Source organism: Pseudomonas sp. GW821-FHT05H12 (assembly GCF_059419385.1).
Genome location: NZ_JBWKRS010000004.1, coordinates 196,190 through 253,860, shown reverse-complemented (window position 1 = coordinate 253,860; position 57,671 = coordinate 196,190). Strand labels below are relative to the sequence as shown.

General features: G+C 62.2%; 48 protein-coding genes and 1 pseudogene (2 of these 49 running past the window's edge). 24 read left to right on the top strand and 25 right to left on the bottom strand.

Translation table 11 applies throughout. The annotated features are described in order from the left end of the window. The 4 genes from AC07SU_RS05645 to AC07SU_RS05630 all read right to left on the bottom strand — a co-directional run. Positions 1–198: the 5' portion of a tetratricopeptide repeat protein gene (locus AC07SU_RS05645; protein WP_371319385.1), read on the bottom strand. It extends 138 nt beyond the left edge of the window; the window shows 198 of its 336 coding nt (coding positions 1–198); the start codon lies at positions 196–198; its stop codon lies beyond the left edge, outside the window. Continuing rightward, positions 198–554: a hypothetical protein gene (locus tag AC07SU_RS05640; RefSeq protein WP_176998811.1), complete on the bottom strand. Its 357-nt coding sequence runs from the start codon at positions 552–554 to the stop codon at positions 198–200. Before AC07SU_RS05640 ends, AC07SU_RS05645 begins: the two co-directional genes overlap by 1 nt. A 64-nt stretch (positions 555–618) precedes the next feature. Beyond that, positions 619–1,503, bottom strand: a complete 885-nt coding sequence (locus AC07SU_RS05635) for a SctD/MshK family protein (protein ID WP_494996468.1) — start codon at positions 1,501–1,503, stop codon at positions 619–621. A 122-nt stretch (positions 1,504–1,625) separates the two neighbouring features. Further along, positions 1,626–1,787: a hypothetical protein gene (locus AC07SU_RS05630; protein ID WP_016969018.1), complete on the bottom strand. Its 162-nt coding sequence runs from the start codon at positions 1,785–1,787 to the stop codon at positions 1,626–1,628. A gap of 703 nt (positions 1,788–2,490) precedes the next feature. Between AC07SU_RS05630 and AC07SU_RS05625 the strand changes: the two genes are divergently transcribed. Next, positions 2,491–2,973, top strand: a complete 483-nt coding sequence (locus AC07SU_RS05625) for a winged helix-turn-helix domain-containing protein (protein WP_494996467.1) — start codon at positions 2,491–2,493, stop codon at positions 2,971–2,973. 315 nt (positions 2,974–3,288) lie between these two features. Here the strand turns inward: AC07SU_RS05625 and AC07SU_RS05620 are convergent, their stop codons facing one another. Further along, on the bottom strand, positions 3,289–4,149 hold the full coding sequence (locus AC07SU_RS05620; RefSeq protein ID WP_494996466.1) for a Dyp-type peroxidase: 861 nt from the start codon (positions 4,147–4,149) through the stop codon (positions 3,289–3,291). A gap of 127 nt (positions 4,150–4,276) precedes the next feature. Here AC07SU_RS05620 and AC07SU_RS05615 point away from each other — a divergent pair, with 127 nt between their 5' ends. Next, positions 4,277–5,893, top strand: coding sequence for an NADP-dependent glyceraldehyde-3-phosphate dehydrogenase (locus AC07SU_RS05615; RefSeq protein WP_494996465.1), 1,617 nt, complete (start codon positions 4,277–4,279; stop codon positions 5,891–5,893). A gap of 100 nt (positions 5,894–5,993) precedes the next feature. Continuing rightward, the gene (locus tag AC07SU_RS05610) at positions 5,994–7,046 is read left to right on the top strand and encodes an FUSC family protein (RefSeq protein ID WP_494996464.1); all 1,053 of its coding nucleotides are present in this window, start codon (positions 5,994–5,996) and stop codon (positions 7,044–7,046) included. A gap of 180 nt (positions 7,047–7,226) precedes the next feature. On the opposite strand, the gene AC07SU_RS05605 is transcribed toward AC07SU_RS05610, so the two are convergent. Next, complete coding sequence (locus AC07SU_RS05605) at positions 7,227–7,985, bottom strand: TetR/AcrR family transcriptional regulator (RefSeq protein WP_494996463.1); 759 nt, start codon at positions 7,983–7,985, stop codon at positions 7,227–7,229. Positions 7,986–8,343: 358 nt separating this feature from the next. Here AC07SU_RS05605 and AC07SU_RS05600 point away from each other — a divergent pair, with 358 nt between their 5' ends. Genes AC07SU_RS05600 through AC07SU_RS05585 form a run of 4 tightly spaced genes read left to right on the top strand, consistent with a single transcriptional unit; the run spans position 8,344 to position 12,964 of the window. Continuing rightward, positions 8,344–9,051, top strand: a complete 708-nt coding sequence (locus tag AC07SU_RS05600; protein WP_176998820.1) for an ABC transporter ATP-binding protein — start codon at positions 8,344–8,346, stop codon at positions 9,049–9,051. Then, positions 9,048–10,247 (top strand): ABC transporter permease, encoded by a 1,200-nt coding sequence (locus AC07SU_RS05595; protein WP_494996462.1) that lies wholly within the window; start codon positions 9,048–9,050, stop codon positions 10,245–10,247. The genes AC07SU_RS05600 and AC07SU_RS05595 overlap by 4 nt, the downstream gene beginning before the upstream one ends. Continuing rightward, positions 10,240–11,721 carry a TolC family protein gene (locus tag AC07SU_RS05590; protein WP_494996461.1) on the top strand — a complete coding sequence of 494 codons (1,482 nt, stop codon included), beginning with the start codon at positions 10,240–10,242 and terminating at the stop codon, positions 11,719–11,721. Before AC07SU_RS05595 ends, AC07SU_RS05590 begins: the two co-directional genes overlap by 8 nt. Beyond that, the gene (locus AC07SU_RS05585; protein ID WP_494996460.1) at positions 11,711–12,964 is read left to right on the top strand and encodes an efflux RND transporter periplasmic adaptor subunit; all 1,254 of its coding nucleotides are present in this window, start codon (positions 11,711–11,713) and stop codon (positions 12,962–12,964) included. Before AC07SU_RS05590 ends, AC07SU_RS05585 begins: the two co-directional genes overlap by 11 nt. Before the next feature lie 103 nt (positions 12,965–13,067). Here AC07SU_RS05585 and AC07SU_RS05580 read toward each other — a convergent pair whose 3' ends face one another. The 11 genes from AC07SU_RS05580 to AC07SU_RS05530 all read right to left on the bottom strand — a co-directional run bounded on the left by AC07SU_RS05580 (position 13,068) and on the right by AC07SU_RS05530 (position 24,020). Further along, positions 13,068–14,462 carry an FAD/NAD(P)-binding protein gene (locus tag AC07SU_RS05580; protein WP_494996459.1) on the bottom strand — a complete coding sequence of 465 codons (1,395 nt, stop codon included), beginning with the start codon at positions 14,460–14,462 and terminating at the stop codon, positions 13,068–13,070. 12 nt (positions 14,463–14,474) lie between these two features. Further along, a complete protein-coding gene (locus tag AC07SU_RS05575; protein WP_494996458.1) occupies positions 14,475–15,242 on the bottom strand; it encodes an ABC transporter ATP-binding protein in 768 nt (255 codons plus the stop codon). A 3-nt stretch (positions 15,243–15,245) separates the two neighbouring features. Then, positions 15,246–16,586, bottom strand: a complete 1,341-nt coding sequence (locus AC07SU_RS05570) for an ABC transporter substrate-binding protein (RefSeq protein WP_494996457.1) — start codon at positions 16,584–16,586, stop codon at positions 15,246–15,248. Between the two features lie 19 nt (positions 16,587–16,605). After that, positions 16,606–17,655, bottom strand: a complete 1,050-nt coding sequence (locus tag AC07SU_RS05565) for a branched-chain amino acid ABC transporter permease (RefSeq protein ID WP_494996456.1) — start codon at positions 17,653–17,655, stop codon at positions 16,606–16,608. A 4-nt stretch (positions 17,656–17,659) separates the two neighbouring features. After that, positions 17,660–18,541 carry a branched-chain amino acid ABC transporter permease gene (locus AC07SU_RS05560; RefSeq protein ID WP_048728678.1) on the bottom strand — a complete coding sequence of 294 codons (882 nt, stop codon included), beginning with the start codon at positions 18,539–18,541 and terminating at the stop codon, positions 17,660–17,662. After that, positions 18,538–19,311: an ABC transporter ATP-binding protein gene (locus AC07SU_RS05555; protein ID WP_494996455.1), complete on the bottom strand. Its 774-nt coding sequence runs from the start codon at positions 19,309–19,311 to the stop codon at positions 18,538–18,540. The genes AC07SU_RS05560 and AC07SU_RS05555 overlap by 4 nt, the downstream gene beginning before the upstream one ends. Further along, entirely contained in the window at positions 19,308–20,210 is a 903-nt protein-coding gene (locus AC07SU_RS05550; protein WP_494996454.1) for an AMP-binding protein, read from the bottom strand. Before AC07SU_RS05550 ends, AC07SU_RS05555 begins: the two co-directional genes overlap by 4 nt. Positions 20,211–20,390: 180 nt before the next feature. Next, positions 20,391–21,770, bottom strand: coding sequence for an LLM class flavin-dependent oxidoreductase (locus AC07SU_RS05545; protein WP_494996453.1), 1,380 nt, complete (start codon positions 21,768–21,770; stop codon positions 20,391–20,393). Continuing rightward, positions 21,770–22,096, bottom strand: coding sequence for an acyl-CoA dehydrogenase (locus AC07SU_RS05540; protein WP_494996452.1), 327 nt, complete (start codon positions 22,094–22,096; stop codon positions 21,770–21,772). Before AC07SU_RS05540 ends, AC07SU_RS05545 begins: the two co-directional genes overlap by 1 nt. A gap of 9 nt (positions 22,097–22,105) precedes the next feature. Then, positions 22,106–23,302, bottom strand: a complete 1,197-nt coding sequence (locus tag AC07SU_RS05535; protein ID WP_494996451.1) for an SfnB family sulfur acquisition oxidoreductase — start codon at positions 23,300–23,302, stop codon at positions 22,106–22,108. A 154-nt stretch (positions 23,303–23,456) separates the two neighbouring features. Then, complete coding sequence (locus AC07SU_RS05530) at positions 23,457–24,020, bottom strand: helix-turn-helix domain-containing protein (RefSeq protein ID WP_176998834.1); 564 nt, start codon at positions 24,018–24,020, stop codon at positions 23,457–23,459. A 92-nt stretch (positions 24,021–24,112) separates the two neighbouring features. Between AC07SU_RS05530 and AC07SU_RS05525 the strand changes: the two genes are divergently transcribed. From AC07SU_RS05525 to AC07SU_RS05495, 7 genes and pseudogenes are all read left to right on the top strand, one after another. After that, on the top strand, positions 24,113–25,042 hold the full coding sequence (locus AC07SU_RS05525; protein WP_494996450.1) for a DMT family transporter: 930 nt from the start codon (positions 24,113–24,115) through the stop codon (positions 25,040–25,042). 569 nt (positions 25,043–25,611) lie between these two features. Continuing rightward, positions 25,612–28,533, top strand: a complete 2,922-nt coding sequence (locus tag AC07SU_RS05520; RefSeq protein WP_494996449.1) for a monovalent cation/H+ antiporter subunit A — start codon at positions 25,612–25,614, stop codon at positions 28,531–28,533. Beyond that, the gene (locus tag AC07SU_RS05515) at positions 28,533–28,877 is read left to right on the top strand and encodes a Na+/H+ antiporter subunit C (RefSeq protein WP_003192163.1); all 345 of its coding nucleotides are present in this window, start codon (positions 28,533–28,535) and stop codon (positions 28,875–28,877) included. The genes AC07SU_RS05520 and AC07SU_RS05515 overlap by 1 nt, the downstream gene beginning before the upstream one ends. Next, positions 28,874–30,556 (top strand): monovalent cation/H+ antiporter subunit D, encoded by a 1,683-nt coding sequence (locus tag AC07SU_RS05510; protein WP_178921244.1) that lies wholly within the window; start codon positions 28,874–28,876, stop codon positions 30,554–30,556. Before AC07SU_RS05515 ends, AC07SU_RS05510 begins: the two co-directional genes overlap by 4 nt. Next, positions 30,553–31,041, top strand: a complete 489-nt coding sequence (locus AC07SU_RS05505) for a Na+/H+ antiporter subunit E (protein ID WP_457408101.1) — start codon at positions 30,553–30,555, stop codon at positions 31,039–31,041. The genes AC07SU_RS05510 and AC07SU_RS05505 overlap by 4 nt, the downstream gene beginning before the upstream one ends. Next, entirely contained in the window at positions 31,038–31,316 is a 279-nt protein-coding gene (locus AC07SU_RS05500; RefSeq protein ID WP_005789171.1) for a K+/H+ antiporter subunit F, read from the top strand. Before AC07SU_RS05505 ends, AC07SU_RS05500 begins: the two co-directional genes overlap by 4 nt. After that, positions 31,313–31,645: pseudogene (locus AC07SU_RS05495) on the top strand (Na+/H+ antiporter subunit G); the annotation flags it as partial. The gene AC07SU_RS05500 and the pseudogene AC07SU_RS05495, both read left to right, overlap by 4 nt. Positions 31,646–31,664: 19 nt before the next feature. Here AC07SU_RS05495 and AC07SU_RS05490 read toward each other — a convergent pair. After that, complete coding sequence (locus AC07SU_RS05490; RefSeq protein ID WP_494996448.1) at positions 31,665–32,123, bottom strand: HIT family protein; 459 nt, start codon at positions 32,121–32,123, stop codon at positions 31,665–31,667. A 101-nt stretch (positions 32,124–32,224) separates the two neighbouring features. Here AC07SU_RS05490 and AC07SU_RS05485 point away from each other — a divergent pair, with 101 nt between their 5' ends. After that, positions 32,225–32,773, top strand: coding sequence for a dihydrofolate reductase family protein (locus tag AC07SU_RS05485; RefSeq protein WP_494996447.1), 549 nt, complete (start codon positions 32,225–32,227; stop codon positions 32,771–32,773). Positions 32,774–32,968: 195 nt separating this feature from the next. Here AC07SU_RS05485 and cysS read toward each other — a convergent pair whose 3' ends face one another. Continuing rightward, complete coding sequence (gene cysS, locus AC07SU_RS05480; RefSeq protein ID WP_176998841.1) at positions 32,969–34,357, bottom strand: cysteine--tRNA ligase; 1,389 nt, start codon at positions 34,355–34,357, stop codon at positions 32,969–32,971. Between the two features lie 18 nt (positions 34,358–34,375). Further along, positions 34,376–36,076, bottom strand: a complete 1,701-nt coding sequence (locus tag AC07SU_RS05475) for a glutamine--tRNA ligase/YqeY domain fusion protein (protein ID WP_176998842.1) — start codon at positions 36,074–36,076, stop codon at positions 34,376–34,378. Between the two features lie 249 nt (positions 36,077–36,325). Here AC07SU_RS05475 and AC07SU_RS05470 point away from each other — a divergent pair, with 249 nt between their 5' ends. After that, positions 36,326–36,826, top strand: a complete 501-nt coding sequence (locus AC07SU_RS05470) for a peptidylprolyl isomerase (RefSeq protein ID WP_123717841.1) — start codon at positions 36,326–36,328, stop codon at positions 36,824–36,826. Between the two features lie 2 nt (positions 36,827–36,828). Continuing rightward, a complete protein-coding gene (gene lpxH, locus AC07SU_RS05465; RefSeq protein ID WP_494996446.1) occupies positions 36,829–37,581 on the top strand; it encodes a UDP-2,3-diacylglucosamine diphosphatase in 753 nt (250 codons plus the stop codon). A 108-nt stretch (positions 37,582–37,689) separates the two neighbouring features. Here the strand turns inward: lpxH and AC07SU_RS05460 are convergent, their stop codons facing one another. Genes AC07SU_RS05460 through AC07SU_RS05445 form a run of 4 tightly spaced genes read right to left on the bottom strand, consistent with a single transcriptional unit; the run spans position 37,690 to position 42,349 of the window. Continuing rightward, the gene (locus tag AC07SU_RS05460) at positions 37,690–39,219 is read right to left on the bottom strand and encodes a DHA2 family efflux MFS transporter permease subunit (RefSeq protein ID WP_494996445.1); all 1,530 of its coding nucleotides are present in this window, start codon (positions 39,217–39,219) and stop codon (positions 37,690–37,692) included. Beyond that, the gene (locus tag AC07SU_RS05455) at positions 39,219–40,412 is read right to left on the bottom strand and encodes an HlyD family secretion protein (RefSeq protein WP_494996444.1); all 1,194 of its coding nucleotides are present in this window, start codon (positions 40,410–40,412) and stop codon (positions 39,219–39,221) included. Before AC07SU_RS05455 ends, AC07SU_RS05460 begins: the two co-directional genes overlap by 1 nt. A 15-nt stretch (positions 40,413–40,427) precedes the next feature. Beyond that, positions 40,428–41,879: an efflux transporter outer membrane subunit gene (locus tag AC07SU_RS05450; RefSeq protein ID WP_494996443.1), complete on the bottom strand. Its 1,452-nt coding sequence runs from the start codon at positions 41,877–41,879 to the stop codon at positions 40,428–40,430. Next, positions 41,876–42,349: a MarR family winged helix-turn-helix transcriptional regulator gene (locus tag AC07SU_RS05445; RefSeq protein WP_176998847.1), complete on the bottom strand. Its 474-nt coding sequence runs from the start codon at positions 42,347–42,349 to the stop codon at positions 41,876–41,878. The genes AC07SU_RS05450 and AC07SU_RS05445 overlap by 4 nt, the downstream gene beginning before the upstream one ends. Positions 42,350–42,518: 169 nt before the next feature. On the opposite strand from AC07SU_RS05445, the gene AC07SU_RS05440 reads away from it, so the two are divergent. The 7 genes from AC07SU_RS05440 to AC07SU_RS05410 all read left to right on the top strand — a co-directional run bounded on the left by AC07SU_RS05440 (position 42,519) and on the right by AC07SU_RS05410 (position 54,401). Next, positions 42,519–45,305, top strand: coding sequence for an ATP-binding protein (locus AC07SU_RS05440; protein WP_494996442.1), 2,787 nt, complete (start codon positions 42,519–42,521; stop codon positions 45,303–45,305). Beyond that, complete coding sequence (pvrR, locus tag AC07SU_RS05435) at positions 45,292–46,479, top strand: response regulator cyclic di-GMP phosphodiesterase PvrR (protein ID WP_494996441.1); 1,188 nt, start codon at positions 45,292–45,294, stop codon at positions 46,477–46,479. The genes AC07SU_RS05440 and pvrR overlap by 14 nt, the downstream gene beginning before the upstream one ends. 51 nt (positions 46,480–46,530) lie before the next feature. Then, entirely contained in the window at positions 46,531–49,689 is a 3,159-nt protein-coding gene (locus AC07SU_RS05430) for a hybrid sensor histidine kinase/response regulator (protein WP_494996440.1), read from the top strand. 22 nt (positions 49,690–49,711) lie between these two features. Continuing rightward, positions 49,712–50,356, top strand: a complete 645-nt coding sequence (locus AC07SU_RS05425; RefSeq protein WP_494996439.1) for a response regulator — start codon at positions 49,712–49,714, stop codon at positions 50,354–50,356. Positions 50,357–50,438: 82 nt separating this feature from the next. Next, entirely contained in the window at positions 50,439–51,026 is a 588-nt protein-coding gene (locus tag AC07SU_RS05420) for a fimbrial protein (protein ID WP_176998852.1), read from the top strand. A gap of 59 nt (positions 51,027–51,085) precedes the next feature. Next, on the top strand, positions 51,086–51,829 hold the full coding sequence (locus tag AC07SU_RS05415; RefSeq protein WP_494996438.1) for a fimbrial biogenesis chaperone: 744 nt from the start codon (positions 51,086–51,088) through the stop codon (positions 51,827–51,829). 85 nt (positions 51,830–51,914) lie between these two features. Beyond that, positions 51,915–54,401: a fimbria/pilus outer membrane usher protein gene (locus tag AC07SU_RS05410; RefSeq protein ID WP_494996437.1), complete on the top strand. Its 2,487-nt coding sequence runs from the start codon at positions 51,915–51,917 to the stop codon at positions 54,399–54,401. A 106-nt stretch (positions 54,402–54,507) separates the two neighbouring features. Here the strand turns inward: AC07SU_RS05410 and AC07SU_RS05405 are convergent, their stop codons facing one another. Beyond that, positions 54,508–57,671 carry the 3' portion of a translocation/assembly module TamB domain-containing protein gene (locus tag AC07SU_RS05405; protein WP_494996436.1) on the bottom strand. Its footprint extends 508 nt past the window's final position, so the window shows 3,164 of its 3,672 coding nt (coding positions 509–3,672); the start codon falls outside the window, past its right edge; it ends in the stop codon at positions 54,508–54,510.

Below are 57,671 nucleotides of genomic sequence, written 5' to 3'. Positions count from 1 at the left end.
CAGGGCACCCAACGCACGGGTGGCATCGCCGCTGTCGGTGAAGGCCAGCACCAGCGAACGCAGCAGCACGCCGTCCTGGGGCGCGACACTGACGGCGATCAGCAACATCACCAGGGCGCGCTGGGACTGGCCATTGCGCCGGTACAGCTCGCCAATGCCCTTGAGCAGTTGCACGGCGTCGTCGTTATCGCGGGCCATCAGGCATGTACCTCCGAGCGTTGCTGTTCGAGGTTGCGGCGCATCTCGATCTCTTCGCCGATCAACTCGGTGGCCAGTTCCTTAATGTGCGGCTCGGCGTCCAGGGTCGGCAGGATGTGTTCCATCACGTGCTCCAGCAGCTCCAGGGAACGTGCGCTGCCAAACAGCAGCGAGTCGACGCCGGCGGCGCTGGTGAGTTCTTCAAGGTCACTGCGCAGGGAGCGGCGTGTCTGGGTCTTGCGGGTCTTGAGGACCGCTTCGAATGCGGTCGCCTGGCGCGAACTGACCGGACGAATGGCTTCGACCGGCGCGCTGCGTACGTCACTTTGGATGAGCGGGCGGGGTTCGACTTTCATGCATGGGCTCGTATTGGGCGTAGGGCGCTCCTACGGTTGGATCGTGTGCATTCCATGGACGTGCTCATAACGTGAAGGTAAAGCGCTCCTCGCCTCGGGCGAGAATCACTTGGTTGTTCTCGATGCGCTCCAGCACCCAGTTGTCCGCCAGTGCCGCGCCGGGGTACAGGCGCTTGCCGCTGTCGTTGATCACATAAGGGTTGGTGCCGAACCACACGGCCTGGAACCGCACACGCGGCCGCGCAGCATCCGCGCGCGCGGTGACCCGGGGGTTGAGTACCACTTGCTGGCCGTAACGCTGGTCAAAGGCTTGTTGCAAGGCCAGCCACTGCGGTTTCTGGGACTGCTCGAAGGTGCCCACGGCGCTGAGCTGACCGTTGCCGTTGCTGACCTTGATGCCGTCCAGACGGGCTGCCAGCAATTGCTGTTCAAGCCAGGTTTTGGCCTGCTCGCGGGAAGGTTTTTTCACGGCCGGCGTCTCGGCCACGGCGGCTGCGGGAATCAGCGGTGCTTCGCTGCGAAACGCCAACGCGCCCGCACAGATGAACAGCAACGCCGTGGCGACGATCCACGGCGTCCACTTGCGCGGTGCGGCCACAGGCTGTTCTGCGCCCGCCGGCAGTGCCAGGCTCACGCCTGCCGCGCCAATACGCAGTTGCAAGGGCAGCCGCGCGCGATGGCCGCTGCCTTGGGGAATACGCACCAGACCGGCGATCAGCACCTCACCACCCAGGGCCTCGACCGCCACGTGCCCGCCTTCAAAACGCAGGCGCAGGTGCAGGCCGGCAATGCCGGGATCGCTGAGTACAAGATCGGCCGCCAGGTCGGCGCCGATGGTATAGACCGGCTGGTCGAGCACCAGGGAACTGCCCTGGTGCAAACCACCGGTCACTGTCAGGGTCGGTGCGCCAATACCGGCGACCGGACCCAAAGAAATCAAGGCTGTCATGTTCGGGTTTGCCCCCTTGAGAATCACAGGCCGCAGGCACGCCTGTGCCGATCAACAACGGTGCAACGGGGTCAACAATCAGGAGGTAAACGGGCAGCGCCGGCGCCGCCCGTTTTGGCGAATCAGTTCTGCGGACGCTGTTTGGTGGCGTCGAGCTCCGCTTTTTTCGCGGTGCTGATTTCGGTGATCTTGGCCGACTTCTCGATAGCCATGTTGAAGGTCGCTTCCATCTTCGCGATAGCGTCGTCGGCGCCGCCTGCTTTTACTGGTGGGACATCAGCCATGTTCATCTCCTTGCATCGATAGGGAAGTTATTCAGTTGCGCAACAGCAAACTGAAAGTATGCAAACCGGTGAATGCCCAAAACGTCAGACAGTGAGCTTTCGAACCGCCGTTGGTTTGCATGGGATCCATACTACTCAGGATCAAAACGCCTTCGCTGTGAAAGCTTGTGAAACGTTTCAGATACAGCGTGTGAAAGGTTTGGCTCAACGTTGCGTTGAGAAAAACTCACCAGACCAGGGTCATGGAACTTTTATAAAAAATTCAAGACACGCCAGAACCCCCTGTTTACGGGGCTCTCACTCTGACTCATCGAGCCTTGCTGCCCAGCAAACCTGCACCGAAGTGACTGATAGGTCACACCTTCACAACTTTTTTCGGGACAACTTCACATTTTTCGCTAATAGCCTTTTGCCCAACTTCCCAGATATTTCCATTTGTAACAAAAGCGACTTAATGATCGCGTTTGATAGCTCGGCGCGAGTGACCTTAAACCTCGTGGGCAACTAATTTTTCCAAGAAAATTAGTACAGTTGCACTAATAGCCAAAACCCTTAGTTCGCAGGCGCCGCTATATGAAAGAACTTCCAGGTGCTCCATGACTGCACATTCGATCCCTGCAATCACTACCTGACCCTCCCCTGCAACCCGGCGCAAAAGGGAGCCGCACCGGGCTGTGATTCCAACGCATAAAGGTTAAATGACATGACGTACCCGACCCGCAGCTACCTCACCGATGACGCTTCCTTCGAGATCCACTTCGGCCCGTTTCGCCTGCTGCCCCAACGTCATCTGCTGCTCAAGCACGGGCAACCCGTGGCGTTGGGCAGCCGTGCCCTGACCTTGCTTATCGCCCTCGCCTCACGGCCCGGCAAACTGCTGGAGAAAACCGAACTGCTCGACATCGCCTGGCCAAAACTGGTGGTGGAAGAATGCAACCTGCGCACGCAGATCAAGACACTGCGGCGTGCCCTCGACGACGATGATTCGTTCTACATCGCCACGGCGCCGGGCCAGGGCTACCGTTTTGTGGCGCCGACGTGGTTCGAGCAGGCGCCTACGCCCAAGCCCGTGGTCAAGGAGCCGGTGGTGCTGGGGGTGTATGGCTGCCGCCACTGCCGGGGCGCCGGGATGATGCCGCTGTTTGCGCAGCGCCAGGCGGCGCACAGGGATATGCAGAACAACTGATCGAGAGGATGGGGGGCACGACGCACCCACTGTAGGAGCCGGCTTGCCGGCGATCGCGGTCTATCCGTTGCAGCGATGCAAGCTGACGCATCGCCATCGCTGGCAAGCCAGCGCCTACAGGTTTGGCGCTGTGGCGCATATCCAAGGTAGGAGCCGGCTTGCCGGCGATCGCGGTCTATCCGTTGCAGCGATGCAAGCTGACGCACCGCCATCGCTGGCAAGCCAGCTCCTACAGGTTTGGCGCTGTGGCGCATATCCAAGGTAGGAGCTGGCTTGCCGGCGATGCAGGCGGCTCGGTATGTCAGGTAGATGGAGCTACGCGAGTGCGCTCAGGTCCAGGTGCCCGTCCTTGATCGGCGGGCACCAGTAGTAGCCACCGGTCAGCGGTGTGCTGATGCGGTACAGGCCATCGACAATCCCGTCTTCCAGCCCGCTCATGCGGCGCAGTTGTGCTTCGAACGCGTCGAAGGAATGGCCAAACGCGAGGAACATCAACCCCGCCTGGCCGTTCTCGGCCCATGGCATCGAACGGCGCACCACGAAGGCTTCCGGGGTGAAGCTTTCCTGGGCCGTGCGCTTGGTGTGGGCGGACGCCGGGGCGTCGTCCAGTTCTTCGTTGTCGCCATGGCGACGGCCGATGATGTGGTCGCGCTCCTGGGCTGGCAGCGCGGCAAAACCGTCAAGATCGTGCTGCCACTGCTGGATCGCGGCGAAGCTGGCGCCGCTGTCGGTCAGGGCGGCTTCGACGGCGGCGTCGTCGTGGGGGTTTTCGGTGCCGTCTTCGTAATCGGTCAGGTCAAAGCCGGTCTTGTAGCGGAAGCCTTCGGTCATCTGCACCAGGCGAAACGCCGGGGCCAGGGCTTTTTCAAACGCGCGGCTGCGCAGCAGCAGTTCACCGCGATCCACCCCGTGCAACCACACCCACAACGCCTGCTGCGTCGACGGGTTGTGCGCGCCCGGGCCGCTGACGGCCGGGAATGGGCGCAGGCCATCAATGTGAACACCCAAAGCGTTTACCAGCGGCTCACCGAAACCGACCACCGCCGCCGAATCGGTCAACTGCACCAGTGCGTCCAGCGCTGCGGGCACGGCGGCCAGGCTTTCCACGGCAAAAAACAGATGGCGTGCCTGCAACGGCACCGGTGCGGCAAGAATGCCCGGCTGGTACTGACTCATGTGAACTCCTTCTGAAAAGCCGCGCAGTTTACCCGCAGGCGTAGAAGAAAGCGCGCAAGCCTTGCCATAGAGCCTGTTGTTGGGTGACTCTCTAGTCATGTTTTGCAACTATTCCAGGGGTAGCGACATGACCACCAGCAACCTGCTCGCCCAGCTGTTTCCCGCCACCGCCGCCGAGATTCCCGCGCAATTCCAGCTTGGGGCGCCCATTGAACAACGGGATTACCTGGTCGATGGCCAGTTGCACGTGTGGAACGGTCCCTTGGCCCGGGTACAAAGCCCGGTGCAGTTCGGTGAAGAACGCGTGCACATTGGCAGCACGCCGCTGCTGGACGCCGAAACCGCCCTCACCGCCCTGGACGCCGCCGTGCGCGCTTACGACCGGGGCCAGGGTGAATGGCCGACGATGCGCGTGGCCGATCGGATCCAGCACGTAGAAGCGTTTTTGCGGCGCATGCGCGAGCAGCGCGAAGCGGTGGTCAAGCTGCTGATGTGGGAGATCGGCAAGAACCTCAAGGACTCGCAAAAAGAATTCGACCGCACCTGCGACTACATCACCGACACCATCAACGCCCTCAAGGAACTCGACCGCCGCAGCAGCCGTTTCGAGCTGGAACAGGACACCCTCGGCCAGATCCGCCGCGTGCCCCTGGGCGTGGCGTTGTGCATGGGCCCCTACAACTACCCGCTCAACGAAACCTTCACCACGCTGATCCCGGCGCTGATCATGGGCAACACCGTGGTGTTCAAGCCGGCCAAGCTTGGCGTGTTGCTCATCCGCCCGTTGCTGGAGGCGTTCCGCGACAGCTTCCCGGCCGGGGTGATCAACGTGATCTACGGCAGCGGCCGCGAAACCGTCAGCGCGCTGATGGCCAGCGGCAAGATCGATATCTTTGCGTTCATCGGCACCAACAAGGCCGCCAGCGACCTGAAAAAGCTGCACCCCAAGCCACACCGTTTGCGTGCTGCCCTGGGCCTGGACGCGAAAAACCCCGGCATCGTGCTGCCCGACGTGGACCTGGACAACGCGGTGAGCGAAGCCGTCACCGGTTCGCTGTCGTTCAACGGCCAGCGTTGCACGGCGTTGAAAATCCTGTTTGTGCATGAAGCCGTGGTCGACAGTTTTATCGAAAAATTCAATAAGAAGGTGGCCACGCTTAAGCCCGGAATGCCGTGGGAAGACGGCGTGGCGCTGACGCCCTTGCCCGAAGTGGGCAAGGTGGATTACCTCAACGGGCTGGTGGCGGATGCCGCGCAGCACGGCGCCAAGGTGGTGAATGAGCACGGCGCCGAGAGCCGTGGGTCGTTCTTCTACCCGGCGGTGCTGTACCCGGTGAACCCGCAGATGCGCGTGTACCACGAAGAACAGTTCGGCCCGGTGGTGCCGATCGTGCCGTACCGCGACCTGGAAACCGTGATCGAGTACGTGCTGGACTCGGACTTCGGTCAACAGCTGAGTCTCTTCGGCACCAACGCCGTGGAAGTCGGGCGCCTGGTCGATACCTTCGCCAACCAGGTCGGCCGCATCAACATCAACGCCCAGTGCCAGCGCGGGCCGGACACCTTCCCGTTCAACGGGCGCAAGAATTCGGCCGAGGGGACGTTGTCGGTGCATGACGCGTTGCGGGTGTTCTCGATCCGCACACTGGTGGCGACCAAGTTCCAGGAGAGCAACAAGGCGCTGGTCAGCGACATCCTGCGCAACCGCGATTCGAGCTTCCTGACTACCGACTACATTTTCTGACACTCCCCCTGTAGGAGCCGGCTTACCGGCGATGGCGCCCGCAAGATCGCCATCGCCGGCAAGCCGGCTCCTACAGGGTCCTGGCTTGAAGTTAGACCTCATGAATATGATCTTCCGGCGCCTGTTGCGCCCTCTGCTCGATCCCTACCGCCGCTACCGCCACGCCAAGCTGATCCACGCCGTGCGCGTGTCCATCGGCTTGCTGGCGACGATCCTGCTGACCACCGGCATCAACCTGCCCCACGGTGAATGGGCATCGGTGACCATGCTGATCGTGATCGGCGGCTTGCAGCATCACGGCAATATCGGCAAAAAAGCGGTGGAGCGCGCCTACGGCACCTTGATCGGCGCCAGCGTCGGTTTGTTGCTGGTGCTGCAACAGGCTTATTTCGGCGAGCCGCTCTTGACCTATCTGTTGATGTCGGTGGTGTGCGGGTTCTTTTCCTATCACGCCATCGGCAAGGGCGGGTACATCGCGCTGCTGTCGGCAATCACGGTGTTTATCGTCGCAGGCCACGGGGACAATCCGATCTCCGATGGCCTGTGGCGTACCGTGGACATCCTGATCGGTATCGTGTTGGCGCTGGCTTTCTCCTTCGCCCTGCCGCTGTATGCGGTGTATTCGTGGCGCTACAACCTGGCCAGTGCCTTGCGTGACTGCGCCGAGATTTATAGCCGGATCATCAGCGGGCGGTCAGTGACCGACGATGAACACCTCAAGCTGATGAACCGCCTCAACGCGGCGATGCTGCAATTGCGTTCGTTGATGCCGTCGGTGTCCAAGGAAGTGCGCATCTCCATGACCGAACTGGATGCGATCCAGCGCCACCTGCGCATGTGCATCAGCACCCTGGAGATTCTGGGCAATACGCGGCCGGACCCGCGCGATGAACAGGCAAGCGCGCGGATGCAGGTGATGTTGAAGGCCGAGCACCGGCAGATCCGCGTGCAGTTGGTGGGGATGGCGCGGGCGTTGAAATCGGGGGTGACGGAGCGTTTGGAGCGTACCAGCCACATCGGGGTAGAACCCGCACTGGACGCGCCGGTTTATAGCGCTTTGGATGGTTATCGCTTGTTGACCGTGCAATTGGCGCAGAACGTGGACGCAATGCGCCAGCGGCTGGCGAAGAGCGCCGGCCACTGGAAAATCTGAATTCGGCGGGCACAATAGGAAAATTCAGAAACGTTTACACATCTCAACGTTTTCACACTTTCCCTTACAAACTTTTCACGTTTTATTCACATCCCGAGCCGTAGTGTGAAGCCTCATCCGTTACAAATGCTTCACATCAAACCCGCCGCCCCAGCGGGTTTTTTTTGCCTGGAATTCGAGCTAGCGCGAGGCCTTGGCAACCGGTTCATTGGCCTGTTCGCGAATGGCGCGCTGGGTGTCCAGCACCTTGGCCAAGGCATTCTCGGCCTCCGGGCTCTGCTGCGGCACACGAATCGCCGCTGACACCAGGGTGATCAACTTGGCCATCACCTCGGCATCCGTGGCTGGACGGCCCAGGCTCATGGAGTTCATCAACAGGCGCAGTTCAGTGCCGGCCATGACCCCGGAAATCGCCTTGAGGGCAAATTGCAGGCGCACCCCCAACTCATTGCGTGGCAGGTCGGGCAAGGCCAGGGCGAAGGCTTCGAAGAAACGCTGGAACACCGGCTGGTAATGCACCTTGAGGTATTCCTGGATAAACGGCGAGGTGTCGCTGTAGACCCGGCCCAGGAACCGGATAAACGAACGCCCTTCCCCGCTGGCGCTGGCCGGGTCACTGCGCTCCAGGCCCATGGCCGGGGCAAACAGCACGCCGAGCAAGGTATCGCAATCGAGCGGGCCGTCGGATTCGGCTTCGCAGCGCGCGAGCAATTCCAGGCGCTGCTCGTTGAGCGGCTCCAGGCGTTGCATCAACAGGGTTTTCATCAGGGAATCCTTGTCCCCGAAGTGGTAGTTCACGGCGGCCAGGTTCACCTGGGCGCGCTCGGTAATCTGCCGGAGCAGCACGGCGTCATAGCCGTATTTGATGAAGAGAGCCTCTGTCGCATCCAGCAGTCGAGTCTTGGTAACGTTTGGAGCGCTGAGTTTCTTCGCGACCATAGGGGTTCCACGTGGGAAATATTGTTTTAAAAAATAATTTGATTTTTTATACCGGGGCGGCCTTTCGAAAGCAAGTAGTGACACTGCGCCATACTACTAAAAGCCTGTATAAACGGGCACATCGCCGCTAGCTGAGACGTTTTTTTGCCCCTCGGAACGGCCGCTGGAAAAATCGTTTCAAAGGGTAAAACCGCTCTACATCCATGGCTGGCGGAGCGCCTGGAACACGGTTACTATTCAAACAATATTTTAAAAACAAGAAATAAAACCAGTCCGTGACGCGTACCAGGCAGCTCCCGAACTTGTTACAAGGATTTACCGGGGGCATGGAGGCACCGTCGAGACTGCAGGCGTAGTCATGATGACAGATATCCCCGCGCACCCAGGCTTGATCTCCCTGCAAGGCATCGGCAAGCGTTATCAGCTCGCCGGGCAAGAACTGTCCATTCTCAATGATGTGTGCCTGTCCATCGCCAGTGGTGACAGCTGCGGCATTCTCGGTGCTTCCGGCTCCGGCAAAAGTACCCTGCTCAACATTCTCGGCCTGCTGGACCTGCCCAACTGCGGCGAGTATCACTTTGCCGGTCACGATATCTTCAGCGCCAGCCCCGACCAATTGGCCGCGATCCGCAATCAGCAGATCGGTTTCGTGTTCCAGAGCTTCAACCTGCTGCCGCGCCTCAGCGCCCTCGACAACGTCGCCCTGCCCCTGAGCTACCGGGGTGTATCACGCCACGAGTCGGTGGAGCAGGCCCTGCGCATGCTCGACCAGGTTGGCCTGGCCGAACGCGCCCATCACCGCCCCGCCGACCTCTCCGGCGGCCAGCGCCAGCGTGTAGCGATTGCCCGGGCGCTGGTGGGCAAGCCCTCGGTGATCCTCGCCGACGAGCCCACCGGCAACCTCGACAGCACCACCGCGCAAGAGATCATGGACTTGCTCCTGGCCCTGAACCGCGAGCAACAGGTCACCCTGATCATCGTCACCCACGACCCTCACATCGCCGAACGCCTGGACCGCAAGATCCTGGTGCGCAACGGCGTGGTGCAAGAGGCTGGAGGCCTATGAGCCTGCGGGTCGAACAGAGCCTCAGCCAGTTGCTGCATGAAGCCTTCGTGAGCCTGCGCACCCTGGGCAAACGCTCGGTCCTGGCGCTGCTGGGCATTGTCATCGGCAGTTCGTCCGTGGTGGCCCTGATCAATATCGGCCACAACGCGGCGGTCGACGCCGCGATGATTTTCAAGGACATGGGCACCGACACCCTGGTGGCCCAGTTCCCCCCGAAAGGCAACAGCACTGCCCCGATGCGCGCCCGCCTTGATCTGGAAGCCGTGCGCGAGGCCGTGCCGGGCATCGCTCACATTGGTGCGCTCACTTTGTTCAGCGGGCCCATGGTTTTCCATGGCCGCACCACCAATGCGAACTTTGTCGGCACAACACCGGACATTAAAGACGCTATGCGCATCGTCGTACGTGAAGGCCGCTTCCTGTCCGTCTTCGACGCCAATGAAACTTATGGCGTGATCGGGGACCAACTCGCCCAAGCCTTGGGCGCCCCCGGCGACCCGATCAAACTGGGCGACCGCGTGCGCATCAATGACTATCTGTTTCTGGTGGTGGGCATTCTCCAGAGCCAGCCGCGCGCCATATTGATGCCCGTACAAGCCAACGAATCACTGTTCATTCCCGCCGAAGGCATGCGCCGTATCTACGCCACGCCGCAGATCGGCAACGTCATCATCCGCGCCACGCCCGGCCAGGACATGGAACGTATCGCCCACAACGCCGCCACCGAACTCCAACGCCAACTCACCGACCACACGGTCGACATCCAGGTGCCTCAGCAAATGATCGACGGCATGACCCGGCAAAGCCGCACCTTTGCTTACCTGTTGCTGGCCCTGGGGGCTATCTCGCTGGTGGGGGGCGGCGTGGGCGTGATGAACGTGATGCTGATGAATGTCTCGGAGCGCCGCCGCGAAATCGGTATCCGCATGGCGCTGGGCGCGCGCCAGCGAGACATCCGCAACCTGTTCCTGCTCGAAGCGGTCACGCTGACCGCCGTGGGCGCACTGTGTGGCGCGGTACTGGGCATGACAGCCGCCTGGCTCTATGCGTGGATGTCGGGCTGGGCATTTGTGCTGGCGGCCGCCGCCTTGCCCCTGGGGGTGGGCAGTACTTTGCTGGTGGGGTTGTTCTTCGGGATCTACCCGGCGGTGTCGGCCTCCAAGTTGCAGCCGGTGGAGGCCCTGCGCGATGAATAAAGGCCTGTTGCTGGCCCTCGCCCTGGCAAGCCTGCCCTGCGCGGCGGCCGACGTGGTGATCAACCCATCGGCCCCCAGTACCACACGCAGCGGCTACGACCGCAGCGTTTCGCTGAACGCCCAGGTCACCACCATGACCCTGGGTGATGCGGTGTACCTGGGCCTGCGCAACAACCCGGCGATTCGCAGCGCGTACCTGCAGCGGGTGGCGCAGAAATTCGACCTGCGCGTCGCTGAAGACACGTTCAACCCCAAGCTCACCCTCAACAGCTACTACCGCAACACTCGCGGCTCGGCGGACAACTCGCGCAACGCCAACCTGGCGCCGAACGCAACCCTGCTCGGCGAGTACGGCACGCGCTTGAGCATGGCCTGGACCCAGCAACTGAACAACGCCGACCGCGCCGGGCGCTACCGCAGCGATGGCCTGGACCTGGCGATCATCCAGCCGCTGATGCGCGGCGCCGGCTGGGACGCCACCACCGCACCGCTGCGCCTGTCACGCCTGTCGGAACAGGCCAACCGCCTGAACCTCAAGGCCACCGTGGCGCAGACCATCAGCCAGATCATCGCCACCTACCGCGAACTGCTGCGCGCCCAGGAACAACTGAGCATCGTGCAGGACGCCCTCAAACGTTCCGGGACCTTGCTGGAGGTGAACAAGGCACTGATCGCCGCCGGGCGCATGGCCGAGTTTGAGATCGTGCAGACTGAAGCCGATATCGCCACCCAGCAACTGGGCGTGGAAGAGGCCCAGAACCAGCTCGACACCAGCCGCCTGGCCCTGCTGCGCCTGCTGGCACTGGACTTGTCGACGCCGATCCGCGCCAGTGAAGCCCTGGAGGCCAAGCCGATGGTCATCGACAAGCGCCAGGCCTTCAACCTGGCGCAGACCCAGCAGCCGGAATACCTTGCCGCCCTGCTCGGCAGCCAGCAGGCCGACCTCAACCTGGTAATCGCCAAGGACTCCGGACGCTGGCAAGTGGACCTGGTGGCCGGGGCCAACCAGATACGCGATGCCTACAACAACGACGCCGGCAATACCAACAACCGCACCTGGGACAGCTACGCTGGGGTGCAGGTACAGATCCCCATCGGCGACATCAGCACGCGCCAAGCCGAAGTGCGCGCGCGGGTCAATGTGGAAGACCAGGAGATCCGCATCACCGACGCACGCCAGGAACTGGAGCGCAGCGTCAACGACGTGGTGCGTGACCTCGGCACTCGCTGGCGCCAATATGAAATCTCCCAGCGCGCGGTGGAACTGTCGCGGCGCAAGATCGAGATCGAACGGGAAAAACTCAGCGCCGGGCGCTCCACCAACTTTCAGGTGTTGAGCTACGAAACCGATTTGCGCAACGCCGAAAACGCGCAGCTTAATGCGCTGATTGCTTATCTGAACGCCCAGACCCAGCTCGATTTGACCCTGGGCATGACGCTGGAAAGTTGGGAAATCGCCCTCAATGACTACTAAAAACAAACGCCTGCTGGGTGCTGTGTTGATCGTGCTGTTGGCGGGTGCGGGCATCGCCCTGCTGAGCGTGCGCAGCCCTGCCGCCAACCAGACCGCCGCAGCCGAACAGTGGCTGGCAGTGAAACCCGACCCCCTGGTGCATCAGATTGGCCTGGTGGGCAAGATCGAACCCGACACCACCATCACCCTCACCGCGCCCTTCGACGGCAATGTGCAGGCCAACCTGGTGGAACAGGGCCAGCGTGTGGAGGCCGGCCAAGTGCTGTTGCAGATGGACCCGTCCACTCTCGAAGTGCAATTGCGCGATGCCTTGTCTGCGCAACTCAAGGCCCGACGCACCGTGCAGGAAATGCAGGATTGGGACAGCGGCACGACGGTCAGCCGCGCGCGTCGCACCCTGCGCACGGCGGAGATGACCGCCGGCAATAACCAACGCAAACTCACCGAAAGCGAGAACCTGTTCAAGCGCGGCATCATCCCGCGCAATGAGCTCGACGACCTGCGGCAACAAACCCAACAGCAGCAACTGGACCTGGCCTCGGCACGCAGTGAACTGCAACAGGCACTGGATCAGGGCAAAGGCGAGTACCGCCAGATCGCTGACATGGAGCTGACCAACGCCACGGTGAAATACGACGCCCTGCACAAACTGCTCGATGGCCGCGAGGTGAAGGCGCCGTTTTCCGGCATCGTGGTCCCGGCTCCCGGCAACAGCAGTTCGTCCCAAGGCGGCGGCAATAACAATGCCCCCGTGCAGGCTGGCAGCAAGGTGAGCCAGGGTCAGGTGCTGTTCGGCCTGGCCAATATCGAACGGCTCAAGATCGTCGCCAGGGTTTCGGAGCTGGACATCAACCAGTTGCATCAGGGCCAGGCCGTGGAGGTGATGGGCGACGGGTTCGACGGTGAACGGCTGACCGGTTCCGTCAGCGTGGTCAGTGGCCTGGCAATTGCGGGCGATAGCCAGGGCAGCGCTCAGTTTCCGGTGACCCTGTCGATTCCCAAGCTCACGCCGCAACAGTTACAGCGGGTGCGGCTGGGGATGAGTGCGCGGTTGACCATTGTGACCTACAACAATGAGCAGGCGATTGTGGTGCCGGCGCAAGCGATCAGCGGGGGTGAGGTGGAGTACCGGGAGGCGATGGATAAGCCGGTTGAGCGGGTGAAAGTCACCACCGGGCAGTCCACGCCACAAGGCGTGGAAGTGTTCGGCCTCAAACCCGGCTTCGTAAAGACCGGAAGCTAACCCACCCTTCCTCTGTGGGAGCTGGCTTGCCTGCGATAGCGGACTATCAGTTAATGCGATAGTGACTGACCCAGCGCTATCGCAGGCAAGCCAGCTCCCACATTTAGAGTTGTGTCAGCCTTGCGGCCAGGGCTTTGGCTTGCAGCGCCACATCGGTGACCGCCGTGCTTTCCCACCACAGGCCACGCAGCGGTGGGCCCATGGCGAACAAGCGCTGGCTGACCTGCCCCTGCGCATCCACCACAGCACCTGACTTATCCGCCGCGATCCCCAACGCCAATGGCCCTGGCTTGATCAGCCCACGCTTGAGCAACTGCTGCGGCAACGGCCGGGCCACGCGACGCCAGTCGTATTCGATGCCGCTGGAGTTGATCAACGCCGCGCCCGACACCTGGGTCACAGCTTGCTCGCCCCGATAGCGCAAGCGAATGGTCACGCCACTGGCCGACACTTCCAGCCCTTTGTACGACGCCGCCTGAATGCGCAGGCGCCCTTCCCCATGCAAGCGCGCCACCAGTTGCGCGCTCAACGGCGGCGAACGGTGGTGATGGCTTTCCCACCACGGCCGCACATGGCGCACGAACTGGCGTTTTTCAGGTTCGCTGGCCTGGCTCCACAAGCGAGCGATATGCGCCCGCACCGTGTCCAACGGCGCTTGCCAATCGATGCCCTGGGCCATCGCGATGCGGCACTGGCGGCGCACCTCGCGCAGCAATTGCAGCGGGCTGCGCAGGCGGTGATCTTCGGCGAGAAAATCCACCCAGCTCGGCGGTTGCCGGCGCACGTGGGGCAGTAGCCCATGACGCGAGAACACCTCGATCGGCCCACGGTGCCCGGCCTGCTCCAACGAGACCACGGCGTCCACCATGGTCAGCCCCGAACCGATGATCAGCACCGGCGCCTGCGGGTCGATCTGGCGCATGGCCTTGACGTCCCAGGGGTCAACCGACGCCGCGTTCAAGCCGCTTGACTCGGTTTGTGGCGTGCGCGCCGCCGGGAACATCCCGGTGGCCAACACGGCATAGTTGCCGCGCAATTGCTGGCCGTTGTCCAGCGTCAGCAACGTAGAGGCTTGATCCACTTGCAGGTCGACCACTTCCCCGCGCACATGCTCGACCGTCGACGCCGACAGCGCCCTGGCCTCGCTCAGGCGTTGCTGCGCGTACAAGCCGAAAATCCCGCGTGGCGGGAACAGTTCACAGATGGGCACGTGCTGCTGGTCCGACTCCGGCCAGCCACCGGCGCCGATGTAGTCGGTGAGCCATTGGGTCAGGTCGTCGGCATTGTCCGGGTCAACGCTCATGCGCGCCGCATTGCCGTTCAGGGTGTGACCCAGCTCGACGGCGCTGTAGGCCTCGCCACGGCCGAGTTCGGCACGCGGCTCGATCACCAGGATCTGGCGTTGGCCGGGCAGGCGCAGCAGTTGCACCGCCAGCATCGTGCCGCTCAGCCCGCCGCCGATGATCAGGACATCAGCGTTGCGGATGGATTCAGTCATGCAAATTCGCCCTTACTGTTTACCCAGATAAATGGTGTGCAAATCGCCCCGCGCCAGCAGTTCGGCCGCGCTGCCACTCAAGGCCACCCGCCCAGTATCCAGCACGTAGCCATGGGTCGCATAGGTGAGCGCGACGTTGATGTTCTGTTCGGCGATCAAAAAGCTCACCTGCTGCTCGCGATTGAGCTGCGCGATGATCTCGAAAATCTCCTGCACAATCATAGGCGCCAACCCCATGGACGGCTCGTCGAGCAGTACCAACGTCGGGCGCGTCATCAAGGCTCGGCCAATGGCGACCATCTGTTGCTCGCCACCGGAGGTCAGCCCGGCCCGGGTGTGGCGCTTGGTCTTGAGCCGGGGGAACCAGCTGTAAATGCGCTCCAGGTCCTGCTCCATGGCCTTGCGGCTCAGGCGCCGCACAAAGCCGCCGCTGCGCAGGTTGTCTTCCACGGTGAGTTGGCCGAATACATGGCGGCCTTCCAACACGTGGACCATGCCCTGGCGCACGCGCTGGCTGGGATCGATGCCGGCGAGGTCGGTGCCGGCGTATTCGATGGAACCTCGGCTGACCTCGGCCCGCTCGGCGCGTACCAGCCCCGAGATCGCCTTGAGCGTGGTGCTCTTGCCCGCGCCATTGGCCCCCAGCACCGCGACAATCGCGCCCTTGGGCACCTGCAGCGACACCCCGGCCACCGCGAGGATCGCGCCGTCGTAGATCACTTCGATATCGTTGACCGTCAGCAGCGACGGGCTCCCAGGCTCAATGGCGGGCTGGCTCATGGCTTATTCATCCCCGGTACAGGTGCGCGGCGTCAGGCCTTTTTCCTTGGCGAACGCGGCGGACTTTTCATCAATCAGCGGGCGCAGCAACGCGCGGTCGGCGGCGATCCAGTCGCTGATCAGCGTCCAGTTGGCGCCGTCCCACTGTTGCACCCGCGCTGAACCACCGCCTTCGTGGTCGCGGCACGACAGCTTGAGGTTCTGCATCAGGCCGAAGTAGCCCATGGCCTTGAGACGTGCGTCGTCGATATTCAAGTGTTCCAGACCCCAACGGCCTTCTTCGCCGTTGAGCGGGCGCTTGCCGAACTTGGCCTGGGCGGTGCGGATCGCTTCCACCGCCACGGCCGCGTTCACCAGGCCGGAGTTGTAGTAGACGCTGCCGAAGTTTTTCAGGTCCTTGAGGTCGCTGTGGCCCTTGTCGAGGATGTATTGCTTGAGGCGCTTGTGGATCTCGAAGTCGGCACCGGCCGGGTACGGCGTGAGTGCCAGGTAGCCTTTGGCGGCGGCGCCTGCGGGCAATACGTCTTCGCTGGAACTGGCCCAGATATCGCCGATGATGTGGTCCACCGGGAAGCCGAAACGCGCCGCGGTCTTCACCGCCACCGGGGTGGACACGCCCCAGGTGCGCAGGAACACCCAGTCCGGATTGGCCTGGCGTACCTGGCGCCATTGTGCGGACTGCTCGTTGCCCGGGTCGGCCACCGGAATCTGGATGTTCTCGAAACCGTATTTCTCGGCCAGTAATTTCAGCGGGCCGAGGGTTTCACGACCGTAGGCCGAGTCGTGGTAGACCGTGGCGATCTTCTTGCCCTTGAGCTTGTCGAAACCGCCCTCGCGCTGGGCGATGTAGTTCACCAGCGTCGAGGCCTCGCTGTAGAAGGTCAGCATCACCGGGAAGTTGTAGGGGAACACCGTGCCGTCGGTGGCTTCGGTGCGGCCATAGCCGAGGGTGATCAGCGGGATCTTGTCCACTTCGGCCCGCTCACTCAAGGCATAGGCAGCCGGGGCACCGTTGGGTTGGTACACCGCGACCGGCGCGCCATCCAGGCCATTCTTGAAGCGCTCATAGCACTCGATGCCCTTCTCTGCCGTCCACTCGGTCTCGCATTCCTGCCACACCAGTTTCACGCCGTTGATGCCGCCTTCGACTTCGTTGATGTAGCGCAGGTAGTCGATCATGCCGGCCCACACCTGCACACCGCTTGAGGCGTAGGCGCCGACGCGGTAGGTGGCCAGGGGAATGAATTGCTGGTCGGCCGACGCCACGGCCTGGGGCACAGCGCCGGCCAATGCCGCCAGCGCAAAGGCCGCGCCGACCAGGGATCGTTTCAAGGATGCACGCATGGAAGATTCTCTTAGGATGTTAGAAACGCAGCGGCCACTGCCGCACACGGTCACGCAGGTTGTGCAACAGGCGAATCAAGCCCTCGGGTTCCCTAATCAGGAACACGATGATCAACACGCCAAAAATGATTTTCTGCAGGTTCTGCAACTGTCCCGCGTCCACCGAACCGCCGAACAGCGCCTGCCCGGCATGGCTGAGAAAGATCGGCAGCAAACTGATGAAGGCCGCGCCGACAAAGTTGCCAGCGATGCTGCCCATGCCGCCGATAATGATGATGAACAGGATCTGGAACGACCGGTTGATATCAAAGCTGCTGGCGCTGGCCGTGCCCAGGTAGGCAAAGGCCCACAGCGCGCCGGCGATACCCAGGTAGAACGAGCTGACCGCAAACGCCAGGCGCTTGTAGCGCGCGACCGGAATGCCGACCACGGCGGCGGCGGTGTCCATGTCGCGAATCGCCATCCAGTTGCGCCCCACCTGGCTGCGCACCAGGTTGACGGCGGTCCACGTCAGCACCAGCACGGTGACCAGGGTCAGCAGGTAGCGGCCCAGCGGCGTGTTGAGGTCCTGGCCGAACAACGAGAGTTTCGGTGCGGAAATGGTGCCCGACGAGCCGTAGTTGTAGAACCAGGGGAATTTGACGAACAGCCACTCCAGGAAAAATTGTGCGGCCAGGGTGGTGACCATCAAGTAGAAGCCCTTGATGCGCGAGCTGGGCAAGCCGAACAACAGCCCGACCAGCGCACTGATGATCCCGCCACCGAGCAGCGCCAGCGGCAAGCCCAGCTCCGGCAGGCGCAGCAAGAACCCGTAGGTGGCAAACGCGCCGACCGCCATGAAGCCGGCAGCGCCCACTGAGGTTTGCCCGGTGTAGCCGGTCAGCAGGTTCAGCCCCAACCCAGCCAGGGACAACACCAGGAACGGGATGAGGATCGCATTGAGCCAATAGTCATTGCCCCACAACGGCACCACGGCAAACGCCAGCACCAATAGGCCAATCAGGCTCCAGGGCACGCGCCGCTGGATCAGCAGCAACGGCGCGGTTTCTTGAACAACAGGGATCGACATGGTTTCAGACTCGCTCGATAGCACGCTCGCCGAACAGGCCAGCGGGACGGATGTACAGGAAGGCCAGGGCCAGCACGTAGGCGAACCACGGCGTGATGCCGCCACCGATCAGCGGGCCGATGTACACCTCGGCGAGGTTCTCCGCCGCACCGACGATCAACCCGCCGACAATCGCCCCGCCAATCGAGGTGAAACCGCCGATGATCAGCACCGGCAAGGCCTTGAGCACCACCAGCGACAACGAAAACTGCACGCCCTGGCGCGCGCCCCAGAGCAAACCGGCCACCAGCCCGACGATGCCAGCCACGGCCCAGACGATCTGCCAGATGCGGTTGAGGTTGATGCCGATGGACAGCGCCGCCGTGGTGTCATCCGCCACAGCGCGCAGCGACACACCGATGCGGGTCTTGTTGAACAGCAGCGCCAGTACCGTCACCAGCACCACGGCAGCGGCGGCCGCAATCAGGTCGAACTGGCTGAGCATCAGCGGGCCGACAAACAACGGCACATCGTCGATGCCCAGGTCCAGGGCGCGTACCTGCGAGCCCATCAAGCCCTGGGCGAGGCCTTCGATGATGAACGACAGACCGAGCGTGGCCATGAACAAGGTGATCTGCGAGCGGTTCACCAACGGCCGCAACACCAGGCGCTCGATCAGCAAGGCGCCGACGATCATCACGATCACGGTCAGCAGCAACGCCAGGGCAAACGGCACACCTTGATCATGCAGGCTGACAAAGGTCAGGGCCGCGAACAGCAGCATCGAGCCCTGGGCAAAATTGAACACGCCGCTGGCCTTGTAGATCAGCACAAAGCCGATGGCGACCAGCGAGTACATAGTGCCCGCGAGCAAGCCGCCGAGCAGGGTTTCAAAGAAGAAGGTCATGGGTGCACCGCCCCCAGGTAAGCTGCGATCACCTCGGGGTTGGCCTGGACGTCGGCGGGCGTGCCGTCGCCGACCTTGCGCCCGTAGTCGAGCACCACCACGTGGTCGGACATGCCCATCACCACGCCCATGTCGTGTTCGATCAACACCACGGTGGTGCCGAGGTCGCGGTTCACGTCGGCGACGAAACGCGCCATTTCCTGTTTCTCTTCGGCATTCATCCCGGCCATCGGCTCATCCAGCAGCAACAGGCTGGGCCCGGCGATCAGCGCCCGGCCCAACTCCACACGTTTTTGCAGGCCGTAAGACAGGTTGCCCACCAGCACGTCGCGGTGGGCTTGCAGTTCAAGGAATTCGAGGATGCCCTGGGCGCGCAGGCGGAAGGCTTCGGCCTCACGACGTGCGCGAGGCAGGCCCAGGGCCTGTTCGATGAAGGTGCTGCGCGTATGCCGCGACAGGCCAGTGAGAATGTTGTCGATCACGCTCATCTTCTTGAACAGCGCGTTGTTCTGGAACGTGCGGCCGATGCCCCGGCGCGCTGCACCCAGCGGGTCGATGCGGTGGAAGCGCTGGTCTTCGAACACGATCTGGCCAGCGTCAAAGCGGTACACGCCGTTGAGCACATTGAGCAGCGAGCTTTTGCCCGCGCCGTTGGGCCCGATCAGCGCGCAGATTTCCCCGCGTGCGACCTCGAAGGACAAGGCATTAATCGCCTTGACCCCTTTGAACGACAGCGAGATATCCCGCACCTGGAGGATGGCTTGGCTCATGCGATGTCCCGTTTGAATTCGGCCAGCCAGGCGGGCTCGGGGGTGGTTTTGAGGGGTTGCCAGATATAGGCCAGGCGCTGGAAACCAAGCAGCTTGCGCACGCGGTTTTTCAGCAGCCGGCGCAGGCCGCTTTGCGGGTGGGCGATGGCCCAGTCGCACAGGCGCCGGCGCCAGGTGCCGTGGGGGGCCAGGCGGTGTTCGATTTCATCGGCCAGGTGCTGCAAGCGCGCGGCAGACAACAGCAGGCCAGTGGGGGCGACTTCGCGGCGATCGCGTTGCGCCGAGGCCAGGCTCTCCGGGAACGCCAGGCCGTGACCGCTGTTGAGCCATTGCTCCAGCAACACCGCCAGGCCGCCCTGCCAATGGGTACCCTCCTCGCTCCACAACGCGGTTTCACCGGTGGGTTGCCACCAGCGGGCGAGGTGCTGGGCAGGGTCCACCGGGCCCAGCAGTTGGGCGAAATCCAGCAGGTTGGCAGACTGCCAATGCTTTATCTGCTGGCGGTTTTGGGTGAAAGAATGGGTGGGGTGAATGCGCCACAGGTGCTGTTGCAGCGCATCGGGTTCCAGGTTGTCCGCCAGGGTCAGCACCTGCCCGCCGATGGATTGGGCGGCCAGGGCCAACAGCAACAGGTTGGGTTCGAACGCACCGCTCAGGGCCAGGCGCGATTGCTCGCCGAAACCCTGCTGGCGCAAGCCATCGGCCAGGCGCTCGACATCGCGCAGAGCGTCGATCCAGCGCCAGGCGTACCACTGGCCCTGGCGCTTATGGCGCAGGGCCGTGTGCAACGGCGTGATCTGCGCCCAGTGGTGCAATTGTTCCAGGGCCTTGGGCAGGTGGCCGAGCAGTTCTGCGGGCCATTCCAGCACCAGCGGCCGTTTGAGTTCGTGCACGCTCATAGGGAGTACTCCTATTTAGGGTTAAGCGTGCGGTGGTCCGCTGGCTAAAATCGATCAAACAATGAAGATCAACTGTAGGAGCCGGCTTGCCGGCGATGGCGGACTGTCAGTTAATGCATTTCTGCCTGACCCACCGCTATCGCCGGCAAGCCGGCTCCTACATTGGTTGGGGTGTTTCAGTTAGATTGAGTGGGCCTTGAGGTCGCGGTAGCCGGCGCCGGGGTGGTTCGCGCCCAGCCGGGCACCGTCGCCAAACAGCTTTTCGCGCAAGGTGCCCTGGGCGTACTCGGTCTTGTACACGCCACGCTTCTGCAACTCCGGCACCAGCAAGTCCACGGCGTCGATGAAGGTCTCGTGGGTCAGCGCGTAGGCCAGGTTGAAGCCGTCCACGTCAGTGTCTTCCACCCACTCCTGCAACAGGTCCGCCACGGTCTCAGGGCCGCCCACGAACAGCGGGCCAAAGCCGCCGATGCCGACCCAATCGGCCAGTTCGTTCGGCGTCCAGACCTTGTTCGGGTCCGCCGTGGAGAAGGCTTCCACCGCCGATTGAATGGCGTTGGTGTGCACATGTTTGAGCGGCTCGTCGGGCTTGAACTGGCTGAAGTCGATGCCGGTCCAGCCGGAGATCAGCGCCATCGCGCCTTCGTAGCTGACGTAGGATTTGTATTCCTCGAACTTGGCCTTGGCCTTGGCGTCGGTCTCGCCAACGATCACCGTCTGCAGGTTGAAGATCAGGATTTTCTTCGGATCACGCCCGGCCTCGGCCGCGCGGCGGCGGATGTCGGCGACAGTCTTTTTCAGCAGCACCTTGGACGGCGCGGCAACGAACACGCATTCGGCCTGTTCGGCCGCGAACTGCTTGCCACGGCTGGACGCCCCGGCCTGGTAGAGCACCGGCGTGCGCTGGGGCGATGGCTCGCACAGGTGGATGCCAGGCACCTGGAAGTGTTTGCCGACATGGCGGATCTCATGGATCTTGCTCGGGTCGCTGAAAATCTGCCGTTCGCGGTCACGCAACACCGCGCCCTCCTCCCAGCTGCCTTCCCAGAGTTTGTAGCAAACCTCCAGATACTCCTCGGCGTAGTCGTAGCGCGCGTCGTGTTCGGTCTGGGCTTTCTGGCCAAGGTTCTTGGCGCCGCTTTCCAGGTAAGACGTGACGATATTCCAGCCGATGCGGCCCTTGGTCAGGTGATCGAGGGTCGAGAGACGACGTGCAAACGGGTACGGATGTTCGAACGACAGCGAAGCGGTCAGGCCGAAGCCCAAGTGCTCGGTGACCAGCGCCATCGGCGCGATCAGCGACAGCGGGTCATTGACCGGCACCTGCGCCGCCTGGCGAATCGCCGCGTCGCCATTGCCGTTGTACACGTCGTAGATGCCGAGCACGTCGGCGATGAACAGGCCGTCAAACTTGCCGCGCTCGAGGATCTTGGCCAGGTCGGTCCAGTATTCCAGGTCCTTGTACTGCCACGAGCGATCACGGGGGTGCGCCCACAGGCCGGGGGATTGGTGGCCGACGCAGTTCATGTCGAAGGCATTCAAGCGAATTTCACGGGCCATTAAAGCACTCCGTTGAGGTGGTAGTTGCCGACGATCTGGTATTTGGCACGCAGGGGATCATCAAGGGTCGACGGCAGTTCGGTGCGTTGGCCGGTCAATTCGAATTCGGCGTTGCTCGCGGCGATGAGCGCCTCGGCGGCAGCGATCTGCGCTTCGGTCGCGGCGACAGGGCTAGGGTGGGTTTCGGCGCGTTCCAGCAACGCGGCGGCCACGTCGACGCGGATCTGCAAATCGCCAAAACGGCTGATCACGTAGGGGTCGTCGCTTTTTTCAACGTGGCGGCGGGTGCTGTCCAGCAACTGGCGCGCAAGGTTCAATGCGGTCATAGGTAGTCCTCAGTTCCAGGCATGGCGCGCAGGCTTCACGCCGTTAAGCACGAAGTTGCCGATCAGGTGGTATTTCCAGCGCGCTGGGTCGTGCAGGGTGTGGGTGCGGGCGTTGCGCCAGAAACGGTCGAGGTTATGTTTGCCGGTCACCGAGCGCGTGCCGGCCAGCTCGAAGAGTTTGCTGCTGGCGAGCAACGCGGTTTCGGCCGACAGCACCTTGGCCTGGGCGACCACTAACGAGGCATGCGCCACGCTGTCTTCGCTCGGCTCGGCGAGGGCGCGGTCTACGGCCAGGCCGGCTTTGGCGAGGATGGCTTCGGTGCCATGTACGCGCCATTGCAGGTCGCCGATGGCGGCAATGGTGAACGGGTCTTGCCAACCGTGATCCTGTTGGCTGTCTATCCAGGGCCGCGCCTGGCGGGCGTAGAGCTTGGCGTGTTCGAGGGCACCGACGGCGATGCCGGTATCCACCGCTGCCTGGATAATCTGTGAAATCGGGCCGTTGGCCGTCGGCTGATCGAAGGCCAGGTGGGCCGGTATCACCGCGCTGCGCGGCACCGTGACACCGTCGAGGGTTACGCCGCCGCTGGCGGTGGTGCGCTGACCGAAGCCGTCCCAGCTGTCGATCACGTTCAAGCCCTGGGCGTCGCGCTCGACAAAGGCAATGAAGGCCTGGCCGTGTTCATTGTTGCCGACCGTGGGCACCAAATGAGCGAACAGCGCGCCGGTGCAGTAGAACTTCTCGCCATTGATTTGCGCGGTGTCGCCGTGGAAGCGGATCTGCGTGTCAAAGGTGCCAGCGTTTTTGCTCTTGGCCTCGGAGAAGGCGTTACCGAAGCGATAGCCTTGCAGGACTTTGCCGAAGTAATACTGCTTTTGTTCCTCCGTGGCCGTTTGCAGCAGGATGTCCACCACGCCCAGGTGGTTCTGCGGAATCTGCCCCAGAGAGGGGTCGGCAGCGGAGATCAACTTGATCACCTCGGCCACCGTCACATAGGACACCTCGGCGCCGCCGTAGGCCTTGGGAATAGTGATGCCCCACAAGCCGCTGGCAGAGAACTCATCAAGCTCGGCCACCGGCAGGCGCCGCTCGCGGTCGCGCACGCTGGCGTCGACGGCAAAACGTGCGGCCAGCCGCTTGGCGACCTCGATGGCTTCCGCGTCCGAGCGGATGATATGGGCAGGGTGTTGAGGGTGGGCTGACATGGGCCGACTCCAGGCTCCGATGGGATATCGGAGGGATTGCAGGAGTCGTGCCTGAATTTAATACCCAATAAAATCAGCCAGTTGCTGGCTAATCAGGTGTTGGGGTGGCGTTTCAAACCAGCAAAGTGTCCATCCACTGTTGCCGGGCGAACAGTTAGATCACCACGTTGCGCACAAACCGCACCGGCACGTCGCCGTCGTTGCGATAGCCATGCACGTGACGGCTGGCGAACATGTAGAACTCACCGGCGGCGACGCGCTTGTCTTCCTCGCCCACCAACAAGGTGAGGCAGCCTTCGAACACAAACAATTGCACGCTCCAGCCATCCGGATCGGGATCTGGGCTGTAGCGATCGCCCGGCTCCAGCTGCATCTCCCACAACTCAACCTCGCGCCGCGCCGTGGCCTTGGCCAGCAACACCGCCTTGCTGCCTGGAATTTCACCGGCCCAGGCCAGCTCGTTGATGCGGCTGTGGTCGGGGGCGTCCGGCGCCTGGATCAGGTCGCTGAATGCCACGTCCAGCGCTTCGGCCACACGGTCGAGGGTGGACAGGCTGACGTTCTTCTCCCCCGCCTCGATGGCCACCAGCATGCGCCGGCTGACCCCGGACTTTTCCGAAAGCGCGGTCTGGCTCAAGTCGGCGGCATGGCGCAGGCGACGAACGTTCTGGCTGACGTGCTGCAGGACCGAGGCCCGTTGTGGATTTTCTTTGTGCACTATATTGCTCAATGGGTGGGTGTGCGCAGTATACTGCCCAGCGTGCGGCGCATTGTGCGGTCCGTGCCTTTCCCTTGCAAGACCGAGCCGCCATGACCACCCCGAACGCCTCACCCCGTTTCAACCGTTTCAGTAAAGCCGAATGCATCCTGGTGGTGATCACCATGATCTGGGGCGGCACGTTTTTGCTGGTGCAGCACGCGATGACCGTCAGCGGCCCGATGTTTTTCGTGGGCCTGCGATTTGCCGCGGCCGCCATCGTGGTGGGCTTCTTTTCCTTGCGCACCCTGCGCGACCTGACCTTGTTCGAATTGAAGGCCGGTGTATTTATCGGCGTGGCTATCATGTTTGGCTACGGGCTGCAGACCATCGGTTTGCAGACGATCCTCAGCAGCCAGTCGGCGTTTATCACCGCTTTATATGTGCCATTCGTACCGTTGCTGCAATGGTTGGTGCTGGGTCGTCGCCCGGGCTTGATGCCGAGCATTGGCATCATGCTGGCGTTTACCGGCTTGATGCTGCTGACCGGGCCGGCGGGCGCATCGCTGAATTTCAGCCCGGGCGAAATCGCCACGCTGATCGGCGCGGTGGCGATTGCCGCTGAAATCATCCTGATCGGCGCCTTTGCCGGCCAAGTGGACGTGCGCCGGGTGACCGTGGTGCAACTCGCCACCGCCTCGGTGCTGTCCTTCATGATGGTGGTGCCGATGGGCGAAGCGCTGCCGGGGTTCTCATGGTTGCTGCTGTTCAGCGCAGTGGGGTTGGGCCTGACCAGCGCGGTGATCCAGGTCGCAATGAACTGGGCGCAGCAAAGCGTTTCGCCGACACGCGCCACGTTGATCTATGCCGGTGAGCCCGTGTGGGCAGGCGTGGTTGGGCGAATTGCCGGTGAGCGCTTCCCGCCGATTGCAATGCTGGGGGCAGCGTTGATTGTGGCGGCGGTGATTGTGAGCGAGATGAAGACCAAGGGGCAGAGGGCGGCAGAGCGAGAGGATGCGTTGGAGCAGGAACGAATAGGTTGATGCCCACCGACCACCCCGGCTTTTGATCTGCTTTGCTTTTGATCTTGATCCAAGGCGCCCCGTCAACCACGCTGGCCGAATGCAGGCTTGAATCCGTGGCTAACCCGGCAGGACGCCGGGTTAGCCGTCCTGGGCCAAGGATGGCCCATGACGGCGGCCCACGGATTCAAGCCGGAGAGAGGGTACACCGAGCCTAGGCGAGGTGCCGAGTGGTGGGGCGAGGACCTTTTGGTTACTTTTGGGTCCTTCCAAAAGTGACCCGCTGTAAGAGCGGAACCATAAGTGGCCGTTACCGCAGGAACGGATATGTACACAGACATACCGCTATCGCAGGCAAGCCAGCTCCCACATTTGACTGATTTACACCTGATAGAACCGGGTTGGCTGGATGGCCGCCATCGCGGGCAAGCCCGGCTCCCACAGGGATCGCATTTCAATATTGACGCCGGTGCAACAGTGCCAAGTAGGCATTTTCGGCCTACCTTGTAGGATCCTGCCACATGTTGCCGTTTGGTGATCGTGAAAGCGGCACGTATGATGCATCCCAAACTCCCGCAGATTAGAAGCCTATGTCCCTGATAGTTCTACTGCTTCTGCCGTTCATTGGCAGCTGTCTGGCGGCCATGCTGCCGCACAATGCACGTAACACCGAATCCCTGTTGGCCGGCCTTGTGGCCCTGGTCGGCACCATTCAAGTCGCCCTGCTCTACCCCCAGATCGCCCACGGTGGCGTGATCCGCGAAGAATTCATGTGGTTGCCCAGCCTCGGGCTGAACTTCGTGTTGCGCATGGACGGGTTTGCCTGGCTGTTCTCGATGCTGGTGCTCGGCATCGGCACGCTGGTGTCGCTGTATGCGCGCTACTACATGTCGCCGGACGACCCGGTGCCGCGTTTCTTCGCGTTTTTCCTGGCGTTCATGGGCGCCATGCTTGGCCTGGTGATTTCCGGCAACCTGATCCAGATCGTGTTCTTCTGGGAACTGACCAGCCTGTTCTCGTTCCTGCTGATCGGCTACTGGCACCACCGCGCCGATGCACGGCGTGGCGCCTATATGGCGTTGATGGTCACCGGCGCGGGCGGCTTGTGCCTGCTGGCGGGCGTGATGCTGCTGGGGCATATCGTTGGCAGCTATGACCTGGACCAGGTGCTGGCGGCGGGCGATCAGATTCGCGCACATTCGCTGTACCCGGTGATGCTGGCCCTGGTGTTGATCGGCGCGTTGAGCAAAAGCGCGCAGTTCCCCTTCCACTTCTGGCTGCCCCACGCGATGGCGGCCCCCACGCCGGTGTCGGCGTACCTGCATTCGGCGACGATGGTGAAGGCCGGCGTGTTCCTGCTGGCCCGCCTGTGGCCGTCGCTGTCCGGCAGCGAAGAATGGTTCTACATCGTCGGCGGTGCCGGCGCGCTCACCCTGCTCCTCGGCGCTTACTGCGCCATCTTCCAGAACGACCTCAAGGGCCTGCTGGCCTATTCCACCATCAGCCACCTCGGCTTGATCACCTTGCTGCTGGGCCTCAACAGCCCGCTGGCTGCCGTCGCGGCGGTATTCCACATCCTCAATCACGCCACCTTCAAGGCTTCGTTGTTCATGGCCGCAGGCATCATTGACCATGAAAGCGGCACCCGGGATATCCGCAAGCTCAGCGGCCTGGTCCGGCTGATCCCGTTCACCGCCACGCTGGCGATGGTTGCCAGTGCGTCCATGGCCGGGGTGCCGTTGCTCAACGGTTTCCTGTCCAAAGAGATGTTCTTCGCCGAGACCGTGTTTATCTCCTCGACCGCCTGGGTGGAGTTCGCCCTGCCGGTGATCGCCACCATCGCGGGCACGTTCAGCGTGGTGTATGCCCTGCGCTTTACCGTCGATGTGTTCTTCGGCCCCACCGCCACCAACCTGCCCCACACGCCGCACGAACCGCCACGCTGGATGCGCGCGCCGGTTGAACTGCTGGTGTTCACCTGCCTGCTGGTGGGGATCTTCCCGGCCCAGGTGGTGGGCTCGATCCTCGCCGCTGCGGCCTTGCCGGTGGTCGGCGGGGTGCTGCCGGACTACAGCCTGGCGATCTGGCACGGCTGGAATGCGCCGATGATCATGAGCCTGGTGGCCATGAGTTGCGGCGTGGTGCTGTACCTGGTGCTGCGCAAGCAACTCAAGCGCGGCCGCTTCAAATACCCGCCGATCATCAGCTACTTCAACGGCAAGCGCATGTTCGAGCGTTGCCTGGTGGTGATGATGCGCGGCGTGCGCAAGATCGAGAAACGCATCAGCACCAAGCGCCTGCAGACCCAGCTGTTCCTGCTGGTGCTGGTGGCGGTGGTCGGCGGCATGATCCCGATGCTCAACAGCGGCCTCAGCTGGGGCGACCGCCCGAAAATCCCGGGCTCCATCGTGTTCGTCACCCTGTGGCTGCTGGCAATCGCCTGTGCCCTCGGCGCCGCCTGGCAAGCCAAGTACCACCGGCTGGCAGCCCTGACCATGGTCAGCGTGTGCGGCATGATGACCTGCGTGACCTTCGTGTGGTTCTCGGCGCCGGACCTGGCGCTGACCCAATTAGTGGTGGAAGTGGTCACTACTGTGCTGATCCTGCTCGGCCTGCGCTGGCTACCACGGCGGATCGAAGAGGTCTCGCCACTGCCCAGCTCCTTGCGCAAGGCACGCATCCGCCGCCTGCGCGACTTCCTGCTGTCCACCGTGGTCGGTGGCGGCATGGCGTTGCTGTCCTACGCGATGCTGACGCGCCAGACCCCCAACGACATTTCTTCGTTCTACTTAAGCCGCGCCCTGCCCGAAGGCGGCGGCAGCAATGTGGTGAACGTGATGCTGGTGGACTTCCGGGGCTTCGACACCCTCGGCGAAATCACCGTGCTCGGCGCCGTGGCGCTGACGGTCTATGCGCTGCTACGACGATTCCGTCCATCCAAAGAGAGCATGGAGTTGCCGCCACAACAGCGTCAGCTGGCACCGGACGTGGCCACCGACCTGGTCAACCCGCGCCAGGCCAGCGACACCGCGCTGGGCTTCATGATGGTGCCAGCGGTGCTGGTGCGCCTGCTGCTGCCGATTGCGCTGGTGGTGTCGTTCTACCTGTTCATGCGCGGCCACAACCAACCGGGCGGCGGGTTTGTCGCCGGCCTTGTGATGTCGGTGGCGTTCATCCTGCAATACATGGTCGCCGGCACGCAGTGGGTCGAGGCGCAGATGAGCCTGCGGCCGATGCGCTGGATGGGCTTCGGCCTGCTGTCTGCAACCCTCACCGGGCTCGGCGCGTTGTTGGCAGGTTACCCGTTCCTCACCACCCACACCTGGCATTTCAGCCTGCCGCTGCTGGGTGATATCCATATCGCCAGCGCGCTGTTCTTCGACGTCGGCGTGTACGCGATGGTGGTCGGCTCGACGCTGTTGATGCTCACCGCCCTCGGCCACCAGTCGGTGCGCGCGCACAAACCGAGCAACCAGGCCAAAGCCGTGGCCGCCACAGAAGGAGCCGCCTGATGGAAGAAGTCATCGCAATTGCCATTGGGGTCCTGGCGGCCTCCGGCGTGTGGTTGATCCTGCGCCCACGGACCTTCCAGGTGGTGATGGGCCTGTGCCTGTTGTCGTATGGGGTGAACCTGTTCATCTTCAGCATGGGCAGCCTGTTCATCGGCAAGGAGCCGATCATCAAGGACGGCGTGCCGCAAGACCTGCTCAACTACACCGACCCCCTGCCCCAGGCGCTGGTGCTCACGGCCATCGTGATCAGCTTCGCCATGACCGCCTTGTTCCTGGTGGTGCTGCTCGCCTCCCGAGGCCTGACCGGCACGGACCATGTGGACGGCCGGGAGCCCAAGGAATGACGTGGATGAATCAACTGATCGTCGCGCCGATCCTGCTGCCGCTGATGACCGCCGCGCTGATGCTGATGCTGGGCGAAAAACGCCGCCCGCTGAAAGCACAGATCAACCTGGTCTCCAGCATCATCGGGCTGGGCATTGCGATCCTGCTGCTGTACTGGACGCAAAAAGGCGGCCCCGGCTCGATTGGCGTGTACCTGCCGGGCAACTGGCAGGTGCCGTTCGGCATCGTGTTGGTGGTGGACCAACTGTCGGCGCTGATGCTGGTGCTCACCGGCATTATCGGCGTGAGCGCGCTGCTGTTCGCCATGGCCCGCTGGGACCGCGCGGGCACCAGCTTCCACGCGTTGTTCCAGGTGCAGATGATGGGCTTGTACGGCGCCTTCCTCACCGCCGACCTGTTCAACCTGTTCGTGTTCTTCGAGGTGCTGCTGGCAGCGTCCTACGGTTTGATGCTGCACGGCTCGGGCCGGGCGCGGGTGTCGGCGGGGCTGCATTACATCGCGATCAACCTGCTGGCGTCGTCGCTGTTCCTGATTGGCGCGGCGATGATCTACGGCGTCACCGGCACGCTGAACTTTGCTGACCTGGCATTGAAAATCCCGTTGGTGCCGGAAGCTGATCGCGGTTTGTTGCACGCAGGGGCGGCGATCCTCGCGACGGCCTTCCTGGCCAAGGCCGGCATGTGGCCGCTGAACTTCTGGCTGGCACCCGCCTATTCTTCGGCGAGTGCGCCGGTGGCGGCGATGTTCGCGATCATGACCAAGGTCGGCGTGTACACCGTGCTGCGCCTGTGGACCCTGCTGTTCTCTGGCCAGGCCGGTGCCTCAGCGCTGTTTGGTGGCGACTGGCTGGTGTACGGCGGCATGGCAACCATCATCTGCGCCGGCTTGGCGATGGTGGCGGCGCAGCGGCTGGAGCGCATGGCCAGCTTGAGCATTCTGGTGTCGGCGGGGATTCTGCTGTCGGCCGTCGGCTTTGCTCAGCCAAGCTTGACCGCTGGCGCGCTGTTTTACCTGGTCAGCTCGACGCTTGCCTTGAGCGCGCTGTTCCTGCTGGCCGAGTTGATCGAGCGTTCGCGCTCGGCCAACGACTTGCCGCTGGATGAAGAAATCGACGCGCTGCCCAAGGCCATGGAGTCCCTGCACCCGCGTCCCGGCGTGAACCTCGACGATGAACAGCAAGCCGTGGTCGGCCAGGTGATTCCCTGGACCATGGCGTTCCTGGGCTTGAGTTTTATCGCCTGTGCCCTGCTGATCATCGGCATGCCGCCGCTGTCCGGGTTTATCGGCAAACTCAGTTTGTTGAGTGCACTGGTCAACCCGCTGGGCCTGGGCGTCAGCATCGATGCGCCGATCCGCCCTGCTGCGTGGGGCCTGGTGGCGCTGTTGATCCTCTCCGGCCTGGCCTCGCTGATCGCCTTCGCGCGCCTGGGCATCCAGCGCTTCTGGACCCCGGAAGAGCGCCCTTCGCCACTGCTGCGGCGCTACGAGTGCGTGCCGATCTTCTTCCTGCTCGGCCTGAGCATCCTGCTGACGTTCAAGGCGGAGCCGCTGATGCGCTACACCCAGGACACCGCCGTCAGCCTGAACAACCCGGAACACTACGTGATGGCAGTGATGGCAACGCGCCCGGTGCCGAGCCCTGAAGCCAAGGCCGCCGCGCTGGAGGTGCAACCATGAAGCGCCTGCTCCCTGCCCCGTGGTTGTCGTTGGCGTTGTGGTTGTTGTGGCTGGTGTTGAACCTGTCCGTGAGCCCGGGCAACCTGTTGCTGGGCGCGGTGCTGGGGTTTCTCGCGCCGCTGATGATGGCGCCGCTGCGACCGTTGCCGATCCGCATTCGCCGCCCCGGGGTGATCATTCGCCTGTTCTTCCTGGTGGGTCGCGATGTGATCGTCTCCAACCTGCAAGTGGCCTGGGGCGTGCTGATGTGCGGCTCGCGCCCGCCACGCTCGCGTTTTATCAAGATCCCGCTGGACCTGCGCGACCCCAACGGCCTGGCTGCACTGTCGATGATCACCACCGTGGTGCCCGGCACCATCTGGTCGGAACTGGCGCTGGACCGCAGCATCCTGCTCTTGCACGTGTTTGATCTTGAGGAGGAAGCGCCCTTTATCGAGCACTTCAAGTCCACTTACGAGCGGCCCCTGATGGAGATCTTCGAATGAGCGCCCTGCTCTCCAATGCGATCCTGTTCAGCCTGTTCCTGTTCTCGCTGGCCATGGTGCTGACGCTGATCCGCCTGTTCAAAGGCCCGTCGGCCCAGGATCGGGTACTGGCACTGGACTACCTGTACATCCTGGCGATGCTGATGATGCTGGTCCTGGGCATTCGGTACGCCAGTGACACCTACTTTGAAGCGGCGCTGCTGATTGCGCTGTTCGGCTTCGTCGGCTCGTTTGCCCTGGCGAAATTCCTGCTGCGTGGCGAGGTGATTGAATGATGACGTTATGGGTGGAAGTGATCGTGGCGGTGCTGCTGGTGCTGAGCAGCGTATTTGCGCTGATTGGCGCGATCGGGCTGCTGCGCATGAAAGACTTTTTCCAGCGTATGCACCCGCCTGCATTGGCTTCGACGCTGGGTGCCTGGTGCGTGGCGTTGGCGTCGATTATCTATTTTTCGGTGCTCAAGTCCGGGCCCGTGTTGCACGGGTGGTTGATCCCGATTTTGTTGTCGATCACGGTGCCGGTGACCACGTTGCTGTTGGCACGCACGGCATTGTTCCGCAAGCGCATGGCCGGTGATGATGTGCCGGCCGAGGTCAGCAGCCGGCTCCTACAGTGGGATTTTGCTAGGCGAAGGAGCGGATTTTGGCCGCCAGCTCCGCCAACCCGGCATCATCCGCCCGCGCATGGTCATGGGACGAGATATAGCCTTCATAGGCCTCGAAGAACTTGTCCACCTTCGAACTCAACGGTTTGAACGCACTGTCCGACCCGGTGCCGTGCATGGGAAACAACTTCGCGTGCAGGTGATCCACGCCATAACCTTCCAGCATCATCCCGGTACGCGCCACATCGGGAAACGCGCGGTCGATCAGCAACGCAGTCTTCTTGGTCGCCACGATCAACGCCGACAACACTTCATCCGACTGCGCAAACGCATAGCTGCCGTAATGCTGTTTGGGGATTACCACGCTGAAACCCGGGGTATTGGGGAAGATCGAAAGGAAGGCCATGTGCTGGTCGTCTTCCCACAGGATGTGGGCTGGGGAGGTTTTTTTAACGATGCTGCAGAAAATACAATCCATTTTAATCACTGCCATTTTCGTCGTGGGCCGGGTCGGGAAGTTATCTAAAGCTACGATTGGGCGCACGTCAAAACAAATAGGAAAAAGGAGATTCACCCCCCATGGAAATCAAGTGTTCGGTATTTATCGCAGCCAGCGTTGACGGTTTCATTGCACGGCCTGACGGCGACATCGAGTGGCTTCACCGCCCGGAATATGAAATCGCCACCTTGAATGGCGTGACGTATGAACACTTCATTGCCAGCGTCGATGCCTTGGTCATGGGTCGCAAGACGTTGGAGAAAGTCCTGTCCTTTCCCGAGTGGCCTTATGAGGGTTTGCCGGTCATCGCGCTGTCTCGCCAGGCGCTGGAGATTCCCGCGCATCTACAGGGCAAGGTGGAAGTGCTGGCGGCGGATGTGGGCACACTGGTCAAGCAGTTGGCCGAGCGCGGCATGAAGCATCTGTATATCGACGGCGGGCAGACGATCCAGGCGTTTCTTGAGGCGGGCCTGATCGACGAGTTGACCATCACGCGAATCCCGGTGTTGCTGGGGCAAGGCATTGCGTTGTTCGGCATGATTGGCTGCGAGCACGCGCTTCGCCATCTTGGCACAGAGGTATCGGCAAACGGCTTTGTGCAGAGCCGCTACGCCATCGCAAATACCTGAAACCACACACCTGTAGGAGCTGGCTTGCCGGCGATGGCGGCATAGGAGCCGACTGGGATCTTAATGTCGGCCCAAGTCTAAATGTGGGAGCTGGCTTGCCTGCTCCCACAGTTTGATCGAGTGGGTAATTAAAGTGATGTGCAAAAAAAACGCCCCGAACCAGTCGGGGCGTTTTTTTTGTTCAGCGTTTACCGATCAAGCCTGATCAGCCAAGCGCCAGGTGGTACCACCCTTCCCGTCTTCCAACACCACGCCCATGGCGGTGAGTTGGTCGCGGATACGGTCGGATTCCGCCCAGTCTTTGTTGGCACGCGCCGTCAGACGCGCCTGAATCAACGCATCCACCTCAGCCGCATCCACACGCCCTTCGGCGCCGGCTTGCAGGAAGTCTTCAGGCTTCATTTGCAGAACCCCGAGCACGCTGGCCAGTTCTTTCAGGCGCGCCGCCAAACCTGCCGCTGCGTCGAGATCGCTCTCGCGCAGGCGGTTGATCTCGCGCACCATCTCGAACAGCACCGCGCAGGCTTCCGGGGTGCCGAAGTCGTCGTTCATGACTTCGGTGAAGCGGGCCACGAAGGCTTCGCCGCCGGCAGGCGCTACGCTCGGCAGGCCTTTCAACGCGTGGTAGAAACGCTCCAGGGCGCCTTTGGCGTCCTTGAGGTTGTCTTCCGAGTAGTTGATCGCGCTGCGGTAGTGGCTGGACACCAGCAGGTAGCGCACAACCTCAGGATGGTACTTTTCCAGCACGTCGCGAATGGTGAAGAAGTTGTTCAAGGACTTGGACATCTTCTCGCCATTGATGCGGATCATGCCGCAGTGCATCCAGGCGTTGGCGTAGGTCTTGCCGGTGGCCGCTTCGCTCTGGGCGATTTCGTTTTCGTGGTGCGGGAACTCCAGGTCACTGCCGCCGCCATGAATATCGAAGGTCTCGCCCAGGCAGCAGGTGGACATCACCGAGCATTCGATATGCCAGCCCGGACGGCCCGCGCCCCATGGCGACTCCCAGCTCGGCTCGCCCGGCTTGGTGCCTTTCCACAGCACGAAGTCCAGCGGGTCTTGCTTGGCTTCGTCCACTTCGATACGTGCGCCGATACGCAGGTCTTCGATCTTCTTGCGCGACAGCTTGCCGTAGCCCATGAACTTGGCGACGCGGTAGTACACGTCGCCATTGCCCGGGGCGTAGGCGTACCCCTTGTCGATCAGGGTCTGGATCATGGCGTGCATGCCCGGGATGTGGTCCGTGGCACGCGGTTCCATGTCCGGCTTGAGGATGTTGAGGCGCGCCTCGTCCTCGTGCATCGCGGCGATCATGCGCTCGGTCAGCGCGTCGAACGACTCGCCGTTTTCGTTGGCGCGGTTGATGATCTTGTCGTCGATGTCGGTGATGTTGCGCACGTACGTCAAGTCATAGCCGCTGAAACGCAACCAGCGGGTCACCAGGTCGAAGGCCACCATGCTGCGGCCGTGGCCGATGTGGCAGTAGTCGTACACGGTCATGCCGCACACGTACATGCGCACCTTGTTGCCATCCAGCGGCTTGAAGACTTCTTTGGTCTTGCTGAGTGTGTTGTAGATCGTTAGCACAACGGCTTCCTTAGAGAATCACTGGCCCCACGAATCACGCAAGGTCACGGTACGGTTGAATACCGGGCGACCGGGTTTCGAGTCCTTGATATCTGCGCAGAAGTAACCTTCGCGCTCGAACTGGAAACGGTCTTCCGGCTGTGCTTCGCCCAACGAGGGTTCGGCACGACAACCAGTGAGTACTTGCAGGGAGTCAGGGTTGATGTTGTCGAGGAAGCTGGCGCTGTCTTCGGCCTTCTCAGGGTTCGGCGAACGGAACAGGCGATCGTACAGGCGCACTTCGCACTCGATGCTGGCGGCAGCCGGCACCCAGTGGATCACGCCTTTGACCTTGCGGCCTTCCGGGTTCTTGCCCAGGGTGTCCGGGTCGTACGAGCAACGCAGTTCGACGATGTTGCCATCGGCGTCCTTGATCGCTTCGTCGGCGCGGATCACATAGCTGCCACGCAGGCGCACTTCGCCGGCCGGTTCCAGGCGCTTGTAGCCCTTTGGCGGCTCTTCCATGAAGTCATCGCGGTCGATGTAGATTTCACGGGCAAACGGCAGCTTGCGCACGCCGAGTTCTTCTTTCTGCGGGTGGCGCGGCAACTCGAGGTTGTCGACCTGGTCTTCCGGGTAGTTGGTGATCACGACTTTCAAAGGACGCAGCACGCACATGGCGCGCGGGGCGTTGGCGTCGAGGTCCTGGCGGATGCTGAATTCGAGCATGCCGAAGTCGACCACGCCGTCGGAACGGTTGGTGCCGACCATGTCGCAGAAGTTGCGAATCGACGCCGGGGTGTAACCACGGCGGCGGAAACCCGACAGCGTGGACATGCGTGGGTCGTCCCAGCCATGCACGTGCTTCTCGTCAACCAGTTGCTTGAGCTTGCGCTTGCTGGTGATGGTGTAGTTCAGGTTCAGGCGGCTGAACTCGTACTGACGCGGGTGCGCCGGCACCGGCAGGTGCTCCAGGAACCACTCGTACAGCGGGCGATGGCTTTCGAACTCCAGGGTGCAGATGGAATGCGTGATGCCTTCGATGGCGTCCGACTGACCGTGGGTGAAGTCGTAGTTCGGGTAGATGCACCACTTGTCGCCCGTCTGGTGGTGATGGGCGTGGCGGATGCGGTACATGATCGGGTCGCGCAGGTTCATGTTCGGCGAGGCCATGTCGATCTTGGCGCGCAGCACGCGGGCGCCGTCCGGGAACTCGCCGGCGCGCATACGGGCGAACCAGTCCAGGTTCTCTTCCACCGAACGGTCGCGGAACGGGCTGTTCTTGCCCGGCTCGGTCAAGGTGCCACGGTATTCCTTGGCCTGTTCCGGGCTCAGATCGTCGACGTAGGCCTTGCCGGCCTTGATCAGTTCGATGGCCCAGTCGTGCAACTGGTCGAAGTATTGCGAGGCATAGCGCACTTCACCGGACCATTCGAAGCCCAGCCACTTCACGTCGCTTTCGATGGCGTCGATGTATTCCTGGTCTTCCTTGGCCGGGTTGGTGTCGTCGAAACGCAGGTGCGTGACGCCACCGAACTCCTGGGCCAGGCCGAAGTTCACACAGATCGACTTGGCGTGGCCGATGTGCAGGTAACCGTTGGGCTCTGGCGGGAAGCGGGTGACGATCTGCGTGTGCTTGCCCGAATCCAGGTCCGCCTGGATGATCGGGCGCAGGAAATTGACCGGGACGGCAGGTCCGGCCTTGGAATTCGAGGTAGGGTCGACAGTGGGCTTGCTCATAGGATCCTTGAACAGACAAGTACGTGGCCGGGCTAGGCCGACAAAACAAAGGCGATATCATAGCCGATGCTGTCAAGCACCTGACAGAGCGAGGCCGAAAACTGCTGCATTTATTGCATGGGCGGTAAAAAACCACCTCGAAATTCCTGCAGGTCACGCTAAACTGCGCGCCTTGGCCGCAGTTTCGCCATACCGGTCGTGGTGCCCCGGGCACCCAAACCCACGAATTCCCTGAAAAGAGTAGTGAACATGACTCAAGTCAAACTGACCACCAACCACGGTGACATCGTCATCGAGCTGAACGCCGAGAAAGCGCCGATCACCGTCGCCAACTTCATCGAGTACGTGAACGCCGGCCACTACGAAAACACCGTTTTCCACCGTGTCATCGGTAACTTCATGATCCAGGGCGGCGGTTTCGAGCCAGGCATGAAAGAAAAGAAAGACAAGCGCCCAAGCATCCAGAACGAAGCGGACAACGGCCTTTCCAACGACAAGTACACCGTCGCCATGGCCCGTACCATGGAGCCGCATTCGGCCTCCGCGCAGTTCTTCATCAACGTTGCCGACAACGCCTTCCTGAACCACAGCGGCAAGAACGTGCAGGGTTGGGGCTACGCGGTATTCGGTAAAGTCACCGAAGGCCAGGACGTCGTCGACAAGATCAAAGGCGTGCAGACCACCGGTAAAGCCGGCCACCAGGACGTTCCGGTAGAAGACGTTATCGTCGAGAAAGCCGAGATCATCTAAGCGTGATCCTGCTTATTTCAGATTTGCATCTGGAAGAGGAACGCCCGGACATTACCCGGGCGTTTCTGGATCTGCTCCACGGCCGCGCCCGTGGTGCCCAGGCGTTGTACATTCTGGGGGACTTCTTTGAAGCCTGGATTGGCGACGACGGCATGACCCCCTTCCAGCGTTCGATTGGCGAGGCTCTGCGTGAGCTGAGCGACAGCGGCACCCCGATTTTCATCATGCACGGCAATCGCGATTTCCTGATCGGCAAGGCGTTCTGCAAAGCCGCAGGTGCCACCTTGCTCAAAGACCCGAGTGTCGTGCAACTCCATGGCGAGCCTGTGCTGTTGATGCACGGCGACAGCCTCTGCACCCGCGACGTCGGCTACATGAAGCTGCGGCGCATCCTGCGCAACCCCATCGTGCTGTTCATCCTGCGTCATCTGCCGCTAAGCACCCGCCACAAGCTGGCGCGCAAGCTGCGCAGTGAAAGCCGTGCGCAGACGCGCATGAAGGCCAACGACATCGTCGATGTGACCCCCGAAGAAGTGCCACGGGTGATGCAGCAGTTTGGCGTGCGCACCCTGGTCCACGGCCACACCCACCGCCCCGCCATTCATAAGCTGCAGATTGGCGACCAGGCGGCCAAGCGCATTGTGCTGGGGGATTGGGACAAGCAAGGGTGGGCGTTGCAGGTGGATGAGCAAGGGTTTCAGCTGGCGGCGTTTGACTTCGTCAATCCGCAGCTGGCTTTGCCCCACCCACTGTAGGAGCCGGCTTGCCGGCGATGGCATCACCTCGGTGCATTTGATACACCGCGGTGCCCGCATCGCAGGCAAGCCAGCTCCCACAGGGGTTTGCATTCCAATCTTTGTAGATCAGTGGCCGGAAGCTTCCGGCCCAGCCTTGGCACCAAACGGCGGCTTGGCCAGCCACACCAGCAACATCAACCCCATGAACATCCACCCCAGCAACGTGAAGTAATCCACGGTGGACATCATGTACGCCTGGCTGGTGAGGATCTGGTCCAGCTGCGCATACGCCTTGTGCCCTGCCCCACCCAGCGCCTGCAACGCATCGCGGGTCGCCGAGTCGTAGGTGGTCATGTTTTCGCTCATGTAGGCATGGTGCTGGTCCGCCCGGCGAATCCAGATCCAGGTGGTCAGCGATGCCGCAAAGCTGCCGCCCAGGGTCCGCAGGAACGTCGCCAGGCCAGCGCCGTCGGCGATCTGGTGTGGCGGCAGGTCGGACATCAGGATGCTCAGGGTCGGCATGAAGAACAGCGCCACGCCAATGCCCATGAACAGCTGCACCAAGGCGATGTGCTGGAAGTCCACCTCATTGGTGAAGCCCGCCCGCATGAAGCAGCTCAAGCCAATCGCCAGGAACGCCAGGCCCGCCAGCAGGCGCAGGTCGAACTTGTGCGCGTACTTGCCCACGAACGGCGACATCAACACCGGCAAGATACCGATCGGCGCCACCGCCAGGCCCGCCCAGGTGGCGGTGTAGCCCATCTGGGTTTGCAACCATTGCGGCAGGATCAGGTTGATGCCGAAGAAGCCCGCATAGCCCAGGATCAACACAATGGTGCCGATACGGAAGTTGCGGTAGGCGAACAAGCGCAGGTTGACCACCGGGTGCTTGTCGGTGAGTTCCCAGATCACGAACACCGCCAGGGCAATCACCGAAATCGCCGCGCCAATGATGATGAAGTTGGACTCGAACCAGTCCAGGTCATTGCCCTTGTCGAGGATGATCTGCAACGCACCCACCCCGACGATCAAGCTGAGCAGGCCCACATAGTCCATCGGCTGGTAGCTGGTTTCCACTGGGCGTTTCTTCAGCTGCGAACGCACCACCATCACCGCAAAGATGCCGATGGGCACGTTGATAAAGAAGATCCACGGCCAGCTGTAGCTGTCGGTGATCCAGCCGCCGAGGATCGGCCCGGCAATCGGCGCTACCACCGTGACCATCGCCAATAACGCCAGGGCCATGCCGCGCCTGGCCGGGGGGTAGACCGCAATCAGCAGCGTCTGGGTCATCGGGTACAGCGGCCCCGCCACCAAGCCTTGCAGCACCCGGAAGGCGATCAGCTCGGGCATGGAGGTGGAAATGCCGCAAAGAAATGAGGCCAGCACAAACAGGATGGTCGCCCACAGGAACAGCTTCACCTCGCCGAAGCGGCGGCTCAGCCAACCGGTGAGCGGCAAGGCAATGGCGTTGCTCACCGCAAACGAGGTGATCACCCAGGTGCCCTGCTCCGAACTCACGCCCAGGTTGCCGGAAATGGTCGGCAACGCCACGTTGGCGATGGTGGTGTCGAGCACCTGCATAAAGGTCGCCAGCGACAGGCCAATAGTGGCCATCAACAGGCTGGGTGGCGTGAAGGAGGCGTTATTGCTCATTAGCGTTGCACAGCCTTGGGAGCAGCGAGGCTGTTGTCATGGATCAGCTGGGTGATCATGGCGTCGGCTTCGGCCAGTTGGCGGTCGTACACGTTGGTGGTGAACGAGGCTTTTTGCGGCGCTTGTTGCGCCAGTACCGGGCCGCTCTGGTCGTGCAGGTCAACGTTGACCACTGTCGACAAGCCTACGCGCAGCGGGTGCTTGGCCAGTTCGTCGGCGTTGATGTGGATGCGCACCGGCACCCGTTGCACGATCTTGATCCAGTTACCGGTGGCGTTCTGCGCAGGCAGCAGGGCAAACGCGCTGCCGGTGCCGGCGCCGAGGCTGTCGACGGTGCCGCTGAACTTCACGTCGCTGCCGTAGATGTCCGACTCGATATCCACTGGCTGGCCAATGCGCATGTTGCGCAGCTGGGTTTCCTTGAAGTTGGCGTCGATCCACAGCTGGTCCAGCGGGATCACGGCCATCAAGGCAGTGCCTGGCTGTACGCGTTGGCCCAGTTGCACGGTGCGTTTGGCCACATAGCCGGTCACCGGCGCGATCAAGGTGCTGCGCGCATTGGTCAGGTAGGCCTGGCGCAACTGGGCAGCGGCGGCTTGTACGTCCGGGTGGGACGAGATCACGGTGTCATCCACCAGCGCGCTGCTGGTCTTGAACTGTTGCTGCACGTTGGCCAGGGCGTTTTGCGCCGAGGTCAGGTCGTCGCGGGCGTGGGACAGTTCTTCCTGGGAAATCGCGCCGCCGGCAGCAAGGTTCTTACGACGGTTGTAGTTGTCCTGAGCCTTTTGCACGTTGGCTTGTTGCGCCAGTACCTGGGCCTTCATGCCGTCGACATTGCTGTACAAGCCGCGCACTTGGCGCACGGTGCGGGCCAGGTTGGCTTGGGCACTTTGCAGGGCGACGGCAGCGTCGTTGGGGTCGAAGTTGATCAGCACCTGGCCTTCGTGCACCAGGTCGCCATCGTCGGCGCCGATGCTGACCACGGTGCCGGTGACAAGCGGGGTGATCTCCACCACGTTGCCGTTCACATACGCGTCATCGGTGCTTTCATTGAAGCGGCCGTAGAGTTCATACCAGCCCCAAACGCCCACGACACCGAGGATGACGATCAGCGCCAGGCCGATCAGCATCACTTTGCGCTTGCGTGGGTTGGTGTCTTTTTCTGTTGCGGCGTTGCTGTCGGCAGTGGCCATGACTAATACCTCAGATTATTCCGTACGCGTTGCTGGGGTGGCTGCTGCCACGTTTGCGGCGTTGTATCCGCCACCCAGGGCCTGCATCAATTGAATCGACAGATCGATCTGCGCAGCGTTCAGGGTCGCCAGCTGACGCTGGGCCTGCAGCAATTGCTGCTCGATGCTGAGCACATCCAGGTAGTTACCGATGCCCGAGCTGTAGCGCTGCACGCCGGTGTCGTAGGACTGCTGGGCAATGTCCGCGGCGTGTTGCTGGGCCTGGATCTGCCGGCCGGTTTCGCGCAATTGCACCAGGCTGTTGCCGATATCGCCCAGGGCCTGCACCAGGGTTTTGTTGTACTGCGCCACCGCCAAGTCGTAATCGGCGTCGCGGGCATCGAGGTCGGCACGCAGGCGACCGCCGTCGAAGATCGGCAGCGAGATGGTCGGCGCAATGCTGAAGAAGCGGCTGGCCGAACCGAACATCGCATCCCCCAGCAACGACTCGGCCCCGGCGCTCGCGCTCAGGTTGAGGTTGGGGTAGAAGCGGGTCTTGCTCGCGGCCACGTTCTTGCTCGCGGCCTCTACGCGCCAACGGGCGGCGATCAGGTCGGGACGACGGCCCAGCAGTTCGGCCGGCAACACCGAGGGCACGGCCACGGCGCTGGGCTTGAGCACGTTGGGGCGGGCCAGTTCGCCGCCCCGGTCCGGGCCTTTGCCCAGCAGCATTGCCAGGGCGATCTTGGCGCTCTGCAGTTGTTTTTCTGCGTCGATCAGTTGCGACTCGGAGCTGGCTTCCAGGCTCTCGGTCTGTTGGTACTGGTACTGGCTGTCGATGCCCGAATTCAGGCGACGCTTGCCCAGGTCGAGCATCTGGCGCGTGCGCTTGAGGTCATCGTTAGCCAGGTCACGCACGATGTGCGCCTGGCCCAGGTCGCTGTAGGCCTTGGCCACGTTGGCAGCCAGGGTCAGGCGTGCGGCCTGTTGGTCGACTTCGGCGGCACGCGCCTGGCCCAACGCGGCTTCCCAGGCGGCGCGCTGGCCACCCCACAGGTCGAAGTTGTAGTTGAAGCTGGCGCCGATGTTACGCACGGTAGCGTAGGCATCGCCTTCACCGCGCGGGTCTTGGTCCTTGGCCAGGCGCGAACGGCTGACGCCGGCGCTGGCGTCCAGGGTCGGCATGCGCGCGGCGTCGGCAGCAAAGGCGGCGGCTTCGGCCTGGTGGGCACGGGCGCTGGCCACTTGCATGTCGGGGCTGTTTTGCAGGGCTTCCTGGATCAGGCCGTCGAGCTGAGGGTCGCCGAGGCTCTTCCACCAGTCGGCAGTGGGCCAGGCGGCGGGCGACAGGGTCACGCCGCTCAAGGATTTACCGGTTTGCAGGGTGTTGGCGTCGAGGCGTTGGCCCTGGGTGTCGAGGCCGCTGAAGTTGGCACAACCGGCCATGCTCATCGCCACCAGCACCAGGCTCAGTGCACGCGTTTTCATTCTTTACCTACCCGCAGCAGGGTGATGGAGTCACCTGCGGCTATCAGAATTTTCTTGAGAATCCGCTCCAGCGCTTCCAGCTCGCCGGGTTCCAGGGAGCCCGCCAGTTGGTTCAGGGCGTCGGTGCCGACATGGGGCAAGGTGTCCGCCAATTTCTGGCCTTCGGCCGTCAACACCAGCTGAACCTGGCGACGATCCTGGGCGCTGCGCTGGCGTTCGAGCAGGCCCTTTTGCTCCAGGCGATCGAGCATGCGGGTCATCGAGCCACTGTCCAGCGACAGGTGGCGGCACAGCTCGGCCGGGGTGTCGATGCCATAGAGCGCCATGATCACCAACACCTTGAACTGCGCGGCAGTGATGCCGTACGGCTCCATGTGGGTGTCGATGATGCGGTCTTTGAGCAGTGCGGCGCGGCCGAGCAACAAGCCGAGGTGGCAGTTGTGGAAGTTGTCGGGGGTGAAGTGTTTCATTGGGAAGTCACCTTATTACTGCCTAGGCAGTGAATGTATGACCAGATGTTACTGCTTAGGCAGCGAATGTCAAATGGAATAATTAGCTTGCTTGGTATTTGCCGGATGAATGGTGGGTTCTAAGGATCGTCTGATTTTGCCTGCACCCGGCCGCCCCTAAAGTGCCGGGATGAGATTAAAGAACTACCTCCACCAGATCAGTCCCGTCTTATCCACGCCCCACGCCGCGCGACGCCTGTTGCGCATTTTTGCGCTGGTGTTGCTGGTAGGCATACTGGGCGGCGTGTACAGCTTCCTGTTGTTCACCTTCAACAATGAGATCTCCCAGCGGCGCAGCTACATGAGCAGCGCCATTGCCGAAGCCCATACGTTTTTCACCACCCGTGAAGCCCTGCTGGAAAGCCTCAGCCTGTCGGCCACACGCAAGTCCGAGCTGGACCTGCCAGTATCCGATGAAGAGATCCGCCTGCTGCTGGGGCAAACCCCGGGCAAGCAATGGAGCATCTGGCTGACCCAGCGCATGCGCGGCTACCTCAAAGCCAAGCAACTCAACCTGCTGTATGTCGGCGCTCAAGCCCAGGTATTGCGGCTATATAGCGCCACCCCGGTGTGCAGCGAGTTCCCCCAGGCCATGCTGGACCAACTGGAAACCCTCAAGCTCAGCGGCAGCGTGCAGGAGCTGTGGCTGACCCACAGATCCGACGACCATTCGCAGTTGTACATCTTCATCCGCCTCGACGAGCGCGACGTGAACTCCGGCTGGCTCGGCCTGGAGATGGATGACCGCGAAGTCTCCAACGCCCTGAGCGACCACAGCGCCGGTGAGTTCACCATGTTCAATGCCCAGGGCATGCCGCTGTTCAGCAACAGCCGCAAACCGCCGCCCGGGCAGAACTTGTCGCACCTGCGTCATCAGGACTTTTTCGGCTTTGTCGGTGACGGCTGGCTGCCCGAGCAATTGGTGTTGCGCAAACAACTGAAGTCTTCGGACTGGCAGCTCACCTACTCCATCGACCTGCGCGCAGTGTTGTGGGCGCTGTGGCCGCAAATGATTGGCGCGCTGCTGTTCTGCCTGCTGAGCATCAGCCTGGTGTGCCTGCTGACCCGTCGCCTCGAACACCGTTTCATCACCCCGGCGATCCACCGCATTCAGGCTCTGGTGGAAAGCGAGTTGTTCAGCCGTGACGTGATCCAGACCGCCCCCGTGGCGCTGTGTGTGCTGCGCCGCACCGACGGCGCCGTGGTATTGAAAAACACCCTTGCCCAACAATGGCTCGGTGAACGTGGCGCACAGCTGGGCCCCGGCTGGATTCGTCACGCCTTTGACCCCGAGGCCCCCTGCCTCACCGATTACTTTGAAGCCGCTGACGGCCGCCACCTTTACCTGAGCTGCGCACCCACCCGCTACAAGGGTGAAGACGTGTTGCTGTGTGCCTTCAGTGATATCAGCGCACGCACGCAGATCGAAACGGCACTGGAACAGGCGCGCCAGTCGGCGGACGCCGCCAACGAAGCCAAGACCTTGTTCCTCGCGACCATGAGCCATGAAATTCGTACGCCGCTGTACGGCGTGCTCGGCACCCTGGAATTGCTCGCTCGCACCCGCCTGGATGCGCAGCAGAAAAGCTACCTGCACGCCATCGAAGGGTCTTCGGCAACGTTGTTGCAACTGATCTGCGACGTGCTCGACGTGTCGAAAATCGAAGCCGGCCAACTCGCTCTGGAACTGAGCGAATTCTGTGTGCCGACCCTGGTGCAAGAAGTGGTGCAAGGCTACGCGGCGGCGGCGCAAAGCAAGGGCTTGCAACTGTATGCCTGTCTCGACCCACAACTGCCGCTTCGCTTGATCGGCGACGCCAGCCGTGTACGCCAGATCCTCAACAACCTGTTGAGCAATGCGGTCAAGTTCACCGACTCCGGGCGCGTGGTGCTGCGGGTCAAACAGCTCAGCCGCGAAGGTGAACGGGTGTGCCTGCAATGGCAAATCTCTGACACCGGCAGAGGCATTGCCCATGCCGACCAGGCGTTTATCTTCGAGCCGTTCTATCAGAGCGAAGGCAACTCCCATGTGATCGCCGGCACCGGACTCGGCCTGCCGATTTGCCTGCGCCTGACCCACTTGATGAACGGCACCCTGCGCATGGTCAGCGAGCCGGGGCTGGGCAGCAGTTTTTCCCTGACCGTGCCACTGGAGCAACCGTCCTGCATCGGGCTGACGGTCATGCAGCCTCTGGCAGCGGAAATTGTGTATGTGCTCTCGCCGATCCGCGAACTGGCCGACAGCCTCTGCGGCTGGCTGCGCCGCTGGGGTGCCCGCGCTCAAGTCGGCCTGCCGTCCAGCACCGCGTTGGCGGGGCCCTGTGTATTGCTTGAACTGGTCGAACGCCGCCACGACGTGCCATGGAATGGGCCGCGGGTGCTCGCCAGCAACGACGGCGTCCACGAACCACAGTTCTGCGCCGATGGCTGGCAGGTCAACCTCAACGATCTGAGCGCCATCCACCAAGCGGTTCGCCACGCCCAGAACGGCCAGGTGATTTCGCCCCAGGTGCGCGGTGTTGTACGCGACCTGCGCCCCTTGCACCTGCACATCCTGGTGGCCGAAGACAACGTCATCAACCAATTGATTCTGCGTGACCAGCTCGAAGAACTCGGCTGCACCGTAGAGCTGGCAGGTGACGGCGAAGACGCCTTGTCACGCTGGTCCGACGGCGCCTTCGACATTGTTCTCACTGACGTCAACATGCCCAGGCTCAATGGCTACGAGCTGGCCGAAGCCCTGCGGCGCCAGGGCTGCAGCATCCCGATCATCGGCGCTACTGCCAACGCCCTGCGCGGCGAAGATGCCTTGTGCCTCGCGGCCGGCATGAATCACTGCCTGGTCAAACCTTTCACGCTGCGAGCCTTGTTCACTGTCCTGGCTCCCTACGAACGAGTCACCCATGAAGCCCTGTAGCATTTTGATTGTCGAAGACCACCCCATTCAGCACCTGTACCTGCAAAACCTGTTCAACGAGCTCGGGGAGTTTGACCTGGTATGCGCCAGGGACGGTGAAGAAGCACTGGCCTGCCTGAAACAGCGGGATTTCGACTTGGTGCTCACCGACCTGCTGATGCCGGGCATGGACGGTGTGCAATTTATCCAGAGCCTGGCCGCGCACCCTTCGCGCCCTGCCCTGGCGATCATGAGTGCGGCGTCACGGCGCATGTTGATGGGCGCAAGCCTGGTGGCCAGCAACCTGCAAGTCAAGGTGATCGGGCTGATCTCCAAGCCGGTGAATGCCGCCGCCCTGCGCTGTTTGATCGATCAATTGCAGGCGCTGCGTCAAGTGGTGCCGGCCGAGACCCAGCCGGGCATTGATTGCCAAAGCCTGATGAACGCCTTGGACGACGGCGAACTGCAAGCCTGGTTCCAACCCAAGAAAGCCTTGAGCAACGGTCGCATCGTCGCGGCCGAAGCCTTGGTGCGCTGGATCCATCCCGAGCACGGCCTGTTGTTGCCCGGCACATTCCTGCCGGCATTGATCGCCTGTGGCCTGGAAGAGCGCCTGTTGTGGTGCGTGCTCAAACAAGCGATGGCCGCTCAGTTGGCGTGGCGCCAGCTGGGCTATGACATTCCGGTATCGGTCAATCTGCCCACGCACTTGCTCAACAGCCACGACCTGCCCGACCGCATCCTCGCCTTCGTGCTGGAGCATCAGGGCTTGCCCGCGCGTATCTGTTTTGAGCTGATGGAGTGCTCCGTGCCGGATGACATCAGCAACTTCTACGCCGGTGCCTGCCGTTTGCGCATCAAGGGCTTCGGCCTGTCCCAGGACGATTTCGGCAAGGGCTACAGTTCCTATATGAACCTGGTGTCGGCGCCTTTCACCGAGGTGAAGATCGACCGCGCACTGGTGCAAGGCTGCAATACCAACGAAGAACTGGCCCAAGCGCTCACCAGCATTGTCAGCCTGGGGCGCCAGTTGGGTTTGATCGTGGTCGCTGAAGGCGTGGAAACTGCGCAGGAACTTGCGCTGTTGCGTAAGATCGACTGCACTCAGGTCCAGGGATTTCTGATCTCTCACGCCGTGTCTTCGGACCAGTTCCAGCAATTGCTGGCCCATGACGGGCCGGCGAGTGCCTATTGACCCGCTGTCCGGGTGTGAACCAACACCGCTTGCTTGCGAGGTCACCGCGTCATGCATCACCCCAACGCCTTCCTGGAGAAACTCACCAGCAGTTCACTGCGCCTGAATAAGGGCTTGCTGGTACTGGGAGCCTTGGTGCTCGTGCTGCTGGGCATCAGCTATCTTGGCGCGCAACGCATGATCGAGGAGCAACGCGACACCTTGCAATTCCACTTCGCCCGGCTGATGGAGAACATCCGCGAGCAGGAAGTGTTCCTGGGCGATATTTCACGGGGCAGCACCTCCGGTAAATACAAGGCCATGGGTGCGCCGCCGCCTTTTGTGCAAAAGCCGTTGCCCGAAGAAGGACCAAATACCTATGAAGGCCGCGGTTTGCCGTTCTCACTGCCCTACAGCCTGAAAATCAACCCCGACAAGATCGCCGCCGACCAATACCCCAACGTCTTCGCCCTGGGCACCTACCTGTCGGCTTACTACAGCGCCTTTTGGGCGGGCTCGCACTACCAGGCCCCGCAAGTGGTCGTGGTCAACGGCCCGGACAACTTCGACATTGCCGTGCCCTCCTCCGGCCGGCTGCGCGATGGCGGCCACGTGCATATCGGTATGTTGGTGGACGTGATGACCCAACTCAACGAGCGCCTGCACCTACAGAACACCTCCCTCAACAATCACACCGTGCATTGGGAACCCTACGACACCGCCCACGATGACAAGGAAGCGCCGATAGTGTTGGGTTATGTCGATATCAACCTGGCCGCCACCGCAATGACCGTCACCGGCGCCAACTCCTGGGTGGTGGTGGCCTCGCTGCTGGACCTGTCCAAGGTCAATAACATCGAGCGGCTGATGCAGTGGTCGATCTACGACGACTTCACCTTGATCACCCCGGACGGCGTGGTGCTGACCGGCGCCGTGAAACCCGGCCAGGTGCTGCATGAAGGTGTGAACCTCAACCGCGACGGCCTGGTGTTCAAGCTGACCAGCAAAGGCGAGCAAGCCTGGACAGCAATCTACGTGATCAGCCTGCAACGCTTCCTCGACTATGCGCTATGGCCTTTGCTGTGCCTGGTGGCCGTCGTGCTGGTGATGCTGGGGTGCAGTCGCGTGTTCAATCGCTGGTACACCGCACGGGTGGTACTGCCTGCCCACCAAGCCCATGCCAGCATCACCGAAAGCTCGGCATTCGCCCGAGCAGTCATCGACACCGCACCGACCGGTTTGTGTGTGATCCGTCGCAGCGACCATCACGTGCTCTTGCAGAACCAGCGCGCCCTGGAGTGGCAAGACGGGCGCCCGTTGTTCGACTTGCTCAAGCAACAAACACAGACCGCTCCGGGCCAGGCCGACCTGGAAAGCGAAGGCCGCCACCTGCACGTGGCCTTCGTGCCCACCCGTTACCAGGGCCAGGACGCATGGCTGTGCGCGGTGCACGACGTGACCCGGCATATCGAAGACGCCGTCGCCCTCGAAGAAGCGCGCCAGGCCGCAGACTCGGCGAGTGAGGCCAAGAGCCGCTTCCTCGCGACCATGAGCCACGAAATTCGTACGCCGCTGTATGGCGTGCTCGGCACTCTGGAACTGCTCGGCCTCACGTCGCTCGCGCCGCGCCAGCAGGATTATCTGCAGACTATTCAACGCTCCTCCACCACCTTGTTCCAGCTGATCAGCGACGTGCTCGACGTGTCGAAGATCGAGGCCGGGCAGATGACCCTCGAACTCCAGGATTTCTGCCCACTGGAACTGACGGAGGATTGCGTACGCACCTACAGCGCCTTCGCCCGCTCCAAGGGCCTGCAGCTGTATGCGTGCATCGACGCGAACCTGCCGGATCGGTTGCGCGGTGACCCGCTGCGCATTCGTCAGATCCTCAACAACCTGCTCAGCAACGCGATCAAGTTCACCGACAACGGCCATGTTGTGTTGCGTCTGCGAGCCCTGGAACACACCGAGGACCGGGTAAACCTGCAATGGCAGGTCAGCGATTCCGGCGTGGGCATTTCCCAGGCGCAGCAGCACCAGCTGTTCGACCCCTTCTACCAGGCCGAAGATGCCACCAGCCAGGCCGGTGCCGGCCTGGGCCTGGCGATCTGCAAATGGCTGAGCGAGTTGATGCACGGCCAATTGAAGGTGGTCAGCGAGCCCGGTCTTGGCAGCAGCTTTACGCTGCAAATTGCCCTTGAACCCGCGCCGGGTGAATTGGACAACTGCCCGACCTTCAGTCCCAATATGCCGGCCGTGTATGTGCGCGCTCACGCACCGGAACGGGCACAGCACATGATCAGCTGGCTCAAGCGCCTGGGGCTCGATTGTCGTGCCGCTTCAATCGACATGCCGCCGTCCGCGTTGCTGGTTGACCTGGCCCACGGCCAAGCCTGGTCCGGCACTCGCCTCATTGCCACGGCGGGCGGGCCGAACCCGGCGCAATTGAACGGCACCGACTGGGCCGTCGATGCCGACGATGTGCGCGCAGTGGCGTGGGCGGTCCATCTGGCACAGCAAGGGGCCACCCACGACGACCGCCCTGCACTGCCGCTCCAGGCACGGCCGCTTAACCTGCAGGTGCTGGTGGCCGAAGACAATGTGATCAATGCTGCGATCATCAAGGAACAACTGGAAGCCCTGGGCTGCTCGGTGGTGTTGGCGGCCAATGGCGAACAGGCGCTGACCCACTGGTTACCCGGTCGCTTCGATCTGGTGCTGACCGACGTGAACATGCCGGTGATGAATGGCTACCAGCTCGCCAAAGCGTTGCGCCAGCAAGATGCTGCGCTGCCGATTATCGGGGTAACGGCCAACGCCATGCGTGAAGAAGGCGAACACTGCACCGCCGTCGGCATGAACGCGTGGATGGTCAAGCCGCTGAACCTCGCCACCTTGCGCACCAAGCTGGAAAAGTACTGCAAGATCGAGGTGCCTGGCGTCGTCGACATGCCGCCGTTGTCGCCCAAAATGCGCGAACTGTTTGTCACCACCCTGCGTCAGGATGTGCAGGCCACACTGGCCGCGCTGGATCATCACGACGCCAACCGTACTGCGCAGCAGCTGCACAGCATGGCCGGCGCCCTCGGCGCGGTGCAGGTCGGCGACATGGCCACCGCCTTCGTCGAGCTGGAACAGCGCCTGACCGGCATGGCAGTCACCCCCGCCCTGGCCCTGGAAGTGCGGCAAAACCTGGCTCGCCTCACGGCATTGCTCGACTCCCTTGAATAACTTCACTCTGGATAATCAACCCATGGAAACCCTCAACGTAGTCATCGCAGACGACCACCCCATCGTGCTGGTCGGGGTACGGGAGCTGGTCGAGCGCGATACGCACTTTCGCGTGGTGGGCGAAGCCGTGTGCTCCAACGCGTTGATCGAACTGCTGAAAAGTACCGCCGTGGACCTGGTAATCACCGACTTCAACATGCCCGCAGACTCACCCTACGGCGATGGCCTGAAGTTGGTGGAATACCTGGCACGGCACTTTCCCAAGGTGCAGGTGCTGGTACTGACGATGATCTCCAACCCGCTGATCCTGACGCGCCTGCAGGAGCTGGGGGTACTGGGCGTGATCCAGAAAAACCAGCTGCATATCGAAATAGAGGCGGCACTCAAGTCCATCGCCCGGGGCACGCCGATCCGCAGCAAGGTGCCGCCAGCCTCTTCGGTACTTGAATCGTTCGACCTGGACGAACGCTTTACCCGGTTGTCCCCCAAAGAGCATGAGATTCTGCGCCTGTTTGTTTCAGGCCAAAGCGTCAACGAAATTGCCCGCGGGTTAAATCGAAGTGCCAAAACGATCAGTACGCAAAAAGTCTCGGCCATGCGCAAGTTGGAAGTCAGCAGCGATCAGGACTTGTTGGCTTATTGCATAGAACGCAACTTGTTCAACTAAGACCACTTCTAGGGATCGTCTGATGTTCCACTAAGCCCCGCCACCTTATCGTGTTGTTTTAACCCCACCATGGAATAACAACATGAAACATCTGTCTCGCACACTTCTGGCCCTGTCGATCTTCGCCGCCGGTCACGTTTTCGCCGCCGACCCACCGGTACCGACCAAAGCCGGCAGCGGCACCATTAACTTCACCGGCAGTATCAATAACGATGCCTGCTCCGTAGAAGGTATCGGCGTGAACAAGACCATCTCGATCAACATGGGCGAAGTGTCGATCAAGGACATGGGCACCGCTACCGCTCCTAAAGGCAATGGCACCCTGAGCGCCGAGAACTTCGACATGAAAATCAGCTGCAACGCCGGCACCAAGGTGGCGATGATCTTCGAACCGACCAAAGGCGCCGGTTCAGGCATCGTCGCGGGCACCAAAGTGCTGAAGCTGATCGACGGCCTGGGCGCCGCCAAGAACGTGGGTATCGCCCTGTTGGACGCCAACGGTGCATTGATCGACCTGAGTTCGCCAAGCACCGCGAAGATCGAGAACACCTTGCAGGACAGCAACACCACGCTGAAATTCTCGGCGGCCTATGTCACCACCGTCGACGCCGCCTCCGCCGTGGCCGGGCGTGGCGATGCAACCCTGCCGTTCACCCTGCAATACGAATAACCCAGCCTGATGCGAGGCCTGCGGGCCTCGCATACCTCTCGAATTCAGCGGTAACCACTATGTATTTTCGCCATTCACTGTCCCTCTGTGCGGGCCTTCTGTGCCTGTTCGCGATCAGCCAGGCTTCGGCCGGCATTTCGTTGAGCAGCACGCGCCTGGTGTTCGACGGCAAGCACAAAGAAGCCGGGATTACTGTGCGTAACAACGGTGAAGACGTGTTGATCCAGTCCTGGATCGACACCACCGATGCCAGCCCGGCACCCTTTGCCGTGACCCCGCCGTTGGCGCGGGTGCGGGACAACGAGCAGCAACTGTTACGGGTGATCTACGAAGGCACGGGCATGCCCGCTGAGCGCGAGTCGGTGGTGTGGCTCAACGTGCAGGAAATCCCCCAGGCCTCGAAAACCGAGAACACCTTGCAGCTTGCCGTACGCCAGCGCATCAAGGTGTTTTTCCGCCCGGCGGGGTTGAATAAAAACGCCTACCTGGCGCCGACCGAACTGGTCTGGCAAGCGGTTGAAGTCGGTGGCAAGGCCGCGCTCAAGGTCAGCAACCCCGGGGTTTATCACGTGTCGATTGCCGACATCACCCTGCAGGCCGGCGCCATCATAGAACACCCGTTCGATTCGATGATGATTGCGCCCGGCGAACAAAAAGAGTTCGTTTTAAAGCAACTTAAGCCTGCCCAGCCGTTGCAATTGAAGTTCAGCAGCATCAATGACTACGGCGCACAAGACGCTTATACCGCGCAACTTTCCAACAACACGTCTACGCGGGCGAGTGTGAACAAAGAATCGCCATAACGTGCCTGCGTTTAACGCTGCCGCACTTTTACTGTATTTCTCTTCGCTCCGCTAGTTCGTATCGGAGGTGATATAGGGTTCCTGCATGTTTGTATTTAAGCGCGAAGGGTTGGCGCCATTATTGATTGCCCTGGGCTTCAGTTCGGTGTGCCAGGCCGAAGGCGATGAACAGTTCAACACCTCTTTTTTGCAGGGTGCGGCCTCTTCCGTCGACCTGCAAACGTTGCTCGCCAGCAGTAGCGTGTTGCCGGGCAACTACCGCGTCGACCTCTACGGCAACGACACCCTGGTGGGCCGTCGCGATATCGACTTTCGCCGCAATCCGCACAGTGGCAGGACTGAAGCCTGCCTGACCCTGGAAATGCTGCAGCAACTGGGTGTCGATACCGACGCATTGCAGGCCAGCGGAAAGCTCGTCGACACCGACCCGAACGCCTGCCTGGACCTGCCCACGCTGATCGAGCATGCAAGCGTACGCTACGATATGCCGCGCCTGCGCCTGTTGGTGAGCGTGCCGCAACGCGCCATGGCGCGCGGTCGGCGTGGTTATGTCGACCCTGTCTTGTGGGACGAAGGCGTGCCCGCTGCCTTCATCAACTATCAGTTGAGCAGCAACCGCAGCAGCACCGATACCGACACTACACTCTCCAATAACCTGGGCCTGCGCAACGGTATCAACCTGGGCGCGTGGCGGCTGCGCAACGAGTCGAATTTCAACAGCAGCACCGGCAGCCCGAGCACGTTCAAGAGCAACCGCAGCTACCTGCAACACGACGTGACGGCCTTGAAGGGCCAGTTCAGCGCCGGGGATATTTTCTCGGACGCCGATCTGTTCGACAGCGTGCGTTATCGTGGCCTGAAACTGGCGTCCGATGACGGCATGCGCGCAGACAGCGAGCGCGGCTATGCGCCGATTGTGCGGGGCATTGCGCAGTCCAGCGCTACCGTGGAAATCCGCCAGAACAACTACATCCTCTACACCGCCAACGTCCCGCCAGGTCCGTTCGAGATCAGTGACATCTACCCCAGTGGCTCCAACGGTGACCTCGAAATCACCGTTATCGAAGCCGATGGCCGCCGTCGAGTCACCGTACAGGCATTCTCCAGCCTGCCGATCATGGTGCGTGAAGGCCAGGTGAAGTACAGCGTCTCGGCCGGCCAATACAACAGCAACAGCAATGCGCAAAAGAAGCCGCAGTTTGTCAGCAGTACCCTGGCCTATGGGGTGAGCAGCAACCTGTCGGGGATCGTCGGGGTGCAAGCCACCCAGGACTTCCAGGCGCTGTCCGTGGGGGCCGGGCGCAATACGGTGATTGGCGCGGTGTCACTGGACATGACCCACTCCGTCAGCCGCACGTTCGGCCAGCAGGTCACGGGTAACAGCTTGCGTGCGCTGTATGCCAAAACCTTTACCGGCACCGACACCAACTTCACCCTGGCGGCTTATCGGTATTCGACCGAGGGTTATCGCACCCTCAGCGACCACGTCGAGGAATTGAGCAACGATGGCCAGAAACGCACGGGCAACTCGAAGACCCGCACCGACTTGACCGTCAACCAGAGCCTGGGCCGCAACCAGCAGTTTGGCAGTGTGTACGTGAACGCCAGCGACCAGCGCTACTGGGGACGTGGCGGTTCACAAAGCCTGTCGGCGGGCTACAGCAACTATTGGGGCGACGTGAGCTACAACCTCAGCGCCACCTACACCAAGGATGTGGGCAACTATGGGCCGACGAACAACGACACGCTGGTTAACCTGTCAGTGTCCTTCCCCCTGGGCTCGGCACCTCGCGCACCGCGGGCGTTTGTGACAGCCAGCACGCAAAAAGACAACGACACCACACAAGTGGGCGTCAACGGCTACCTGTCGGAGAACAGCGACACCTATTACTCACTGCAAGGCGGCAACAGCAGCAACGGTGGCAGCACCGGTTCGGCCAACCTCAGCACCCGCACGTCGGTAATGGACATCAGCGGCGGCTACAGCCAGGGCCGTGGGTACAACACGCAGAACCTCAACCTGTCCGGTTCGCTGGTGGCCCACGCGGGCGGGATCAACCTGGGGCAGACCGTGGGCGAAACATTTGCGCTGGCGCAGGTCGAAGGCGTGTCAGGCGTGAAGATCGGCAGTTTCAGCGGGACCAAGACGGCAGACAACGGCTATGCCGTGGTGCCCAACGCGCAACCTTACCGGGTCAACTGGATCAGCCTGGACACCCGCGACCTGGGCGGCGATATCGAGATTGATAACGCCACCCAACAAGTGGTGCCGAGACGCGGCGCGGTGGTGGTAGCGCGTTATGCCAGCAAACACGGGCGACGGGTGCAGTTCGCGCTGTTCGACACCCGCCACCAGCCGATCGCGTTTGGCGCGTCGCTGGAAAGTGTTGCCGGCAAACAACTGGCGATCGCCGACCCGAGCGGCAAGGCATTGGCGCTGATTGAAGAGGACAGCGGCACGCTGGTGATCAAGTGGGGTGAACAGCAGTGCCAGGCGCCGTATGCACTCGGAGAACGCAACAAGGCATTGAACTACGAGCGGGTGGAGTTGGTGTGCTCGCCACACCTCTGAAAACACCCCCAAAGCAACTGTAGGAGCCGGCTTGCCGGCGATGAGGCCCTTGAATTCACTGCCACATTCAAGGGCGCCATCGCCGGCAAGCCGGCTCCTACAAGGGTTAGAAGTCGCGCTTGTAGAAAATATCCAGTGAGCTGGCCACGCCACTGGCCACTTCCAGGTACACCTTCTTGCTCAACAGGTAGCGCAGCGCGATGGTGTTGGCCGGCTCGAACACCCCCACCCCGTAACGCAGGCTGAGTTTCTCGGTGATCTTGCCACTGGCGACCACCGCCGTGGTGGTGCCGCTGCCCTGGGTATCGAGTTCGAAGTCCTGGATGCCGAGGTTCTTGGCGATATCCGAAGTGACCCCGGCGCTGCCCATCAGGCCCAGGCCCAACGCGGCTTGGGCGAGCATGTTGTTGTCCTCACCGGTGGTACTCAACGGACGCCCCAGCACCAGGTAGGACAGTGCCTGTTCCTGGCTCATGGCCGGTTCCGAGAAGATCTGCGTGGTGGGCTGTTCGGCGCTGCCACTGAGGCGGATACCGGCAATCACGTCGTCGGTCTTGCGAATCGCCTCGATGTCCAGGTACGGCTGGTCCAGCGGCCCGGCAAACAGCAGGCGCGCTCGGCGCACGTCGAGCTTCTGGCCGTAGGCGCGGTAGCGGCCGTCGTTGAGCCACAGCTCGCCACGGGTGTCCATGTTGTCGCCGATATGCACGTGGCCCTGCACCTTGGCCGTCAGGCCGAAGCCCGAAAAGTTGAGCTTGTCTTCGCCCACTGCGACGTCGATATCCATCGCCATGGCCATCGGCGGTTTGCCTTCTTCGGTCTGGCTGCCGACGATCACCGTGTCATCCGAGACCTTGACCGTCGACGGTGGCAACTCACGCACGGTGATGTCGCCGCGCGGGATCTGCACCTTGCCGGCGATGGCCAGCTTGTCGTCCTTGAGGCTGATCTTCAGGTCCGGCGCCACTTCCAGTACCGCGTAGGGCTCAACGGTTACCGGCAGTTGCGAGCCTTGCAGCGCCAGGTCGACCACTAAAGCCTGGCCCCAACCGATAGTGCCCTTGAGGCTGCCCTGCCCGGCCTTGCCACTGCGCCATCCGCCGTTGAGTTGCACGCTTTCGCCGGCGATCAGCGCCTGCACGTTCAAGCCTTCGAGGCTGACCGGCAGTTCCGGCCCGGAGATCTCGCCGCCGATCAGGTTCACGTTGCCGTTGACCTGCGGCGCCAGCAGGCCACCGGAGATACGCCCGCTGCCGTTGAGCTTGCCGTTGAGTTTTTCCACCATTGGCACAAACGGCCGCGCCACGGCCAGGTCCAGGCCGGTCAGGTTGAAGGTGCCGGTGATCGGCTTGTTCTTGGACAACGGGTTGATCTGCGCCTGCAACAGCAACTCGCCGAGCTTGCCGCCGCGGAAATTCAACTGGGTGTCGATGCGCTTGGGGTTCAGGGTGGTTTCCAGCTTCAGCGTGTCATACGGGAAATCCAGCCACTGGTCCTTGTCCTTGACTCGCAAGGTGCCACCGCTGGCGTCTACCGACACCACACCTTTGGGGCCGCTGTTGGGCAAGTCGAGCTGCACGTCGGCATTCAGCTTGCCCTGCCAGGCGAAGTCCTTGGGCAAGAACGCCGCGAGGCTGTCGATGGGGAACTGCTTGAGGTGATAACGCAGCTTGGGCTCCGGCATCAGGCGCTGGTCTTCACCGCACAGGCTGGCCGGGCCGGACACCCAGCAATGCGCGGCGAAGGTCAGCTTGCCGTCGGCCAAGCGCTCGATCTTCGCCGGCGCTTGCAGCTTCCAGTCCTGGCCACCGGCCTGTACATCGCCACTGGCGAGGCGACCGCGCCAGTTGCCTTTGTCGAGGTTGCCATCCAGCGCCAGGGCCAGCTTGGCCAGCGGGCCGGCCAGGTCGAGTTGGACCTTCTGGCTCTTGATGTCGCCTTGGGCGCTGGCCGTCAGGGTGCCGACCTGGGTGTCGCCCGACTGAATACCGCTGCCCTTGAGGTCGAGCTTGGCGCGCTGGGCGTTGTCGAGGGTGGCGTCGAGCGTGAGGGTTTGCAGACGGTTGTCGGCAAACGCCAGCTGCTGGCCCTTGAGGTCGAGCTTGCCTTGCGGGGCTTTCAGGCTGCCGGCCACGTCGAGTCGGCCGTTGATTTGCCCACGCAACTGCGGCCACAACTGGGCCAGGCGCGCCAGCTTGATGTCGATCTGGCCGGCCAGGCGCTGTTGCAGGCTGCCGCTGCCATTGATGCGGTTGTCGCCCAAGCGGATATCCAGGTTGGCCAGGGTCCATTGCTCACCCGCGCCTTCGGCCTTGGCCGCCAGCACCGCGGTCTGCCCGCGCAGGCGACCCTTGAGGTCAAGGTCGGCGTTCAGCTTGAGTTGCTCGTTCTTGAACTCGCCTTTGCTGCGCAACGGTCCGGCCAGGGTGCCGGGCAGCTCCGCGACCCAATACGCCGGGTTGAGGGCCGACAGGTCCAGCGCGGTGTCCCAGGCGATACCATCGGCGAACTGCACATTGAGGTGACCTTCGGCCTTGCCTTGGCCCGCGGTGAGTTTCAGTTCGGGCAGGAAGATTTGCTTGAGGTCGCCGCTGAACGGTGTCACCACATTGAACTTGCCCGCTGGGCCGTCGAGATCGGCCTTGAGGTTGCCCAGGTAGTTGCCGTCTTTATAGGAAATTTCACCATTGAAGGTGCGCAATGCAACCTGCGGTTCGTCGATCAACGGATAGAGGCGATGCCAGGGGAAGTCCAACCAGTCGATCTTGGCATCGGCGTTGAAACCTTGCTGCCAATCCAACTGGGCCGTGAGCTTGAGGCTTTGCTTGTCACCGGCCGTCAGGTTCAGGCCGGCGATCTGCGCGCCCTTGGCGTCGACCTTGCCTTGCAGCAGCAGATCCACCGGGCCTTTTTCGGCGGGCAGCACGGCTTTGCCGAGCAGTTGGTAGCCGCTGTTCAGGTCGCCTTTGGCGGTGAGGTCCAGCCCATTGAGTTGCAAGGTGTCGGGCAAGTCTGCGCTGGCCTTGAAGCCATCGGCGGTGATATGCACTTGGGCGGGCAGGTTTTCCACCAGGGGTTGCAGTTCACCGGTGAGCTTGGCCGGCAAGTAGCCGCTGCTGTCGGCGTCGAGCTTGAGGGTCTTGAGCAGGTCGCCCTCGACCTTGAGGGCCACCGTCCAGGGTGCGCCGCCCGGCGCATAGGGTAGGCTCAGGTTACCGCTGGCGTTCAGCGGCCAGTTGCCGGTGGGTTGCAGCAGGCCCGCGAGGTCCA

Bases quoted from the DNA above. Each gene is read 5' to 3' on its own strand.
- AC07SU_RS05640 (WP_176998811.1), bottom strand. From the start codon at position 554: ATGAAAGTCGAACCCCGCCCGCTCATCCAAAGTGACGTACGCAGCGCG.
- AC07SU_RS05635 (WP_494996468.1), bottom strand. From the start codon at position 1,503: ATGACAGCCTTGATTTCTTTGGGTCCGGTCGCCGGTATTGGCGCACCG.
- AC07SU_RS05630 (WP_016969018.1), bottom strand. From the start codon at position 1,787: ATGGCTGATGTCCCACCAGTAAAAGCAGGCGGCGCCGACGACGCTATC.
- AC07SU_RS05625 (WP_494996467.1), top strand. From the start codon at position 2,491: ATGACGTACCCGACCCGCAGCTACCTCACCGATGACGCTTCCTTCGAG.
- AC07SU_RS05620 (WP_494996466.1), bottom strand. From the start codon at position 4,149: ATGAGTCAGTACCAGCCGGGCATTCTTGCCGCACCGGTGCCGTTGCAG.
- AC07SU_RS05615 (WP_494996465.1), top strand. From the start codon at position 4,277: ATGACCACCAGCAACCTGCTCGCCCAGCTGTTTCCCGCCACCGCCGCC.
- AC07SU_RS05610 (WP_494996464.1), top strand. From the start codon at position 5,994: ATGAATATGATCTTCCGGCGCCTGTTGCGCCCTCTGCTCGATCCCTAC.
- AC07SU_RS05605 (WP_494996463.1), bottom strand. From the start codon at position 7,985: ATGGTCGCGAAGAAACTCAGCGCTCCAAACGTTACCAAGACTCGACTG.
- AC07SU_RS05600 (WP_176998820.1), top strand. From the start codon at position 8,344: ATGATGACAGATATCCCCGCGCACCCAGGCTTGATCTCCCTGCAAGGC.
- AC07SU_RS05595 (WP_494996462.1), top strand. From the start codon at position 9,048: ATGAGCCTGCGGGTCGAACAGAGCCTCAGCCAGTTGCTGCATGAAGCC.
- AC07SU_RS05590 (WP_494996461.1), top strand. From the start codon at position 10,240: ATGAATAAAGGCCTGTTGCTGGCCCTCGCCCTGGCAAGCCTGCCCTGC.
- AC07SU_RS05585 (WP_494996460.1), top strand. From the start codon at position 11,711: ATGACTACTAAAAACAAACGCCTGCTGGGTGCTGTGTTGATCGTGCTG.
- AC07SU_RS05580 (WP_494996459.1), bottom strand. From the start codon at position 14,462: ATGACTGAATCCATCCGCAACGCTGATGTCCTGATCATCGGCGGCGGG.
- AC07SU_RS05575 (WP_494996458.1), bottom strand. From the start codon at position 15,242: ATGAGCCAGCCCGCCATTGAGCCTGGGAGCCCGTCGCTGCTGACGGTC.
- AC07SU_RS05570 (WP_494996457.1), bottom strand. From the start codon at position 16,586: ATGCGTGCATCCTTGAAACGATCCCTGGTCGGCGCGGCCTTTGCGCTG.
- AC07SU_RS05565 (WP_494996456.1), bottom strand. From the start codon at position 17,655: ATGTCGATCCCTGTTGTTCAAGAAACCGCGCCGTTGCTGCTGATCCAG.
- AC07SU_RS05560 (WP_048728678.1), bottom strand. From the start codon at position 18,541: ATGACCTTCTTCTTTGAAACCCTGCTCGGCGGCTTGCTCGCGGGCACT.
- AC07SU_RS05555 (WP_494996455.1), bottom strand. From the start codon at position 19,311: ATGAGCCAAGCCATCCTCCAGGTGCGGGATATCTCGCTGTCGTTCAAA.
- AC07SU_RS05550 (WP_494996454.1), bottom strand. From the start codon at position 20,210: ATGAGCGTGCACGAACTCAAACGGCCGCTGGTGCTGGAATGGCCCGCA.
- AC07SU_RS05545 (WP_494996453.1), bottom strand. From the start codon at position 21,770: ATGGCCCGTGAAATTCGCTTGAATGCCTTCGACATGAACTGCGTCGGC.
- AC07SU_RS05540 (WP_494996452.1), bottom strand. From the start codon at position 22,096: ATGACCGCATTGAACCTTGCGCGCCAGTTGCTGGACAGCACCCGCCGC.
- AC07SU_RS05535 (WP_494996451.1), bottom strand. From the start codon at position 23,302: ATGTCAGCCCACCCTCAACACCCTGCCCATATCATCCGCTCGGACGCG.
- AC07SU_RS05525 (WP_494996450.1), top strand. From the start codon at position 24,113: ATGACCACCCCGAACGCCTCACCCCGTTTCAACCGTTTCAGTAAAGCC.
- AC07SU_RS05520 (WP_494996449.1), top strand. From the start codon at position 25,612: ATGTCCCTGATAGTTCTACTGCTTCTGCCGTTCATTGGCAGCTGTCTG.
- AC07SU_RS05515 (WP_003192163.1), top strand. From the start codon at position 28,533: ATGGAAGAAGTCATCGCAATTGCCATTGGGGTCCTGGCGGCCTCCGGC.
- AC07SU_RS05510 (WP_178921244.1), top strand. From the start codon at position 28,874: ATGACGTGGATGAATCAACTGATCGTCGCGCCGATCCTGCTGCCGCTG.
- AC07SU_RS05505 (WP_457408101.1), top strand. From the start codon at position 30,553: ATGAAGCGCCTGCTCCCTGCCCCGTGGTTGTCGTTGGCGTTGTGGTTG.
- AC07SU_RS05500 (WP_005789171.1), top strand. From the start codon at position 31,038: ATGAGCGCCCTGCTCTCCAATGCGATCCTGTTCAGCCTGTTCCTGTTC.
- AC07SU_RS05490 (WP_494996448.1), bottom strand. From the start codon at position 32,123: ATGGATTGTATTTTCTGCAGCATCGTTAAAAAAACCTCCCCAGCCCAC.
- AC07SU_RS05485 (WP_494996447.1), top strand. From the start codon at position 32,225: ATGGAAATCAAGTGTTCGGTATTTATCGCAGCCAGCGTTGACGGTTTC.
- AC07SU_RS05475 (WP_176998842.1), bottom strand. From the start codon at position 36,076: ATGAGCAAGCCCACTGTCGACCCTACCTCGAATTCCAAGGCCGGACCT.
- AC07SU_RS05470 (WP_123717841.1), top strand. From the start codon at position 36,326: ATGACTCAAGTCAAACTGACCACCAACCACGGTGACATCGTCATCGAG.
- AC07SU_RS05460 (WP_494996445.1), bottom strand. From the start codon at position 39,219: ATGAGCAATAACGCCTCCTTCACGCCACCCAGCCTGTTGATGGCCACT.
- AC07SU_RS05455 (WP_494996444.1), bottom strand. From the start codon at position 40,412: ATGGCCACTGCCGACAGCAACGCCGCAACAGAAAAAGACACCAACCCA.
- AC07SU_RS05450 (WP_494996443.1), bottom strand. From the start codon at position 41,879: ATGAAAACGCGTGCACTGAGCCTGGTGCTGGTGGCGATGAGCATGGCC.
- AC07SU_RS05445 (WP_176998847.1), bottom strand. From the start codon at position 42,349: ATGAAACACTTCACCCCCGACAACTTCCACAACTGCCACCTCGGCTTG.
- AC07SU_RS05440 (WP_494996442.1), top strand. From the start codon at position 42,519: ATGAGATTAAAGAACTACCTCCACCAGATCAGTCCCGTCTTATCCACG.
- pvrR (WP_494996441.1), top strand. From the start codon at position 45,292: ATGAAGCCCTGTAGCATTTTGATTGTCGAAGACCACCCCATTCAGCAC.
- AC07SU_RS05430 (WP_494996440.1), top strand. From the start codon at position 46,531: ATGCATCACCCCAACGCCTTCCTGGAGAAACTCACCAGCAGTTCACTG.
- AC07SU_RS05425 (WP_494996439.1), top strand. From the start codon at position 49,712: ATGGAAACCCTCAACGTAGTCATCGCAGACGACCACCCCATCGTGCTG.
- AC07SU_RS05420 (WP_176998852.1), top strand. From the start codon at position 50,439: ATGAAACATCTGTCTCGCACACTTCTGGCCCTGTCGATCTTCGCCGCC.
- AC07SU_RS05415 (WP_494996438.1), top strand. From the start codon at position 51,086: ATGTATTTTCGCCATTCACTGTCCCTCTGTGCGGGCCTTCTGTGCCTG.
- AC07SU_RS05410 (WP_494996437.1), top strand. From the start codon at position 51,915: ATGTTTGTATTTAAGCGCGAAGGGTTGGCGCCATTATTGATTGCCCTG.